Origin of the sequence: Methanosarcina sp. MSH10X1 (genome assembly GCF_004099695.1) — an archaeon.
Taxonomy (GTDB): Archaea; Halobacteriota; Methanosarcinia; order Methanosarcinales; family Methanosarcinaceae; genus Methanosarcina.
Genome location: NZ_SCHL01000009.1, coordinates 57,672 through 115,342, shown reverse-complemented (window position 1 = coordinate 115,342; position 57,671 = coordinate 57,672). Strand labels below are relative to the sequence as shown.

General features: G+C 43.9%; 55 protein-coding genes and 1 tRNA gene (1 of these 56 only partly in view). 33 read left to right on the top strand and 23 right to left on the bottom strand.

Annotated elements, in window-relative coordinates:
• On the bottom strand, positions 1–60 hold the 5' end (the start) of the coding sequence (locus EQO05_RS15975; RefSeq protein WP_240664524.1) for a hypothetical protein. 237 nt of this gene lie to the left of the window's left edge; 60 of the gene's 297 nt are visible here — the first part of the coding sequence; it begins with the start codon at positions 58–60; the stop codon falls past the left edge of the window.
• Complete coding sequence (locus EQO05_RS15970) at positions 17–247, bottom strand: hypothetical protein (RefSeq protein WP_240664523.1); 231 nt, start codon at positions 245–247, stop codon at positions 17–19. Before EQO05_RS15970 ends, EQO05_RS15975 begins: the two co-directional genes overlap by 44 nt.
• A gap of 724 nt (positions 248–971) precedes the next feature.
• Here EQO05_RS15970 and EQO05_RS09280 point away from each other — a divergent pair.
• Both EQO05_RS09280 and thiI read left to right on the top strand, forming a co-directional pair.
• A complete protein-coding gene (locus EQO05_RS09280; protein ID WP_128505855.1) occupies positions 972–4,382 on the top strand; it encodes a tetratricopeptide repeat protein in 3,411 nt (1,136 codons plus the stop codon).
• A 303-nt stretch (positions 4,383–4,685) separates the two neighbouring features.
• Complete coding sequence (gene thiI, locus EQO05_RS09275) at positions 4,686–6,002, top strand: tRNA uracil 4-sulfurtransferase ThiI (RefSeq protein ID WP_128505853.1); 1,317 nt, start codon at positions 4,686–4,688, stop codon at positions 6,000–6,002.
• 165 nt (positions 6,003–6,167) lie between these two features.
• Here thiI and EQO05_RS09270 read toward each other — a convergent pair whose 3' ends face one another.
• From EQO05_RS09270 to EQO05_RS09225, 9 genes are all read right to left on the bottom strand, one after another.
• Positions 6,168–6,557: a response regulator gene (locus EQO05_RS09270; protein WP_128505885.1), complete on the bottom strand. Its 390-nt coding sequence runs from the start codon at positions 6,555–6,557 to the stop codon at positions 6,168–6,170.
• Positions 6,558–7,669: 1,112 nt separating this feature from the next.
• Positions 7,670–8,101, bottom strand: coding sequence for a response regulator (locus EQO05_RS09265; protein WP_128505851.1), 432 nt, complete (start codon positions 8,099–8,101; stop codon positions 7,670–7,672).
• 38 nt (positions 8,102–8,139) lie between these two features.
• A complete protein-coding gene (locus EQO05_RS09260; protein ID WP_370273672.1) occupies positions 8,140–12,459 on the bottom strand; it encodes a PAS domain-containing protein in 4,320 nt (1,439 codons plus the stop codon).
• A 546-nt stretch (positions 12,460–13,005) separates the two neighbouring features.
• A tRNA-Ala gene (locus EQO05_RS09250) sits at positions 13,006–13,077 on the bottom strand.
• Positions 13,078–13,141: 64 nt separating this feature from the next.
• A complete protein-coding gene (locus EQO05_RS09245) occupies positions 13,142–13,411 on the bottom strand; it encodes an elongation factor 1-beta (protein ID WP_128505845.1) in 270 nt (89 codons plus the stop codon).
• An 88-nt stretch (positions 13,412–13,499) separates the two neighbouring features.
• On the bottom strand, positions 13,500–13,670 hold the full coding sequence (locus EQO05_RS09240; protein ID WP_128505843.1) for a zinc finger domain-containing protein: 171 nt from the start codon (positions 13,668–13,670) through the stop codon (positions 13,500–13,502).
• A 202-nt stretch (positions 13,671–13,872) separates the two neighbouring features.
• Complete coding sequence (locus tag EQO05_RS09235; RefSeq protein ID WP_370273664.1) at positions 13,873–14,613, bottom strand: amino acid kinase; 741 nt, start codon at positions 14,611–14,613, stop codon at positions 13,873–13,875.
• The gene (locus EQO05_RS09230) at positions 14,606–15,580 is read right to left on the bottom strand and encodes a hydantoinase/oxoprolinase family protein (protein WP_128505841.1); all 975 of its coding nucleotides are present in this window, start codon (positions 15,578–15,580) and stop codon (positions 14,606–14,608) included. The genes EQO05_RS09235 and EQO05_RS09230 overlap by 8 nt, the downstream gene beginning before the upstream one ends.
• A 76-nt stretch (positions 15,581–15,656) precedes the next feature.
• Complete coding sequence (locus EQO05_RS09225; RefSeq protein ID WP_128505839.1) at positions 15,657–16,616, bottom strand: ATP-grasp domain-containing protein; 960 nt, start codon at positions 16,614–16,616, stop codon at positions 15,657–15,659.
• 64 nt (positions 16,617–16,680) lie between these two features.
• On the opposite strand from EQO05_RS09225, the gene EQO05_RS09220 reads away from it, so the two are divergent.
• The 9 genes from EQO05_RS09220 (at position 16,681) to EQO05_RS09180 (ending at position 28,151) form a co-directional block, all read left to right on the top strand.
• Positions 16,681–16,944: a hypothetical protein gene (locus EQO05_RS09220; protein ID WP_128505837.1), complete on the top strand. Its 264-nt coding sequence runs from the start codon at positions 16,681–16,683 to the stop codon at positions 16,942–16,944.
• Between the two features lie 68 nt (positions 16,945–17,012).
• Positions 17,013–17,471 (top strand): heat-shock protein, encoded by a 459-nt coding sequence (locus EQO05_RS09215; RefSeq protein ID WP_128505835.1) that lies wholly within the window; start codon positions 17,013–17,015, stop codon positions 17,469–17,471.
• Between the two features lie 127 nt (positions 17,472–17,598).
• Positions 17,599–18,228: a nucleotide exchange factor GrpE gene (grpE, locus tag EQO05_RS09210; protein ID WP_128505833.1), complete on the top strand. Its 630-nt coding sequence runs from the start codon at positions 17,599–17,601 to the stop codon at positions 18,226–18,228.
• A 173-nt stretch (positions 18,229–18,401) separates the two neighbouring features.
• Positions 18,402–20,255, top strand: coding sequence for a molecular chaperone DnaK (gene dnaK, locus EQO05_RS09205; RefSeq protein WP_128505831.1), 1,854 nt, complete (start codon positions 18,402–18,404; stop codon positions 20,253–20,255).
• Between the two features lie 105 nt (positions 20,256–20,360).
• Positions 20,361–21,530, top strand: coding sequence for a molecular chaperone DnaJ (gene dnaJ / locus EQO05_RS09200; protein WP_128505829.1), 1,170 nt, complete (start codon positions 20,361–20,363; stop codon positions 21,528–21,530).
• A 656-nt stretch (positions 21,531–22,186) separates the two neighbouring features.
• Complete coding sequence (trkA, locus tag EQO05_RS09195) at positions 22,187–23,533, top strand: Trk system potassium transporter TrkA (protein WP_128505827.1); 1,347 nt, start codon at positions 22,187–22,189, stop codon at positions 23,531–23,533.
• 24 nt (positions 23,534–23,557) lie between these two features.
• The gene (locus EQO05_RS09190; RefSeq protein ID WP_128505826.1) at positions 23,558–24,988 is read left to right on the top strand and encodes a TrkH family potassium uptake protein; all 1,431 of its coding nucleotides are present in this window, start codon (positions 23,558–23,560) and stop codon (positions 24,986–24,988) included.
• A 329-nt stretch (positions 24,989–25,317) separates the two neighbouring features.
• The gene (trkA, locus tag EQO05_RS09185) at positions 25,318–26,664 is read left to right on the top strand and encodes a Trk system potassium transporter TrkA (RefSeq protein WP_128505824.1); all 1,347 of its coding nucleotides are present in this window, start codon (positions 25,318–25,320) and stop codon (positions 26,662–26,664) included.
• A 56-nt stretch (positions 26,665–26,720) separates the two neighbouring features.
• The gene (locus tag EQO05_RS09180) at positions 26,721–28,151 is read left to right on the top strand and encodes a TrkH family potassium uptake protein (protein WP_128505822.1); all 1,431 of its coding nucleotides are present in this window, start codon (positions 26,721–26,723) and stop codon (positions 28,149–28,151) included.
• Between the two features lie 521 nt (positions 28,152–28,672).
• Here EQO05_RS09180 and EQO05_RS09175 read toward each other — a convergent pair.
• The 9 genes from EQO05_RS09175 to EQO05_RS09140 form a co-directional block, all read right to left on the bottom strand.
• Positions 28,673–29,896, bottom strand: a complete 1,224-nt coding sequence (locus EQO05_RS09175) for a digeranylgeranylglycerophospholipid reductase (RefSeq protein ID WP_128505820.1) — start codon at positions 29,894–29,896, stop codon at positions 28,673–28,675.
• Entirely contained in the window at positions 29,893–30,069 is a 177-nt protein-coding gene (locus tag EQO05_RS09170) for a 4Fe-4S binding protein (RefSeq protein ID WP_128505819.1), read from the bottom strand. The genes EQO05_RS09175 and EQO05_RS09170 overlap by 4 nt, the downstream gene beginning before the upstream one ends.
• Before the next feature lie 570 nt (positions 30,070–30,639).
• On the bottom strand, positions 30,640–31,266 hold the full coding sequence (cofC, locus tag EQO05_RS09165; RefSeq protein WP_128505817.1) for a 2-phospho-L-lactate guanylyltransferase: 627 nt from the start codon (positions 31,264–31,266) through the stop codon (positions 30,640–30,642).
• A 76-nt stretch (positions 31,267–31,342) separates the two neighbouring features.
• Complete coding sequence (locus EQO05_RS15540) at positions 31,343–31,486, bottom strand: hypothetical protein (RefSeq protein ID WP_164888520.1); 144 nt, start codon at positions 31,484–31,486, stop codon at positions 31,343–31,345.
• Positions 31,487–31,848: 362 nt separating this feature from the next.
• Complete coding sequence (cofH, locus tag EQO05_RS09160) at positions 31,849–33,003, bottom strand: 5-amino-6-(D-ribitylamino)uracil--L-tyrosine 4-hydroxyphenyl transferase CofH (RefSeq protein ID WP_128505815.1); 1,155 nt, start codon at positions 33,001–33,003, stop codon at positions 31,849–31,851.
• 47 nt (positions 33,004–33,050) lie between these two features.
• On the bottom strand, positions 33,051–34,178 hold the full coding sequence (cofH, locus tag EQO05_RS09155; RefSeq protein ID WP_128505813.1) for a 5-amino-6-(D-ribitylamino)uracil--L-tyrosine 4-hydroxyphenyl transferase CofH: 1,128 nt from the start codon (positions 34,176–34,178) through the stop codon (positions 33,051–33,053).
• A gap of 25 nt (positions 34,179–34,203) precedes the next feature.
• Positions 34,204–35,205: a 7,8-didemethyl-8-hydroxy-5-deazariboflavin synthase CofG gene (gene cofG, locus EQO05_RS09150; protein ID WP_128505811.1), complete on the bottom strand. Its 1,002-nt coding sequence runs from the start codon at positions 35,203–35,205 to the stop codon at positions 34,204–34,206.
• Between the two features lie 23 nt (positions 35,206–35,228).
• Positions 35,229–36,506: an NAD(P)/FAD-dependent oxidoreductase gene (locus EQO05_RS09145; RefSeq protein WP_128505810.1), complete on the bottom strand. Its 1,278-nt coding sequence runs from the start codon at positions 36,504–36,506 to the stop codon at positions 35,229–35,231.
• Positions 36,503–36,664 carry a 4Fe-4S binding protein gene (locus tag EQO05_RS09140; protein WP_128505808.1) on the bottom strand — a complete coding sequence of 54 codons (162 nt, stop codon included), beginning with the start codon at positions 36,662–36,664 and terminating at the stop codon, positions 36,503–36,505. The genes EQO05_RS09145 and EQO05_RS09140 overlap by 4 nt, the downstream gene beginning before the upstream one ends.
• Before the next feature lie 1,001 nt (positions 36,665–37,665).
• On the opposite strand from EQO05_RS09140, the gene fpoA reads away from it, so the two are divergent.
• The 15 genes from fpoA to EQO05_RS09065 all read left to right on the top strand — a co-directional run bounded on the left by fpoA (position 37,666) and on the right by EQO05_RS09065 (position 48,595).
• On the top strand, positions 37,666–38,040 hold the full coding sequence (gene fpoA, locus EQO05_RS09135) for a F420H2 dehydrogenase subunit FpoA (RefSeq protein WP_128505806.1): 375 nt from the start codon (positions 37,666–37,668) through the stop codon (positions 38,038–38,040).
• On the top strand, positions 38,028–38,579 hold the full coding sequence (gene fpoB / locus EQO05_RS09130) for a F(420)H(2) dehydrogenase subunit B (RefSeq protein ID WP_128505804.1): 552 nt from the start codon (positions 38,028–38,030) through the stop codon (positions 38,577–38,579). The genes fpoA and fpoB overlap by 13 nt, the downstream gene beginning before the upstream one ends.
• 46 nt (positions 38,580–38,625) lie before the next feature.
• The gene (gene fpoC, locus EQO05_RS09125; RefSeq protein WP_128505802.1) at positions 38,626–39,102 is read left to right on the top strand and encodes a F420H2 dehydrogenase subunit FpoC; all 477 of its coding nucleotides are present in this window, start codon (positions 38,626–38,628) and stop codon (positions 39,100–39,102) included.
• A 9-nt stretch (positions 39,103–39,111) separates the two neighbouring features.
• Complete coding sequence (gene fpoD, locus EQO05_RS09120; protein WP_128505800.1) at positions 39,112–40,236, top strand: F420H2 dehydrogenase subunit FpoD; 1,125 nt, start codon at positions 39,112–39,114, stop codon at positions 40,234–40,236.
• Between the two features lie 7 nt (positions 40,237–40,243).
• A complete protein-coding gene (fpoH, locus tag EQO05_RS09115) occupies positions 40,244–41,284 on the top strand; it encodes a F420H2 dehydrogenase subunit FpoH (RefSeq protein ID WP_128505798.1) in 1,041 nt (346 codons plus the stop codon).
• 4 nt (positions 41,285–41,288) lie between these two features.
• Entirely contained in the window at positions 41,289–41,699 is a 411-nt protein-coding gene (fpoI, locus tag EQO05_RS09110; protein ID WP_128505796.1) for a F420H2 dehydrogenase subunit FpoI, read from the top strand.
• 62 nt (positions 41,700–41,761) lie between these two features.
• Positions 41,762–42,016: an NADH-quinone oxidoreductase subunit J gene (locus EQO05_RS16130; RefSeq protein ID WP_370273671.1), complete on the top strand. Its 255-nt coding sequence runs from the start codon at positions 41,762–41,764 to the stop codon at positions 42,014–42,016.
• Positions 42,006–42,257, top strand: coding sequence for a F420H2 dehydrogenase subunit FpoJ (fpoJ, locus tag EQO05_RS16125; RefSeq protein ID WP_128505792.1), 252 nt, complete (start codon positions 42,006–42,008; stop codon positions 42,255–42,257). Before EQO05_RS16130 ends, fpoJ begins: the two co-directional genes overlap by 11 nt.
• Positions 42,254–42,556 (top strand): F420H2 dehydrogenase subunit FpoK, encoded by a 303-nt coding sequence (fpoK, locus tag EQO05_RS09095; protein ID WP_128505790.1) that lies wholly within the window; start codon positions 42,254–42,256, stop codon positions 42,554–42,556. The genes fpoJ and fpoK overlap by 4 nt, the downstream gene beginning before the upstream one ends.
• A complete protein-coding gene (gene fpoL, locus EQO05_RS09090; RefSeq protein WP_128505789.1) occupies positions 42,550–44,568 on the top strand; it encodes a F420H2 dehydrogenase subunit FpoL in 2,019 nt (672 codons plus the stop codon). The genes fpoK and fpoL overlap by 7 nt, the downstream gene beginning before the upstream one ends.
• Positions 44,568–46,055 carry a F(420)H(2) dehydrogenase subunit M gene (gene fpoM, locus EQO05_RS09085; protein ID WP_128505787.1) on the top strand — a complete coding sequence of 496 codons (1,488 nt, stop codon included), beginning with the start codon at positions 44,568–44,570 and terminating at the stop codon, positions 46,053–46,055. The genes fpoL and fpoM overlap by 1 nt, the downstream gene beginning before the upstream one ends.
• Positions 46,056–46,058: 3 nt before the next feature.
• On the top strand, positions 46,059–47,504 hold the full coding sequence (fpoN, locus tag EQO05_RS09080; RefSeq protein ID WP_128505785.1) for a F(420)H(2) dehydrogenase subunit N: 1,446 nt from the start codon (positions 46,059–46,061) through the stop codon (positions 47,502–47,504).
• Positions 47,505–47,517: 13 nt separating this feature from the next.
• Positions 47,518–47,913: a F420H2 dehydrogenase subunit FpoO gene (locus tag EQO05_RS09075; protein ID WP_128505783.1), complete on the top strand. Its 396-nt coding sequence runs from the start codon at positions 47,518–47,520 to the stop codon at positions 47,911–47,913.
• Between the two features lie 231 nt (positions 47,914–48,144).
• Entirely contained in the window at positions 48,145–48,318 is a 174-nt protein-coding gene (locus EQO05_RS09070) for a type II toxin-antitoxin system prevent-host-death family antitoxin (protein ID WP_128505781.1), read from the top strand.
• A gap of 10 nt (positions 48,319–48,328) precedes the next feature.
• Positions 48,329–48,595 carry a type II toxin-antitoxin system RelE/ParE family toxin gene (locus EQO05_RS09065; protein ID WP_128505779.1) on the top strand — a complete coding sequence of 89 codons (267 nt, stop codon included), beginning with the start codon at positions 48,329–48,331 and terminating at the stop codon, positions 48,593–48,595.
• A gap of 57 nt (positions 48,596–48,652) precedes the next feature.
• On the opposite strand, the gene EQO05_RS09060 is transcribed toward EQO05_RS09065, so the two are convergent.
• Positions 48,653–48,898, bottom strand: coding sequence for a hypothetical protein (locus EQO05_RS09060; RefSeq protein ID WP_128505777.1), 246 nt, complete (start codon positions 48,896–48,898; stop codon positions 48,653–48,655).
• A gap of 588 nt (positions 48,899–49,486) precedes the next feature.
• On the opposite strand from EQO05_RS09060, the gene EQO05_RS09055 reads away from it, so the two are divergent.
• The 5 genes from EQO05_RS09055 (at position 49,487) to EQO05_RS09035 (ending at position 53,318) form a co-directional block, all read left to right on the top strand.
• Entirely contained in the window at positions 49,487–50,047 is a 561-nt protein-coding gene (locus EQO05_RS09055) for a hypothetical protein (protein WP_128505775.1), read from the top strand.
• Positions 50,048–50,544: 497 nt separating this feature from the next.
• Positions 50,545–50,910, top strand: coding sequence for a F420H2 dehydrogenase subunit FpoO (gene fpoO / locus EQO05_RS09050; RefSeq protein ID WP_128505773.1), 366 nt, complete (start codon positions 50,545–50,547; stop codon positions 50,908–50,910).
• Positions 50,911–51,372: 462 nt separating this feature from the next.
• The gene (locus EQO05_RS09045) at positions 51,373–52,662 is read left to right on the top strand and encodes a nitrous oxide reductase family maturation protein NosD (protein ID WP_164888519.1); all 1,290 of its coding nucleotides are present in this window, start codon (positions 51,373–51,375) and stop codon (positions 52,660–52,662) included.
• 39 nt (positions 52,663–52,701) lie between these two features.
• Positions 52,702–52,941 carry an antitoxin VapB family protein gene (locus EQO05_RS09040; protein ID WP_128505769.1) on the top strand — a complete coding sequence of 80 codons (240 nt, stop codon included), beginning with the start codon at positions 52,702–52,704 and terminating at the stop codon, positions 52,939–52,941.
• Positions 52,942–53,120: 179 nt separating this feature from the next.
• Positions 53,121–53,318, top strand: coding sequence for a type II toxin-antitoxin system VapC family toxin (locus EQO05_RS09035; protein ID WP_128505767.1), 198 nt, complete (start codon positions 53,121–53,123; stop codon positions 53,316–53,318).
• 125 nt (positions 53,319–53,443) lie between these two features.
• On the opposite strand, the gene EQO05_RS09030 is transcribed toward EQO05_RS09035, so the two are convergent.
• On the bottom strand, positions 53,444–53,872 hold the full coding sequence (locus tag EQO05_RS09030) for a nucleotidyltransferase domain-containing protein (RefSeq protein WP_240664521.1): 429 nt from the start codon (positions 53,870–53,872) through the stop codon (positions 53,444–53,446).
• Between the two features lie 72 nt (positions 53,873–53,944).
• The gene (locus tag EQO05_RS09025) at positions 53,945–54,634 is read right to left on the bottom strand and encodes a 4Fe-4S binding protein (protein WP_128505763.1); all 690 of its coding nucleotides are present in this window, start codon (positions 54,632–54,634) and stop codon (positions 53,945–53,947) included.
• 236 nt (positions 54,635–54,870) lie between these two features.
• On the opposite strand from EQO05_RS09025, the gene EQO05_RS09020 reads away from it, so the two are divergent.
• On the top strand, positions 54,871–55,638 hold the full coding sequence (locus tag EQO05_RS09020; RefSeq protein WP_128505761.1) for a class I SAM-dependent methyltransferase: 768 nt from the start codon (positions 54,871–54,873) through the stop codon (positions 55,636–55,638).
• A 222-nt stretch (positions 55,639–55,860) separates the two neighbouring features.
• Positions 55,861–57,576 carry a nitrous oxide reductase family maturation protein NosD gene (locus EQO05_RS09015; RefSeq protein WP_128505759.1) on the top strand — a complete coding sequence of 572 codons (1,716 nt, stop codon included), beginning with the start codon at positions 55,861–55,863 and terminating at the stop codon, positions 57,574–57,576.
• Positions 57,577–57,671: the final 95 nt, after the last annotated feature.

Sequence of the window (57,671 nt, the reverse complement as noted above, 5' to 3'; positions counted from 1 at the left end):
ATCAGGCGTATCGAATTCAAGAGCCGGATTCCTGAATTTTCTCTTTCTCGTAATCTTCACTCACAAGTTTCAGGATATCAAGCTTATCTGCATCCCGTATCAGTTTTGAGTAAAATAGAAATTCCGTAGAATTTTCTGCACATTCGGGAATTTCTTTTAGATTATGGCACTCCACAGCTTTGAGGATTAAAGTTTTCTCCCTGCGGGGGAAATGGAAAAGAATTCCGGTATCTTCAAGAATCTTCACCCTGGGCAGAGCATGATTTCCAGACTCAGAGTCCTTAAACGTCCTGTATTTTTTAAACTGCTCAAAGCGGCCCAGGACATGAAATAAAGCTATTGCTTCGGCGAGCCTGCAGCCTTCTTCGCCAATTTCTTCAGTTTAGCAAGTAAAAGGATATTTTCACAGACTCTTGCCGTATGTTCGATTTACAGGTTTATATTTTCTTCAACATAGGTTCCATAGAGGAGAATCGGCCTGCGTAATCCAGAAACCACTTTTTGAAGAGTTCCAGGTCTTCTTTCTGCATGCTTTTGCAATAGGAGTTCAGATGTATAGGATTTCCGCATGTCTACGAAGGTTTTGAGGCTGTACTTACACCAATAATTCTATTCTTATTATCATAGCTTTTTTATCTTACTGTATATTATTTCTATAACAATAATATACTGTTGCGCTAAATATAGTAAAAATCCGGAAATTCCTTTTAAACTACATAAATTTTATATGGGGGTACTTCTAAAACTAAGTAATAATGTTTAGTGATGAGCCTCAAACTGGATAAATTATATACGAAAGGAGCAAAAGGAATTTATCTAGTTACTTTTATTCTTTGTTTGTTCTCGCCTACTCAATTATTAAACGGTACAGTACTCAATTATTAAACGGTACAGCATAGTGAATATAATGATAGTGGATTATTCTGTGAGATATTTTAATAAGAACTCATTAGAATAAATCGGGGTATTTAATGAGCTCAGTTAAGAAAAATAATTTGACTGCTATTTCCTTTATTCTCCTTACTTTGATGTTATATTACTTCTCAGGTTTTTTACCTGTGGGAGGAGCTATTACGGACCAGGAACTGGCTGTGGAAGATAAAGAAAAGCCTGAAGCGAAAATCGCTCCTGATCTTGGTGACGTAATCTCACAGCGTCCAGCTTCCATAGAAGGCTTTATTGATAAGGGACACGCGTTATACTCTCTTAAAGAATATGAGCTCTCGATAGACTGTTATAACGATGCACTGAAGATCGACTCGAACTCCTCACTTGCCTGGTATGGAAAGGGATGCTCTCTGGCCGAACTGGGAGAGAATGAAGAAGCAATTAACTGTTATGAGAAGGCTATTTCGACCTTTCCGGTTTCTTCTGGCAACTGGTCTGATAAAGGTGACGAATTCCTTGAACTGAAGAAATATGTTGAGGCAATCAACTGCTATGATAAGAGCTTTGCTGCCGATACCTATGTCTCGACAGTCTGGTACCGAAGAGCCCTTGCTTCCGAGCAGATGGGGCTCGATGAGGAAACTCTGGCTTCTTATGATAAATCTATTGAACTGAATTCCAACTCTTCCAGATCCCTGCAGATGCAGGGAATGGCTTACATCGGACTCGAGCAATATCCAGAGGCAATGAAGCTCTTTGACAGGGCTCTCGATATTACTCCTGACAATTCTGAGCTCTGGTATCAGAAAGGAGTAATCTTTGATAAATCCGGGGATTACGAAGCTGCAGTCGATTGTTACGACAAAGCGATTTCTTTTAATCCTGACCTGGTAAACGCCTGGCATAATAAAGGAGTTAATCTGGAAAGGATGGGAGTATACGAGGAGGCTCTTGCCTGCTATGATTTCGTTCTTCTCTCGGAGCCTGAAAATCTTGATGCCCTGCAAAGAAAATGTTTATGTCTTGAAAAACTCGGGAGAAATGATGAAGCTTTGAAGTGCTACGATGAGCTTCTGGCTTATAATCCGGGCGATTCCGAGGCATGGTACAATAAAGGCGCTTTGCTTAATAAGGCAGGGCAATATGATGCCGCAATAGCCTGCTACGATAGGGCACTTAATCCGGATACTGGGATCCAGGTTCAGGAGGCTGGAGGTAAGCTGCTCGAACAGTTGAGCGTTTACGAAGCTTCCCTTCCCTCTTATTCCGAAAATCCTGAATTTAAGTCTCCTGTGGTCAAAATCTGGTACGAGAAAGCCCTTTCTCTTGATAAGCTTGGAAAATACGAAACTGCACTTGAGTGCTATGATGAGGTTCTTGAAACTGAGTCAGGATATGCTGTTGTCTGGTACATGAAGGGCATGGACCTTGACAGGCTTGGAAGGTATGAGGAAGCCATTGAGTGTTATGACAGAGCTCTGAAACTGGATCCCGGGCACGCTAAAGTCTGGTACAAGAAAGGTCTCGATTCTTCGAAAATCAAGGACTACGACGGTTCGGTAAAAAGCTACGATAAAGCTCTTAAAATCGACGGAAATTATACTCTTGCATGGTATGGTAAGGCTTTTGCTCTTGCAAAGCTTGGGGAATATGAAAGCTCTCTCGAGTGCTACAATAAAGTCCTTGAATCCGCTCCAGACAGCGCCGACGCCTGGTACAATAAAGGCCTTGTTCTCGACGAACTAGGAAAACATATTGAAGCTTCAGATTGCTATAACCAGACTCTCCGGATCGATCCCGAGTATTCTGCTGCTCGTTTTAAACTCAACGAAAACCTGGACCAGCGTTCAACAGAAACTTCCGTATCCGGTCCTGTTAAAAATATTAGTGTAGAAGCCAATCCCGCTCAAGCGCTTTCGGGAGGTTTCTGGCCTTATCTTCTGAATCACAATTATGCAAATTCAAAAGACGAATCCAGGCCCTCTGAGGACCTTAACTCATTCATCCCGGAGTTCGGTTACGATGCACCATGGTGTGGGAAGGCTTCGATCTACAGTAATCTAGGAATGTATGAGGATGCCCTTACCTGCTATGATATGGTACTGGCGATCAGTCCCATGAGTGCTGACGTTTGGTATCAAAAAGGCTCGATACTTGACAGGCTCGATAGAAGCGAGGAAGCGGTGGAATGCTACCAGAAAGCCCTGGATATTGACCCTCAGTCAAGCACAGCCTGGTACGGAATAGCTTCCAGTGTAAGTGATCTCGGAAGGCTCGAAGAAGCAATAAGTTACTACGATCAGGTGCTTGCTCTGAACTCAAGCAATTCTGATGCGCTTCTTGGGAAAGGTCTTGCCCTCTCGAACCTGGGCCGGTATGAGGAGGCTGTCTCCTGTTATACTACTCTCCTCAGCTCTGAGCCTGAGAACCTTGAAGCTCTCAGGAGCCGGGCCCATGCTCTGTCGAAATCCAATAAATCCGACGATGCGCTGGCTGACTACGATAGAATTATTGAGCTTGAGCCTGGCAACTCCCAGGTTCTGGCTGAGAAAGCCTCGTTATATGAAGAGCTTGGCAGGTATGAGGAAGCTGCTGCATGTTATGAGAGAATTCTTGAAATCTCCCCGGATAACATGGAAGTAATTTACATGCAGGGGAAAGCCCTGGAAGATAGTGAAGACTTTGAGGGAGCAATAGGCTGTTACGACAGGATTCTTGAGCTGGATCCAGGGAATGCTGATGCTTACAACAACAAAGGTTTTGCACTCTATAAACTGGAGAGACCTCAGGAGGCGATTGACTGCTACAACAAGGCTCTGGAGTACGATCCAGATAATGCTACAGCACTGTACTTACAGGGATGTGCCTATCTCACAGTAAGCAGCAACAAGGCTGCCCTGAATTGTTTCGACAGAGTGGTTCAGCTTAAACCTGACTGTATCACAGCCTGGTATAACAAGGGATACATCAACAATATGATGGGAAACATCGAAGAGGCAATTTTATGCTACGACAATGCTCTTGCAATCGATCCGGACTCATCCTCGACCCTTTACAACAAGCGGTTTGCCCTATACAGTATAAAGAAATTAGATGAGGGTGATGCGTGCAAGGCAAAACTCGAAGAGATCGATCCTGGTTTTGTGGATGCCCTGCAGAAAAAAGGAACTCGGTTCTTCCTTCCTGAAACCTATGACGGCTCTCTAAATTACTCTCTGCCCTCAAGATGGTACGGAGGAGATGAAAACGTAAGTAAGAATATGACCGGGCTTTCTCTGTCAGGAACTGTCCAGACACCTCCTGAAAATCCGGAAAATAATACCGGCAACTATACCCGGGAGACTTTCGACAGCCTGGAAAACAATACCAGTAGCTATACTCCTGAACTTGATGAAGGGCAGGGAGACCAGGCTCCAGGTTACTGGTATGTGCCCGAACCTGATGAGGGAAGAGCAAATACTGATGAAGAATGGCGTATTCCGGAAGCCGGCTAAAATTCGAATCCCGGAAAATTGAAATTCAGAAGCTCGGTGTGCAGTGAAGTGCATACCGGCACGGTTTCTTTTAAGAATATTCTCTGACAGAATTTTTTTGACAGGAAGTAAATAAGTGCACAGGCTGTCCTTTACGATCTTACATTTTTATGCATTTCCGGTTGCTGTAAAAGTTTGTGCTTTCTATGCTCTCATGCTTCTAGCATTTTTCATTCTACCGCTCTGGCCTGTTTACTTTTTCCATGGACAAAATTCTTTTTCCTGAAAGGTTTAAACTTCATGCCATCCTAACCTTACATATCCATGACAAAGAATTCCAATGAGATCGAAGCAAAGCCTGAGGCTGATGTTTATACCGCGAGAGAAAGAAAAATCATCAGGAATGCATCGAAAGGTTACACTGGAAATGAGGGAAACCCTGATTCCACCCCTTCTTTCGAGCCTGAAATTCAATCTGACGTGGTTATAGTCCGCTATGGCGAACTCGCCCTTAAAAGTACCGGAGTCAGGAACTGGTATGAAAAAATTCTTATGAAGAATATTGAGGCAATGCTGGATTCGAGGGAAATTACATATTCCCGGATAAGGCGGGAATGGGGCAGGATATTTATCGAGACTGCGGATGCCCATGCAGCCGAAGCTGCTGCTGACGTTTTTGGGGTTGTCTCAACTTCTCCTGCATTGACAGCAGAGCCTACTCTTGAGCATGCAGCCACTGTATGCGCTCTCCTGGCTAAAGACCTGGTTCTTGAAGGCGAGTCTTTTGCAATCAGAGCAAGAAGAAGCGGAAATCATTCTTTTTCTTCCGCGGACATAGGCAGGACCTGCGGGGACGCTGTCTGGAATGCCCTGGAAAAAGAAGGAAAACATCCCGGAGTTAACCTGACTTCTCCTGACAGGGAAATCTTTGTTGAAATGCGGCAAAATCTGGCTTATGTTTATCTGGAAACTTTTAAAGGAGCCGGTGGACTTCCCCTGGGCACTCAGGGCAGTATGGTAGTTTTGATGTCAGGCGGGCTTGATTCTCCTGTAGCAGCCTGGCTTATGATGAAGCGTGGAGTTATGATTATTCCTGTCTACTGTAATAACTCCCCTTATGCCGAGAATGCTGCAAGAGAGCGTGCTTTTGATTGCATTCGCCAGCTCCAGAAATGGGCGCCCGGTCATCAATTTAAGACTTATGAGATTCCCCACGGCCCGAACCTTCGGGCTTTTATCGACATCTGTAACCGGAAAAATACCTGTCTCCTATGCAAGCGCATGATGTATAGGGAAGCCTACGAGGTTATGAAAAAAGAAGGTGCAAGCGGAATTATTACAGGCTCTTCCCTTGGGCAGGTGGCTTCCCAGACCGCTGCTAACATGTATGCCGAAATCTATCAGCTCGCCATCCCAATTTATCATCCTCTGATTGCTCTTGATAAGACCGAGATCATAGATACTGCCCGCAGAATAGGAACTTATGATATCTCCAGCCGACCTGCTGGCAGCTGCACTGCTGTGCCGGAGCGTCCGGAAATAGGAGCAAATTACGACCTTATTGTACTTGAGGAACGAAAAATGGACATCGACACTATGGTTTCCAATGCTATGAGAGAAGCAAAAGTCCTTAAGCTTTGAAAAAGGCGCTGATTCTTTCTTCTAATTTATTTTTAATTAATTTTATGATAACATTTAATTTTTTAGCATGCCATTGCTCAGGACATTAATGGCATTATTTACTCTAATTGACAAGATTCCTGAACCGAGCTTCGAGCATACTCTCACGTGTGGTCACAAGCCTTTTCAATCTTTCTTTTTTGATTGACTTTTAAGAAGGGCTGCTTCTATAATCTTGCAGAGATCTTCCTCTTTAAATGGCTTGGAAATGTAACCCTCCGGTTCTGTTAATTTCGCTCGCTCGAGGGTCTCGAAATCCGTACAGGCAGTGAGGTAAATCACGGGTATTCCGAAGCGCGATTTAATGATCCTGGACGCTTCAATCCCGTCCATATCCCCTTTTAGCATAATATCCATTAAAACCAGGTCAGCGTCCGTAAGCTCAGCCTCTTTTATTGCCTCTTCCCCTGAAACAGCAGTACCTGGAACGGCATACCCCATATTTTTCAGCCTGTTCTTAATATTGAGAGCTACAATTGTCTGGTCTTCAACAACCAGAATTTTTGTTTTTTCCATTTTTTCACCCATTTTTATCTCTTCTTGAGTATTCCTTTAATTTTTCCATCAGCCCCGGTTTTATAATCTCTTCTAAAATTACGTCTGATTATCTTGATTTTCCCCTCAAAGAAGTAATTTCAGGCTGCAACCCGGATAAGTATAGCTAATATTATTTATAATCCCCTGTGTTCAGGTTTGTGCATTTTGACCACCAAAAGTTACACAGTTATTATAAGCTCTTTTTTTATTAATTTTACTGTTTCCCGAGTCCCGTCTCGCCCGAATTCCGCCTCAGGAGGACGGCCCGGCGCCTCGGGAGTCCGCAGCCCTTTTCACAAGCCTTTTTTAAATAAGCTTGACCGCAAGCCTTTTCAAAAAATCCTTGACCGCAAGCCTTTTCAAAAAAGGCTTGAGCGAAAACTTTTTCAAAAAAAGTTTTATCAAAAACCATGCTTTATCGAAAACGTCACTATCAGCGTGATAAACCGGCGCAACGCAAGCCTTTTCAAAAAAGGCTTGAGCGAAAACCTTTTGAGAAAAAGTTTTATCAAAAACCCTGATTTATCTAAACGGTGTAACCGGAGCGTGATCGACCGGCGCAACGCAAGCCTTTTCAAAAAAGGCTTGAGCGCAAACTTTTTCAAAAAAAGTTTGATCAAAAACGCATGCTTTATCTAAAACGGCTTAACCGGAGCGTGATAAACCGGCGCAACGGTTTCGGGTCAACGGTTTCGGGTCAACGGTCGCGGGTCAACACTTGCGCTAAAGCGAACTACTAACAGGCATGGGCATATTTTTCGTGTTGGCTGTGATATAAATGGTCTGGGGTATAAGAAGGCTCGCTGTAATGTTGAAATTCTAAACTTTTTCCGGTTCCTGATCCGGGAAATAATATTCTTGAAAAATGAGTGGCTGCACATTTCCAGTTCTGGTATGATGTGCCACTTTTATGAGAAAAACTGACATTTGTTTCTAATATAAAAGAGATATAGAGGATTCTCCCATAAGTGCTTGAAACTATTCTCTTGTTTTCAATTTCATCTTTCAGGAGTTTTTAATACCCTGTGTCCGCAAGGATTTCCTCTAAAGTTTTTCATTGAGACCTCATAGGGTCCGGTATGGGGTGAAAATTATTCAGTGGGTTTTCCACTTTCTTTTTCGGCTTCTTTTTCAGCTTCTTTTTTCTCGGCTCTGTGCTTGTGGAGAGCCATTTCTATATTGCTGTGCAGGTCTTCTTCTTTAAAAGGTTTTGAAATATATCCTGCAGGCTCTGTCGTTTTTGCCCTCTCCAGAGTCTCGTCGTCAGTATAAGCGGTGAGATAAAGCACTGGAATCCGGAGCCGACTTTTAATTTCACGGGCAGCTTCGATTCCGTCCATTTCCCCTTTCAGCATAATATCCATAAGGACAAGGTCTGCATTCGTCAACTCTGCTTTTCTTATTGCTTCCTCTCCTGTTGACGCAGTACCCGGTACAGTGTAACCAAGATTTTTCAATTTATTTCTAATATTAAGAGCCACGATATTCTGGTCTTCGACAACCAGAATTTTTGCTTTTTTCATTGTATCTCCCCTTTAATGTCGGATAAGCCTCCGGATAATCAGTCGTCTTCCTCAAACAATATTTTGAAGGTAGTCCCTGCACCTTTTTGAAGCTCGATTGTACCCTCCAGTTGTTCAACAAGAATGTTTACAAGTTGCAGACCCAGAGAGCCAGTATTCCTGAAATCAAGATTTTCCGGAAAACCCAACCCATTGTCCGAAACTACCAGCGAATATTGATTACTTTTGTCAACTGAGCTCTTAGCATCAATATTATTGGTGCTATTACTTATACTTTTATTCTTATCCTTCTCCTCAGCCCTGCAGAGTTTTATCCGGATTTCTCCTTTTCTATCCTGAGGAAAAGCATGTTTCAGAGAATTGGACACGAGCTCATTAATAATTATCCCAAGGGGAACTGCCGTGTCCATCCCGAGAAAAGTCTCCTCAATATCCAGCACCATCCTTATATCGTCTTTTCTGACAGTGTAAGAGCGAAGAAGATCTACAGTCAATTTTTGAAGGTATTCCGAGAAATCAAGGGTCTCGTTATTTCTTGACCTGTACAGTTCCTCATGGATTATAGCCATGGTGGCAACCCTGTTCTGGCTCTCACGGAAAGCCTCAAGGACTTCCTTTTCGCTGAACCTTTCAGCCTGGAGTTCTAGCAGGCTGGAAATTACCTGGAGATTATTTTTTATGCGGTGATGGATCTCTTTTTTACGGATTTCATCTACTTTCTTCAGCGACTCTTCGGCTTCTTTTTGCACGGTTATATCATATACCGCTCCCTGCAGGATTCTTTGCTTTCCTGTTAGATCCGAGACATTCTGAATAATCTCACGGACCCATTTTATTTTACCATTCCTGTGCCTTATACGGTATTCATGCTCTATAAGAAGCAGCGGATTATTCATCAGTCTCTCATTATTATTAACAAGCCTGTGTCGATCTTCAGGAAGAACAATCTGATGCCAGTTTACTTTCCCTGAGATAAAATCGTCTGCCCCATATCCTGTAATTTCCTCCACACTCCCGTCCACCAGGATAGGTATGAAATCCAGAGTCCCCTGGAAAGCTATACCCCTGAAATTCTTCATAAAGGATCTGTATCGCTCTTCACTCTCTTTCAGTTTCTTTGACGCCAGTTTTATCCCTGTAATATCTTTCATTACCCCTATATCCCTGTAAGAGTATCCCTTTTCGTCTTTCAGGAAAATTCCGCTGTCTTCCACATACAGATAAGTTCCGTCTTTCTTTCTGAATCTGTATTCAGTGGCGAATCTCTCTCCTCTTTCCCTGTACTTCTCAAGCTCTTCAATAATTCCTTTCCGGTCATCCATATGGATATGCGTTTCCCAGGTCTTCCTGTTAAAGTTCCGGAACTCCTCCAGATTGTACTGGGTGAGTTCTTTAATAGCTCCAGCCCATTGTATTTTACCCGTGAGCCTGTCGTAATCGTATACTATCTGGCCTGTCTGTTCGGCAGCAGTCCGGTATCTTTCCTCGCTTTTCTCAAGATTTTCCTGAACGAGTTTCAGCTTGGTTATATCTTTCATCACCCCAAGCAGTCTGTAAGCGCTCCCCTCCTCATCTCTCAGGAGGATTCCCCGGTCCTCTACATAAATATAACTTCCATCCTTTCTACGGAACCTGAATTCTTCCCTTAATCTTTCCCCTTTTTCAAAGAAGAGCCTGACATTCTCCATCACTTTTTCACGGTCGTCAGGGTGAATATGCTCCAGCCAGATCTCAGGATTGATCCTCCCAAATTCCTCCGAGCTGTAGCCGGTAAGCTCTGCAATAGCTCCCGCCCAGTCTACATCTTCGGTTTTCGTATTATAGTCGTACACTATCTGGCCTGTCTGTTCAGCAGCGATCCGGTACTTTTCCTCACTTCTCCGAACCTTTTCGGTTGCTTTCTTCCTCTCAGTAATATCTTTAATGACCCCGAGTACCCTGTATATGCCCCTGCTTTCGTCTTTCAGGTAAACGCCACTATCTTCTACGGAAAAATAACTTCCATCCTTTCTCCGGAATCGGTATTCTTCAAGGTATTTCTCACCTCTTTCCATGCAATTCGCATGGGCCTTTACAGCTTTTTCCCGATCTTCTGGATGGACATGGTCAGTCCAGAAGTCAGAAGTAAAGCCCTGTACCTCTTCAAAGCTATAGCCTGTGAGCTCCTCAATTGCACCTGCCCAGGAACTGTGATTATTTTTCACGTCGTAATCATAAATGAGCTGTCCTGTCTGCACTGCAACTGCCCTGTACCTCTCCTCATTTCTTTCAAGAATTTCCCTGGCAAGTTTTCTTTCGGTTATATCCTTTATTACTCCCACAGCCCGATATACCCTACCTTTTTCGTCTAACAGGTAAATGCTGCTGTCTTCGACATGGAAATAACTCCCATCCTTCTTTTTGAACCTGTATTCTCCAAGGCATCTTCCCCCGGATTTCATACCGTTCTCATGGGCTCCCCAGGCTTTTTCCCGATCTTCTTTATGGATATTCGCTATCCAGCCTTCAGCATTTACCTGTTTGAACTCGTCAGGGCTATAGCCCGTAAGCTGCGAAATGGCTCCTGCCCAGTCAATCCGCCCGGATTTGATATCATAGTCATATATAAGCTGTCCTGTCTGTTCGGCGACACTCCGATACTTCTCTTCGCTTTTCCTGACGGTTTTTTCAGCCTCTTTACGCTGGGTTATATCCAGCATTACACCGACAACGCCTGCTACTTTTCCTGAACTGTCCTGGTAGGTGGCTTTATGGAATATGAAATCCCGTTCCACACCATCGGCACAGATCACTCTAGTTTCGTAATAATTGCTTCCCCTTTTTTCAATAAGGCTCCTGTCATCCTTATGATAAATCTCTGCAAGTTCTTTCGGGATTCTTTTCTGAAACTCCCTGAAAGAACCCCCTATAACTTCGTCTTTGGAAAGCCCCATAATCTGTCTGGCAAAACTCTCATTGCAATTTACATATATCTCATTCAAATCTCTCTGGAACACAGGGCTCGGAATACTATCAAGCAGGGTTTCCAGAAACCGCACATTGTTCTGAAGCTTACTTTCGGCTTTCCTGAGTCCGGTTACATCAAGCAGTACGGTAACTATATTTCTTGTCTTTCCTTCCTCGTCGGGAAAAGTTGCCCTGCTCGCCAGAAAGTCCCTTTTTACACCGTCGGCACACGTGATTTCCTTCTCATAGGTATCGCTTCCCCCTTTCCGCAACAGTTCCAGGTCATCCTGAGGGATTTCAAGCGAGATTCCGCCTGGAGACTGTCTGTACGCTTCGGCAAAGGTCTTTCCTATAATCTCTTCCTTTTCCAGTCCCAGGACCTGCCTGGCTAATATATCATTGCAGCCCAGATACCTGCCCTCACTATCTTTATAAAATACAGGCGCAGGTATTGTATCCAGAAGAGTTTCAAGAAACTTCAGGCTATTCCTGAGGCTTTTTTCAATTTTTCTCCTTTCCGCCACTTCGCTTACAAGTTTCTCATTTGCCTCTGTGTATTCCAGGGTTCTTTTTTCAATGAGTTTTTCCAGCTCATGCTGATGAATCCGGAGTTTTTCCTCGGCACGCAGGCGTTCTATGATCTCAGACAGCAAAAAAGCAGCAGAATCCAGAAAATAAATATCATCTTCAGTAAACCCTTTCTTCTCCCGGCTGTAGACTTCCATTATCCCGAAAGGCTTATTCACGTCTCCTATAAGGACTGTTACTCCGCTGGCTATACCATGCCGCCTGAGAAATTCACTGCATTCAAAACGCGTTTCAGTTTGAATATCCCCCAGGATGATCGGTCTTTTCAAAAAAAGAGTATGTTCTGCCTGAGACTTTTCTCCTACAGTATTGTCCCCAGGCTTTTCCTTCCAGCCATATCCTGCCCTCACGATAAAGGTTCCATCGGGCTTGAGTTCCAGAATTCTGGAGAATTCCGTATTAAGACTCCTGGCAATAAGCAGGGCACTTTCTCCCAGAATAGCCTGGAGGTCTTTACATGTCAGGGAGATCTTGCCCAGGTGGCTCAGGGACATATACTGTTTTTCCTTTTTACGGAATCTTTCTTCGGCAAGAACCCTGAAACTGATGTCAACCCCCTGAAGATTCACATAGTTCTCTTCCGGAAAAGGATAGATTACTACAGCATACGTTGTTTTTCCTGCTTGAATTTCAAGATTTTTCGGGCTCTTCTGTGCGAGGACTCTTCTTATATTATGTCTTAGCTCCTGAGGAGCTTTTTCTCCTTTTTTTATGCCCCAAAATTCGAGAAGAGCATCAGCTGCTCTGTTAGCCCAGAGGACAGTACCTTCTTTTCCCAGTTTCAGGAAAATAGTGGGGTTCTTCGGAGAAAGTTCCGCTACCATTCTCTCTTTGTTTGATTCCCCTATCTCTTCTGCTTCATCAAGCAAATCATTACTTTTAATTTACAATCCCCCGTTTTCTTAATCTGGGTATTTGCCAGTTGACAGAAACAGATATCAGCATCGTTATCGAAGTCCAGGCTAAAAATATCTTTTGAGGATTTCTCCCCATTTCTCCACTTCTTATTTTCTTTAGTCCGAGGCTTCCTGGCTTATCTAGGTTAGAAAAATATGTTGGCCCATATGCATCCACTATTTAAAAAGTATATGATATCTATCTGGATTTTCGGAAGTTCGGCATGATTTGTTTAAAAATAGATCGCATAATACGGAGTATACGGGAAAAAATCTTTCTGGATATCCGCTAGAAACAGGAGTATTGGGCAAGCTATCTCCACTTATTCGGTTTCACAACGTTATGGATAAAATCATAGATTAATTTTAAGCCGTTAACCTTGTAGAAAAAAGCTTACATTTCCATTTTATGCGAATAAATTGTTTTTTGAGCAAGCAAGTTTTTAAAAAAGCCTGAATTTTTGAAGAATCTAATGGACTCGGCGGGATTCGAACCCGCGGCCTTTACGTTGCGAACGTAACGATCTTCCCCTGATCTACGAGCCCTTTTAAAGAGAGGAGAATGTGAAAAGGTGTTTTTCCGGACGCGTTGTCCGGGTTTTTTCTCCTCTTAAATACGGTAGGCTTCAAGAACCTGTACGTTCTCGACACCGGGAACTTTTGCAAAGGCTTCTTCTGCAGGCTCAGTTCCGCCTTCCTCGTCGTTAACGATTAAGGTCACAATCAAAGCTTTCAAGCCAAATGCAATAGGTTCTTCGACAATGTCGCCGTGAAGGTCTGCCCCGGCAGGAATTACGGATTTTACCTTTTCCTTCAATTCTGCAAGGTCGGTTTCAACGCTTTCTGGCATAATTTTAATTTTTGCTGCAACATCACCCATTATGATACCTCTTTATATTTTTATCTGATTTTTAATTGATTTTACCCCGTTCACACGAGCATTAGAAGCGATCGGGGATTTGCCTTGATCAGGGTGCTTTGAATCCACACTTGGGGCAGGTGTATACGTTGCCCTGTTGCCTGCAACTTGAACATCTTCCGATTTCTGATCCGCACTGCGGGCAGGGGAACTTGACATATCCCTTTTCCACGAGACGGATTCCACATGAAGTACAGTACTCAACTTTTTGTGCTGACATTTTTGTTCTCCTTAAAAGTTAATTCTAATAGTAAATCTGTAACGAGTTACCGATGAATCGGGTGCCTTCTTTAGCATCGAGCTTCTGCTTTCCTGGCACCTTTGTTAACATTAGCAGATTTAATGAACTGAATTTAATTAATGCTTTTGGATACGCTTTGCGATATGCTTTGCTTCTCCCCTAGTCATATACGATATACGATTTAAATATTCCCCTTTACCATAGTGCCGTGCACAGGCTTTCCGTACACAGCCCGAATAACCCTATCCGGACATTTTCCGTTTACGATCAGGCAATCCATTCTGTTTTCCCGAAGAAACTCCGGCAGGGCAGGATCAATGCAGCTTGCGCGGTCTCCGGTGCAACAGGCAGCAGAAATTTCCCTGACTAATTTTCCATCCCTGAAGATGCCGTCTACATCCGTAGCCTTTATCAATGCTGCTCCGGCTTGCTTTGCAACCCAGGCTGCGATTGTATCGGAAGTCACATCCCAGGTATGGGGCAGGGGATCTTCTTTTCTCAGGAACCTGTATGGAAAAAGAATAGAGACTCCCTGAGGCAGTTCTGCTATCGTTTCTATAACTATTGCACCGGTTTTGTCCCGAAGGTAGCAGGCGTACTGTTCCATTCCGAGTATAGCCATCCAGTGGGCTGCATCGGAGCCCAGAGAAAACTTTTCATCGGTTTCCCTGACTACATCAGCAAAAATGCCTCCTCCGGGCACTATGAGAATGGAAAAAGGCAGTCTTTCGGCTGCGTACTCTCCTCCTGAAGTTTCGGGGATTTCTGAGCCAAATTCCTTTGCCAGCCTTTTTACAAGGACTGGAGCCTCCTTGATAAGGCTTCCACCGATTTTGAGCACCACCCTCATAGTTTTCTTTTCCTTTCTGAAAGGGATTATTTCACCTCTATTAGGCTGTCCTGAAGTGAAGAATTCAGGCATCGAGGAGCCTGGCAGCTGCGTACGCCGGAAAAACTTTTGAAATTTCCTCGCCCCAATGTCCGGATACTGAGATAAATTCAAAGCCAAGCCTCTCTGCAGCTTCCTTTATCAGGAATTCTCCGAGGCCTGCGGCTGCGATTTTTTTAAGCCCGTTTCTTTTCGCAACCTCTGAAATCGCCTCGGCGAGGGCAGAAACCTGTTTTTCCTTTACCTGACCTGCGATTTCATAAATTTCCTCTTCCCGGATTTCGGAAAGGTCTGCACAGACCAGCCTTGCAAGCCTGCGTATAGCATCGGTTTTGCTCCTGCCTGCTCCGTCAGCGGTTTCGCATGTGTACGCGCTTTCATCGATTTTACCAAGCAGGAGATAAGCGTCCGCAGTTGTAGCAAAGAGTTCTGAAGCCGTCCTGCACAGGCCCCTTTCAAGCTTTACTTTCCCGAGAAGCGCGGCAAGGTTTGTCCTGAGCGTGCCTGCATATACAAGTTCGCTCCTGCACAGCCGGTCAAAATCAGTAAGTCCTGCTTTATGTTCGCCTGATAGGATCGGAATAATATCGCTTGTGGTACTCCCTACATCAACAAAAATGCAATCTCCGAACTCTTTTCCGGCCAGTCTGGCTGAAGCCGCCCAGTTGGCAGCAGCAAGTTCTCTTATATCACCAGCCTCGCGCTGAAACCTGCCCATACTGTTTATGTAAGACACCTTTGAAGGTTCAAAGGCAGAATCGACACATGACTTTATGAAGCGAATGCCCTGTTCCTTATCCTCAAAACAGTCTGCAAGTTCTCCGGTCATAACAACAGCAATTTTTTCGGGCTGCATCCTTTGCGCAATTTCCTTTAAAACCTCAGGAAGCCGTGTATTTTTCCAGAGAGGTAAATAATGCAGTTCTATAATCTTTCCGTCCGAAGAAGCAAGTTTGGTATTCGCTCCTCCAATATCAAGCCCGATAATCTTCGAATTCATTTTTGAGCCCTTTATTCTGTTCTTTTTTCAAGTTCTAGTATTTGCTCTTTTCCGGCTTTTAGCCTCTACCCATCTTTCACGCTCTTCCGAAAAGTTCTCCAAGCCCATCTTTTGAAAAGCGGTATTCTCCTTCCAGGTTTACCGAGTCAGGCAGTTCTCCAAACTTATTTTTCAAAAGCAGGTCTCCTATTTCCTCCCGCATAACACGGCTGATCCCGAAAAGTGAGGCAGTGGGTCTCGGGTTTACATCCACTACATACGGAAAGTCGGCGAATACAATATCCACGCCCACATATCCGAAGCAGTTCAGGCATTTTGCTGTGGAGATTGCGGTTTCATAAAGTTCTTCTCTGCCAGGAGTGTGGTAAGGAGTAAGGCTGCCATTGTATTTTATGCCGGAAACTCCTGTTTTCCCACTTTCGCCGGTTTCTATATCTTTTTCACCAAATTCTATGAACTGACGGTTTACAGTCAGGGGAAGTGGGGTTCTTCCTGCAATAAGGCTTACACTCAGGTGCTTTCCTTCTATATACTCGCTTGCAATAAGTCCTTCCCTGTTCTCGAATCCTGTGACCAGATATGTTTCCTCGGCTCCGCAACCGAATCTGGGTTTTGTAACATACCTCTTTCCCTTTTCGGCTTTTCCTGCAAGCTCAGGGGTCTTAATTCCGGCTTTCTTCAGAATTTTCGTACAGAGCAGCTTATCCGCACAGCAGGCTGCCGACCGGGGTGGACATCCCAGGTTTGCGGTATTTTCTTCAAGAACTTCATTCAGCTCGGAAAGCATTGAATCAGGGGCAATAACCAGCCCTGCATCACAGTCCTTTGCCGTCCTCTCAATCACCTGCCTGAAACTTTCGGCTGTAGACTCTATGCATGTGCCTGCACAGATTTTTGTGCCTGCTGACGGGTAGTAAACCTCATGCCCAAGCCGGACAAAACTTTCCGCAAGGGTCTTAAGCATAGCCGCCCCCTCAGGGATAAGGGATTTCTCAATATCCGTACCGACAGCAAATTCTGCAATCAGGATTTTCATTGGAAAGGAAAAACCCGGTCATTTATATATTACTTTTGCAAGCCAAAAATTCTAAGAAAAATGTTTGACCGCAAGCCTTTTCAAAAAAGGCTTGAGCGAAAACTTTTTCAAAAAAGTTTTATCAAAAACGCATGCTTTATCTAAACGATGTAACCGGAGCGTGATAAACCGGCGCAACGGTTTCAACGCAAGCCTTTTCAAAAACGGCTTGAGCGAAAACCTTTTGAGAAAAGGTTTTATCGAAAACCCTGATTTATCTAAACGATGCAACCGGGGCGGGCTCAAGCGACGCCACGCTTGCGGGTCAATGGTGTGGCTAATGCCTTGAATTAGGAGCTAAATTGAATATGTAAAAGTTTATATAAATTATACAGTTTATACTTTAAAAGTTATACATTGCAAAACATAAAGGTGCCTGGTAATATTAGCAGCAAAAACCCTAACTCTCAGTCGGTCTTTGAAAACCCTTTTGTGAAAACCCTTTCTATTGCAGTTCTTATGGGCATATTTCTGGTTGATATGGCGCTCGGGCTCTTTGAGATTTTTTCCACAAAAGAAAGTCCATTGCCCACCGCAGTTGTGCTTTTGATCTTTGCGGTAATGTTTATTGCAGGCATGGTTTTTTACGAAAGACATGGGCTTGACACTCTAAGTTCCCTTGTTGGAGGAGCTCTTGCAGGTTTCGGCTTTTCCTTCGTGTTCGTTTCACTCGTAGGCGGCGTGCAGTTCGCACTGGGAGGAGGAATTTCGGCCATAGGATGGGATCAGGTGATTTCTGCAGTTGCGGCTTCCATGATTGCAAGTGTCATAATGCTCAAAGCACTGTCCTACAAACTTCAAAACCACTTTTACTGATTTTTCTTTTTCTTTTCCTACATGAGTAATATATTCTTTCAATTGTCCAAAAAGTATTTATAGAATTACAAACAATCACAGATCAGGACGAGCGAAACCGTTATAATTACTTGATGGGGATCGACTAATGAGAATATTCAATAAAGAAGAAAATACGGATTCTAAAGAAGATACCCAGCCTGGGGCTGAAAATCCTGATGCCCGGAATTCTGGTTCTTCAGCGGGAGAGGCTAATGAAGCACGGGATAAACCCGAAGAAGCTTCTGACGGTTCCGAAACTGAAAAAAGCCCTGAAGTCCTGTGTCAGGAAGAGAACCAGATTCTCAAGGACCAGCTTTTCCGGCTTGCAGCAGACTTTGACAATTTCAGAAAACGGACCGCCCGCCAGATGGAAGAAAGCCGGAAAGCCGTGCTCGAACAGGTACTTCTCGACTTCCTTGAAGTAACGGACAATTTCGATCGCGCTCTTAAATCTGCAAAAACCGCAGAGGATATGAGCTCGATTGTCAGCGGAATAGAACAGCTTTCAAGACAATTTTTCTCAATCCTCGAAAAGTATGGGCTTGAGAAAGTTAAGAGTGAAAAAGCCAGTGAATTTGACCCTCACAGGCACGAGGCAGTTCAGCATGTCGAGACCTCTGAAGTTCCAGACAATACTATAGTAGAGGTCTATAAAGCCGGATACGCTCTTAATTCGAAAGTTGTCAGGCCTGCTATGGTCTCAGTGGCCAGAAACCCTGATGAGGCCGGGGAATAAAGAAGATTCAGGCATAACTTTACTCCTGAATCAGATAGGACTTAACTCTTAAATTTAACTAGGTAATCTAGTCAGATAACTTAATAAATAATTTAATTCAATGATTTGTCTAAATATTTTTATCTAAAATTTTAATTGAAAAATCTAACCAAGTAATCTAGTGAGGATAAAACATGGCAAAAATACTGGGTATTGACCTTGGTACTACGAACTCATGCATGGCAGTAATGGAAGGCGGGGAAGCTGTCGTGATCCCGAATGCCGAAGGCGCCAGAACGACCCCTTCAGTGGTCGGATTCTCCAAAAAAGGGGAGAAACTTGTAGGCCAGGTTGCAAAGAGGCAGGCTGTTTCGAATCCTGAAAATACTGTTTATTCCATTAAAAGGCATATGGGAGACGCCAATTACAGGGTCACCCTGCAGGGAAAGCAATACACACCGCAGGAAATTTCCGCAATGATTCTCCAGAAGCTCAAAACCGATGCGGAAGCTTATCTCGGAGAAGCGATTAAACAGGCTGTTATCACGGTTCCTGCATATTTTAATGACGCCCAGAGGCAGGCTACAAAGGACGCAGGGGCTATTGCAGGCCTTGACGTCCTGAGGATAATCAATGAGCCAACTGCCGCATCCCTGGCTTACGGGCTCGACAAAGGAGATATCGAGCAAACTATTCTTGTTTACGACCTTGGAGGCGGAACCTTTGACGTATCCATTCTCGAACTCGGAGGAGGAGTCTTTGAGGTAAAGTCCACAAGCGGCGATACCCACCTCGGAGGAGACGATTTTGACCAGCGCATTGTTAATTATCTGCTTGCCGAGTTCAGGAAAATCGAAGGAATCGATCTCTCTAAAGACAAGTCCGTACTCCAGCGTTTAACCGATGCTGCAGAAAAAGCCAAAATCGAGCTGTCAGGCGTTGCCAGTACTAATATCAACCTTCCCTTCCTTACAGTTGGTCCGGATGGGGATCCCAAGCACCTTGATATTGACCTGACCAGAGCCCAGTTCCAGAAGATGACCGAGGATCTTCTTGAAAAGACCCTCGTATCCATGCGCCAGGCTCTCAGCGATGCAAAACTTACTCCAAACGACCTTGACAAAGTGATTCTGGTCGGAGGCGCCACAAGGATGCCTGCGGTAGTCGAGCTTGTTGAGAATTTCACAGGCAAAAAACCCTACAAAAACATCAACCCTGATGAAGCCGTTGCAATCGGGGCAGCCATCCAGGCCGGTGTGCTCGGGGGCGAAGTCAAAGACGTCCTGCTGCTTGATGTCACTCCTCTGACCCTCGGAATTGAGACGCTCGGAGGCATAGCTACCCCGTTGATTCAGAGAAACACGACAATTCCTACCAAGAAAAGCCAGGTTTTCTCAACCGCAGCTGACAATCAGCCGTCTGTAGAGATTCATGTCCTTCAGGGGGAAAGGGGAATTGCTTCTGAAAACAAGACCCTTGGGCGCTTTACTCTGGACGGCATTCCCCCGGCTCCGAGAGGCATCCCGCAGATTGAGGTTACCTTTGATATCGACGCAAACGGTATACTGCACGTTGGTGCAAAAGACCTTGGAACAGGTAAGGAACAGTCCATATCCATCCAGAAGCCAGGCGGACTTACGGATGCCGAGATCGAGCGCATGGTCAAAGATGCGGAAATGCATGCCGAGGAAGACAGAAAGCGCAAAGAAGAAGTTGAAAACAGGAACAATGCCGAAGCCCTGATCAATGCTGCGGAAAAGACTTTGAAGGAATCCGCAGATGTGGCTACAGAGGACCAGAAGTCAAAGGTAAATGCCGCCATCGACGACCTTAAGAAAGCTCTTGAAGGTAAGGACAGCGAAGATATTAAGGCAAAAACCGAAGCTCTTCAGGAAGCCGTATACCCGATCTCCACTGCAATGTACCAGAGAGCCCAGCAGGCTCAGCAGGAAGCTGCAGGCGGGGCGGGGAGTGCTGACGCCAAAGGTCCTGACGAGACGGTCGTTGACGCTGATTATGAAGTAGTTGACGACGAAAAGCGTAAATAAGGAGAAACCAAGTAATAAAGACAGGCCTGGAGATTCTCAGGCCTTACCGGAAACCTGCTTGCAGGCTCCGGAGTTTTATCTTTTTTAAAACAACAGGGAATCCTGATGGCCACAACACGTGATTATTACGAAATTCTTGGATTATCCAGAGATGCCTCACCTGAGGATATAAAGAAAACGTATCGAAAACTTGCGCTAAAATACCATCCTGATAGGAATAAAGAAGCCGGGTCTGAGGAAAAGTTCAAGGAGATCTCCGAGGCTTATGCAGTACTTTCAGATCCTGAGAAACGGACTCAGTACGACCGCTTCGGGCATGCCGGAATAAACGGGCAGTACAGCGCAGAAGATATCTTCCGGGGTGCAGATTTCGGCGGTTTCGGGGATATATTCGAGATGTTTTTCGGCGGAGGAGGAGGCAGAAGAGGCCCTATGGGGCCGAGGAGAGGATCCGATCTCCAGTATGACCTTTATATCACCTTCGAAGAAGCAGCCTTTGGAGTCCGTAAAGATATCGACGTTCCGAGGACGGAAAGGTGTTCTAATTGTTCCGGAACCGGGGCCAAACCTGGCACAAGCCCGAAACGCTGCCCCACATGCGGCGGTACTGGGCAGATCCGCACTACGCGCTCCGGATTGGGTATGCAGTTTATAAGCACTACAGCCTGCACTACCTGTCACGGCAGGGGTCAGGTTATTGAGTCTCCATGCCCGGTCTGTAGCGGCACGGGAAGAGTCCGGAACACTAGAAAGATAACAGTAAACGTGCCTGCAGGAGCCGATTCAGGCATGAGCCTGAGGCTTAGCGGAGAGGGAGATTCGGGAGAACCCGGAGCACCGTCCGGAGATCTTTATGTCGTACTTCATGTGATGGAGCATAACTACTTTAAGAGGGTGGATTATGACGTGATTTCCGAGCTTCCTATTTCATTTGCCCAGGCCGCAATCGGGACGGATATTATGGTCGATACCCTTTACGGAAAGGTCAAGATGAATATCCCTGCAGGAACTCAGACCCACTCCGTATTCAGACTTAAAGATAAAGGTATCCAGCACCTGCACGGAAGCAGAAAAGGTGACCAGCTCGTCAGGGTTGTAATCAGGACTCCAATAAAACTCAGTCACGAACAAAAAGAACTTCTTCGCCAGTTCGAAGCTTTGAGCAGCAGCAAAAATACCGACGGAAATGAGAAAGGCAGACACGATAAATCTACAGAGAAATCCAGGAAAAACAAGGGATTTTTTGATAAGGTAAAGGATGCTTTTGAGGGCTAAGAGCAGCTTTTAGCCGCGCTTTTACCTTTTTAAATGGTCTCTTCTTTAATGCTGGATTTCTTCCTCTTCAATATTGACACCTTCTTTCCTAATTCCGAAGTACTTCATTTTTGTTCCGGGCTCTCTATTTTTATCTTTTTCCCGGGTTACATTTCCTTCTTATTTCCAATCTGGTCTTTTTCTCCAATTAAACGCTTTTTTATCTATTAACACCCGGATTTTAGCCTTCCCTGACGTGTCTGTGGGGTTTCCTATTCCTTTATCCCTTCTGCTTTTTTCCTTTCTCCGTTATTTTATTTCTATAGTTCTGGTTTACTTTTTTATTTATTTGCAAAAATCTGAAAAGATTTATATATATAACTGCTTAAGTTTAAAACTTTACCAGAGCTTTAATCTGAAGTAGCTTTGCAAAAAACTGGCCTTATAAGTTCTGTTTCAAAACATTAAATTCCAGAGATGGTCAATACGCTGATCAATTTCATTAAAAACAATCTATCTGACTGCATTTTATATTTTTGTCCTCTCCACTTTCTCTTAACTTTGTATATTTTTTCGTTGAATTTTTTCTATCTCGATTTATTCCATACCTGTTGCTTCTGGTCCGTCAGATTTTATAATATCAGGTCAGTTAAAAACAGTTTTTCTGAAGGTGTGATATGAAGGTTATAATTATTGGCGCAGGGGAAGTAGGTTATCATATTGCAAAGGCTCTTTCCCCAAAAAACGATGTAATAATTATTGAAAAAGCTGAAGAAGCATTAAGAAGAGCAGACGAACTTGATGTCCTTGCTATCGAAGGAAATGGGGCAAATGCCGAGCTTCTCTCAAAAATTCTTCAGGGCACTGATCTGCTAGTGGCTGTCACAGGGGTCGACGAAGTCAACATTGTAGCCTGCATGACTGCCAAGCTAATCACTCGGGGCAAGCCCGAATGGAAAGAAACTAAAACCATTGCCAGAGTCAGCAATCCGGACTACATAGATTCGCCTGTAACCTCAAGGGCTCAGGTTGGAGTCGATCTTATGATCTGTCCTGAGCTTGCACTTGCTTCCGAAGTTGCTGAAATCCTGTCAAGCCCATCAGCCATAGATGCCGAGATGTTTGCCGAGGGAAAAGTCCGAATGACTGAGTTCGCAATAAGTCCCGAAAGCAGGCTTGTAGGAAAGAGGATGAAGGACCTCCGGCTTGCTGACTGCTGCATTGTAAGTGCGGTTTTCCGTGAACATGAAATAATTATTCCGCATGGAAGCGACGTTATAAAGGCAAATGACCATGTAGTAGTTGTGGGTAAACCTGAGGCTATGGAAGGCATGGGCAGTGTTTTCGGGAGTGAAATACACCATAAAAATAGAGTTCTTATTATAGGCTGCGGGATTGTAGGCTTTTACCTGGCCAAACTGATAGATAAAGAAGAGAATGCCGACCTGAAAATTATTGAGCACAGGAAAAGCCGTTGCATAGAAGTTGCCGAGACTCTGGAAAATGCCCTGGTTTTAAATGGGGATGGTACTGATCTCAATTTGCTCAGGGAAGAGAATATCGAGAGGATGGATGTTGTTATTGCAGTCACAGACAGTGATGAGAAAAATCTTCTGTGTGCTCTGCTTGCAAAGCAGCTTGGTGCAAAGAAAGTAATTGCAAGGGCTGACCGTTCAGACTATCTTCCTTTGTTTGAAATGGTCGGCATAGATATGGCAGTCAGCCCCAGGGAAGCGACCGTAAATGAGGTACTTAAGCTTACAATGGGCAGGGGAATACAAACCCTGACAACTATTGAAGGCGAAAGAGCGGAAATCATCGAATATACGGCTTCCGAAAGCTCGAAAATTGTCGGGAAACCTTTAAACAAAGTAAAGTTCCCCAGAGGAGCTCTCATCAATATGGTGGTTCGGGGAAAGGATACTATAGTTCCCAGAGGAGATTTCGTTATTGAAAACCAGGACAGGGTGGTCATTTTTTCAATGGCTTCTGCAATCTCGGAAATAGAGAAATTTTTCAGATGAGTTTTAAAAGGCGGGTGGTTTCTTATAGATAACAAGGCAGTTTTCAATGCATTAGGGAAAATTCTGTTCCTTCTGGCGTTTACAATGCTTGTTCCCCTTTTAGTAGCTTTTTACTACCGGGAACCGCTGCTACCCTTTGTTGTTTCTTTTTTCATAACCCTTATTGCTGGCTTGCTCCTTATGCGGTTTAAAGGCCATGAGGATTGGCAACAAAAAGAGGCGCTTGCCATTGTGTCTTTGAGCTGGCTTGCAGCAGCTATTTTCGGGGCTATTCCCTTTCTTTTTGAAGGAATCTCTTTTATTGATGCCGTTTTTGAAACAATGTCAGGTTTTACTTCAACGGGTTCTTCAATTCTCGTGGATATTGAAGCTCATTCCAGAGGTCTTCTCTTCTGGCGATCTTTCACTGCCTGGCTTGGGGGCATGGGGATTATCGTACTTTTCATAGCAATTCTACCAAAGCTTGGAGTTGCCGGCCGCCAGCTATTCAGGGCCGAGGCTCCTGGTCCGACCGAAGATAAGCTGAAGCCAAGAATAAGGGAAACCACAAGGATTCTGTGGACACTCTATATTCTTATCTCTGCCCTTGAAGTTATGGCTCTGGTGCTGGCAGGAATGTCTCTTTACGATGCTCTCAATCACACCTTTGCCTGCATGGCTTGCGGGGGATTTTCTACCTACAATGCAGGCATAGAAGCTTTTGGCAGTCCTGTAATCGAATTTATCCTCACATTTTTTATGTTTGTTGCGGGGGCTAACTTTGCTCTCTACTACCGGGCTATCCGTGTCAATAAAAGTGCCATCTTTCGAGATGAGGAATTCAGGGCGTATTCTTATTTTATTCTGGGTTTTACAGGTTTACTTACACTTGTTCTATTCAAAGATATGGGATTTTCTCCATTCAATTCTTTCCGTTATGCCATATTCCAGATAACCTCTATTATGACAGCTACCGGCTTTGCTTCAATTGATTTTAACCTGTGGAAGGATTCAGCAAAAATTCTGGTTCTTGCAGTAATGTTTATCGGAGGGTGTGCCGGTTCTACAGGCGGCGGCATGAAGGTTGTGCGTTTTCTATTGATGTTAAAATATGCAAGGAGGGAGCTCTTTAAGTTTATTCACCCCAGACTCGTCAGACCTATCCGATTTAACAACAAAGCAGTACCTGATGACGTTTTGCAGTCAATCCTGTCTTTTGTTGTGCTTTATATCGGCGTTTTCGTCGTAGGTACGGTGCTTCTAGCACTATTGGGAGTTGATATGATAAGCTCGTTTACAGCTTCGATAACGACTCTCGGAAATATAGGCCCGGGTTTTAATATTGTAGGGCCTATGGCAAACTTTGAATCAATCCCGCCGCTCGGCAAAATCATTCTTATTAATAATATGTGGGTAGGCAGGCTTGAGGTTTACACCGTACTTGTACTCTTTACAAGCGATTTCTGGCACTCCTGAAAATCGGAATTCGTCTAAACCTTAAAAGGCAGACTATTCCTGGGAGAACACTGCTTTGGAAGTAAACAATTCCTTGAAAAGCGAATTGCTCTCAGGAAATTAAACCGTTCCTATATCCTTTGTCTTATTCTTTTCCATGAAATTAAGTTCTTGACGGCTTGCCCCTTGCTACGACTCCGGGTTCAATCCCCTATTTTCCCATTGAAGGTTTTTTATGGTAGTACTGCATAATACTTATCATAAACACGACTATTTACGTTTTCTTTTTCCAAGATTACTTAAGCAAACAGGTTTATTTATCTGAAATCAAGCTTTTTTGAGGAAATCTTATGAAAGCCGTAGTTATAGGGGCAGGCGAGGTTGGATATCATATCGCAAAGTTTCTTTCCCTCACACATGACGTAATTGTTGTTGAGAAAAATGAGGAGGTTGCACGAAGGGCAGATGAGCTCGATGTTCAGGTTCTGGCGGGAAATGGTGCAAATGCTGATATTCTCGCAAGTATCCTTCACGATGTAGATATCCTGGTTGCTGTCACAGGGGTCGACGAAGTCAATATTGTTGCCTGCATGACTGCAAAACTTATCATAAGGTCCCATCCCGGCTGGAGAGAAACAAAGACAATCGCCAGAGTCAGCAATCCTGATTATATAGATGTGCCTGTAACTTCAAGGGCTCAGGTCGGAGTCGATGTCATGATCTGCCCTGAACTTGCGCTTGCTTCGGAGGTTGCCGAGGTACTCTCAACCCCTTCAGCTATAGATACGGAAGTTTTTGCCGGGGGAAAAGTACAGATGATGGAATTCGCCATCCGTTCTGACAACAGGCTTGTAGGGCAGCAAATACGTGATCTCAAGCTTGATGACTGCTGCATTGTAAGTGCGATCTTTCGGAAACACGAAATAGTCATACCTCATGGGGATGATGTTATTCGTGCAAATGATCATGTAGTAGTTGTAGGCAAGCCCAGAGCCCTGGAAGAACTTGGACGAATCTTCGGGAATAGGGGGCCTCATAGGAACAGAATTCTCCTCATAGGCTGCGGAATTGTAGGCTTTTATCTGGCTAAACTGATTGACAAAGACGAAAATGCAGACCTTAAGATTATCGAGTACAGGAAAAGCCGCTGCATAGAAGTGGCTGAGATGCTGGAAAATGCCCTCATCTTAAACGGGGACGGCACCGATGTCAACCTTTTGAGAGAAGAGAATATTGAAGACATGGATGTCGTGCTTGCAGTTACGGATAATGATGAGAAAAATCTCCTGTGTTCGCTTCTGGCGAAGCAAATGGGAGCCAGGAAGGTGATCGCCAGAGCTGACCGTTCGGATTACGTGCCCCTCTTCGAAATGATTGGCATAGACATGGCAGTCAGTCCTAGGGAAGCAACCGTAAACGAGGTACTTAAGCTTACAATGGGCAGGGGTATTGAAAAACTTGCCACCCTGGAAGGCGAAAAGGCGGAGATCATTGAATATACGGCTTCAAGAAGTTCAAAAATCATAGGAAAATCCCTTGACAGGGTTAAATTTCCTAAAGGGGCGCTCGTTACCATGGTGGTTCACAACGATGACACGATTATACCCAGAGGAGATACCGTAATTCGTGAAGGAGATAGGGTAATAGTTTTTGCGCTGTCCTCTGCGGTTTCGGCGGTAGAGAAGTTTTTTAAGTAAAGAATAAATACAAAAAATTCGAAAGGGTCTAACAGGCTTTAAAACAGAGGATCCGCATGAATTTTAGAATTGTCCTGTATGTACTTGGAGGCTTACTAAGGCTCCTTGGTCTGCTCATGTTAGTGCCCCTAGGAGTCTCATACTATTACGGAGAGAGTTTAACTCCTTTTCTGGTTTCGGTTCTCATAACCACTCTTACAGGCTTTCTCCTGCTCTCCTATAAGACCGAAGAAGAGTGGATGCGCAAAGAAGGCTTTGCAATAGTCGCCCTGGGCTGGCTTGCAGCTGCATTTTTCGGAGCCATACCTTTCGTGCTGGATGGAATCTCTCCTCTGAACTCTCTCTTCGAATCCATGTCAGGATTTACCACCACGGGTTCGACAATCTTAACAGACATTGAAAGTCATCCTAAAGGCATCCTTTTCTGGCGCGGCATGATCCAGTGGCTTGGGGGCATGGGTATCATAGTGCTTTTCATTGCCATCCTGCCAAAACTCGGGGTTGCGGGCAGGCAGCTTTTCCGGGCTGAAGCGCCTGGACCTACCGAGGACAAGCTGAAGCCAAGGGTAAGGGAAACCGCAAGAATCCTCTGGATGATCTATTTTGTAATCTCCTTCCTGCAGGTTGTCGCCCTTATGCTTGCAGGAGTTTCTCTTTATGACTCACTTAATCATATGTTTACCACAATGGCTTGCGGAGGTTTCTCCAATTACACATTGAGCGTTGGGGCTTTTTATAGCCCTCTTGTTGAGTATATAATAACGTTTTTCACTTTCGTTGCCGGTGCAAACTTTGCCCTTTACTATCGAGCAATATTTGTAGACAAAAATCTTCTTTTTAAGGACGAAGAATTTCGGTTCTACACTGCTCTGATCCTCGCTGCAAGCGGGCTTCTTACCTTCCTGCTCTGGCGAGACCTCGGCACAGACGTTTTTGATTCTTTCAGGTTTTCAATCTTCCATATAGTTACGATTATGACCAGCACCGGGTTCGCGACAACCGATTTTAATCTCTGGTCCGATTCTGCGAAAATGATACTTATTATAGTCATGTTTATTGGTGCCTGTGCCGGTTCTACAGGCGGAGGCATCAAGGTTGTACGTATTCTTATCCTCCTTAAGCACAGTAGAATGGAACTCTTTAAGGCTCTTCATCCGAGAGCCATAAAAGGTGTTAAATTTAACAATAGAAACGTGCCTGAGGAGATCGTCAATTCCATTGTCTCATTTGTTGCCATATATCTGCTTATCTTTGTCTCAAGCGCCCTTATTCTCTCAGTTCTGGGCATGGATATAATAACCTCAGTTACTGCGTCCATAGCCACCCTCGGTAATATAGGACCAGGCCTGAATGTTGTAGGCCCGATGGGCAGTTTTGACCCCATCCCTCCGCTGGGAAAACTGGTCCTGATTGCGAATATGTGGATCGGCAGGCTTGAAGTTTATACTGTGATTTTACTCTTTACGCCCGAATTCTGGAACCGCTGACCCACGATTTTTCAAAAAATCCTTGCCCGCAAGCCTTTTCAAAAAATCCTTGCCCGCAAGCCTTTTCAAAAAAGGCTTGAGCGAAAACTTTTTCGATAAAACTTTTATCGCAAACTTTTTCAAAAAAAGTTTGATCACAAGCCTTTTACAAAAAGGCTTGAACGAAAACCATGCTTTATCTAGACCGGTGTAACCGGAGCGTGATCGACCGGCGCAACGCAAACTTTTTCAAAAAAAGTTTGATCACAAGCCTTTTACAAAAAGGCTTGAGCGAAAACCATGCTTTATCTAGACCGGTGTAACCGGAGCGTGATCGACCGGCGCAACGCAAACTTTTTCAAAAAAAGTTTGATCACAAGCCTTTTACAAAAAGGCTTGAGCGAAAATCATGCTTTATCTAAACCGATGTAACCGGAGCGTGAGAAACCGGCGCAACGGTTTCGGGACAACAGTTGTGAAAAGTCCTGTAAAACTAAAAAAGGAAATTTAATTAGATGAAAAAAATGCCCGGATTCCGGGCTTTATAACTTATTTCTTGCTACTTCTTTTGCAGCATCTTTGAAGAGTACTCGAAGATCCCAGAGAAGTTTTCTGTTGGCTTTAAAGAGAGCCTGTAACAAATCGAGGAGGCTCATCCTATCAAATTTTACATCTTTCAGGGAATGAGCAAGGGAGTTCAGGTCTTCGTCGCTTAGATTGATAAAGCAATTCTTTACGATAAGGCTCATGTCAATGTCATGCCCTATGGTTGCCCTCCACCGCTTCTCATAAACTTCTTCAAGTTTCTGAAGAGAAACATCCCCCGCGGATATGGCGGTATATGCAGCTTCTCCTGCCAGTTTCCCTGCTTCCATAGCGTTTAGAATTCCGCCCCCTGTAATCGGGTCGGATTGCCGGGCAGCATCTCCGATTAGCATCAACCCGTTAGCGGAAGTTTTCTCAATGCTGCCCGATACCGGAACTCCTCCATAGACCATCTCGACTACACTGGCATTGGGAAATTTCTTATCCAGAAAGCTGTTAAGGTAATCTACAGGTCTGGGTTTAAATTTTCCCGTCCTGTTCCCGAGAATTCCAATCCCTACATTGGCTTTGCCTTCGCCTTTCGGAAAGATCCATACATAGCCGCCCGGTGCAATCTCATTTCCTATATAAAACTCGCAATGGTCCTGGTCTATACCTTCTCCGGCTATCAGGTACTGGGTGCAGGTTTCTATATCTATGGGTTTTAAGGAAGTATCGATACCTGCCCATCTTCCTACCTTTGACTCGACCCCGTCAGCCCCTATAACTATGCTGGCACGCACATCATACATATTTCCAATATGCATTAGCCTGGCTCCCCTGACGAAGCCATCCTCGATTATCAGGTCAGTTGCTCGGGTTTTTACTCTCACTTCCGCCCCGGCGGCAGCGGCATGTTCTGCAAGGGCCCGGTCGAACACTTTTCTCTCAAGGACGTAACCTACTTCTCCACCAGAGATTTCCTCTGCCATTTCTATCCGAGTACCATCCGGAGCGTAAATAAAGGAAGCTTTAAGGTCAGCACAAATCCATCTCTTGTCAATTTCCACATGTTTTTTGAGATATTCTTTGTTGACGCCTTCAGCGCAGCGTACAGGATCACCTATCTCCTGCCGTTTCTCGATTAAAAGCACATCAAGTCCCTTCTCGGCTGCAGTTCTGGCAGCAATGGAACCTGCAGGACCTGCTCCTATCACTAAAACATCGTACCTGTCCTTCATTTCATTACCTCAATTGCTCCCACAGGGCAGATGCGATCGCATATCCCGCATGCGATACACGTACTTTCATCTACTTCGACCAGGGTCTCTACAAGTTCGAGTGCTCCCTTAGGGCAGACTCCTACACAGGCACCACAGTATCCACATTTATATCGGTTTATCTTGATGCTCACCAGCTCACCTGTAACTTTTAAAGGCAAATAAGGTAAATATGGGTGTTAGGCAGTTTGGCAAATTTTCGCAATTTAAGGCAGTAATAACAGTTCTCTATCATATATTTTTTTGTTGATTATATCTGCCAGGTCTGAAATATTTTCACTTCCAACCTTTAACTCCTGAAAATTAAGGTTTTCTCTAATTTGCGAAGCCGCATTTTTTCAGACAAGCTCGATTTGCTTACAGGTTAATTACTTGAACCGTAATGCTCTAAATATTAGTTTGTTTCTATATTATTCGAATTCAAACTAACTGATAAATTATATTTATACTTTTTGATTTGAAATCGGATTGGAAAATTCAGGTTTTACCTTTCTTTTCCGTCTCAATATAAGGTTTCTAAATATAAGGCTACTAAACATAAAGCTACTGGATGTACATCTATGCATACAAAACTGGTTCTGTCCCCCAGAGCCTTTCCCACCAGTCAGTTCTGCTAATCCAGTTCTTACTGTACACATAACAGTTTCTTTCAAATTCCATATAATCTTTCTGTTTCGATAGTTAAAAATCGTCACCCGATAATTTCAAACCGGAGCCAGCCTTACTCTTCCTCTGCTAATCTCAAGCCTGAACTTTTTGCTTATATACTCTTTCGCAGCTCCGCTTCCGTGTATAAACAGTTCGACCAGGTCTTCGGGCTCATCTATATCGGTGCCTGCAAGGAAGGAATCATATATCTCAACATCCTGCCCTGTGTTTTTTGCAATCGAGCAGTGCGTCAGAAAACTCGATCCGTAATACCTGACCCTGTAGCCTGAAGGGTTTTTGATAAACAATATATTTGTACCCCCGCCTTTTCCAGGGACAATACAAACATCTCTTTCTGTTGAAATTATCCCTTTAACATGACCTGGAGAAAGAAGGGGAAGGTCAGCCATAACAATCATAACCGGCTCCTCAGCCTGCTCAAGATATCGGTTAAGAGCCTCGTTCAGGTCGTTTTCATCCAGAAGCACACTGGCTTTCGTCATGCTCTCAAGCCCGTATCTCGAAGGACTGAGAATATCGATTGTTCCAATTCCGGCTTCCTTAAGGGTATCTATTACCTGATTTAACATTAATTCCACAAACTCTTCTCTCTCTTCCAGGCTCAGGACAGGGGATAATCTGGATTTAGCACTGGTTTTTTTATAGGGAATTACAGCTTTCATCTGGACTCCTGAAAATATAAATTAAAACACAAATAAGAGTAAATATTAATCTTATCATTGAAATTTATATAATTAATTAAAACCCCTGCTGCCCGAAAAATTCGTTCATCTCCTTCCGTTCAGGCTCGCAGGTGTTCTCAACAGCCCTGCTTATTTTAGTTATCACACCATTACAATTAAGCCCTCTTGAGCCGCGACCGTTGTTCCGCAAGCGTAGCATCGATTGAGCCCGCCCCGGTTACACCGGTTTCGATAAATCAGAGTTTTCGATAAAACCTTTTCTCAAAAGGTTTTCGCTCAAACCTTTTTTGAAAAGGCTTGCGTTGAAACCGTTGCGCCGGTTTATCACGCCGCTTTGCCGGTTTCGATAAATCAGAGTTTTCGATAAAACCTTTTCTCAAAAGGTTTTCGCTCAAGCCTTTTTTGAAAAGGCTTGCGGTCAAGGATTTTTTGAAAAAGCTTGCGGTCAAGGATTTTTTGAAAAGGTTTTCGCTCAAGCCTTTTTTGAAAAGGCTTGCGGTCAAGGATTTTTTGAAAAGGCTTGCGATAAGGGTCCCGTCCTCCCGAGACGGGACCTGGCGTTTACTCTCTGCTGCTGATTTTTGTTTTTCCGAAGGCTGGAAGATTGGCTCTGTTAGGGAAACCTGGCTCGACTTTCCGGTAGAGAGTATCCCTCTGCACCGGGATTCTTCCTGCCCCTTTTATCATCCATTCGAACTCGGCAGGAGATACATATTCCCCGTGGTTTCCTCCGGACGCTGTTGAGATCTGGTCTTCCATAAGCGTGCCTCCGAGGTCGTTCGCTCCGCACTGGAGGGCGAACTGTGCAAGTTTTTTCCCAAGCTTAACCCAGGTGGCCTGAATATTGTTTACGTAAGTGTGCAGAATTATACGGGAAATTGCAATGAGCTGCAGGTCTTCAAGTCCTGTGCTTGCGAATTTACCGGATGCCAGCATTTTTTCTCCTATCCTGTTATTATAGGGCAAAAAGGACATTGGAATGAGTTCCGAAAACCCACCGGTCTCTCTCTGGATTTCACGAATTGTAAAAATATGGTCCAGACGTTCCTCGACTGTCTCCACGTGTCCGTACATAATGGTCGCATTAGTAGAAATCCCGGCTTTGTGTGCAGCCTTTATGGTATCGATCCATTGCTGGGTGTTGATTTTTCCGGGGCAGATTATTTTTCTCACCCTATCGGAAAGGATTTCGGCTGAAGTTCCGGTAAGAGATTCAAGCCCGCTTTCCTTAAGCTTACGCAGAGCCTCTTTTACGGACATGCCTGAGATTCCTGCCGCATAATAAACCTCCATAGGGGAAAAGGCATGAATGCAGAGCTCAGGAAATTCGGCTTTTATTGACTCCACAATCTCGAGATAAAATTCTATATCTATTTCCGGGATATAGCCTCCCTGGACGCAGACCTCGACAACCCCGGCTTTCCTTGCATCCCCAACCTTTTTCAGGATTTCTTCCACGCTCAGTATATACCCTTTTTCCGTCCTGTAGGCGCAGAATCCGCAGTTTCCTGCGCATTTATTTGTAATGTAAATGTTCCTGTTCGTGACATAACTAACAGTATCGCCTACGGCATGGGCACGCAGGGTATCGGCAAGTTCGAATAACTCAAATGGGCTTCCTTCAAGCAGGATAAGCGCATCCTCTTTAGTACAGTTTCCCTGATGTGCCCTTTCAAGGACATCATTGGGAATTGCTGCCGGTTTCTTCATGTACATCCCGATCATTCCTGTTTAAGCTAATATCTCTACCCGATTTGATAGGTTTATTCTGAGACTCCGCACCCTGATCGCTTCGGATTTCCCGAAACCAGCTCATTCACTCTTCCGTACAGAGTGGTTCTTTCTTCCGGAACTCTTCCGGCTCCATAGATTATCCATTCCAGTTCTTCTACGGAGATTTCCTCACCGTTAGAAGCTCCTGCCGATCTGGAAATGCTTTCTTCCATAAGGGTGCCCCCAAGATCGTTAGCCCCGCAATGAAGGGCAAATTGTGCAAGTCTTTTTCCTAATTTCACCCAGCTTGCCTGAATATTGTTTACATGCCCGTTAAGAAGAATACGGGAAATTGCATAGGTTTTCAGATCCTCAATACCAGGCGTAGCATATCGGCCTTCTTTTATCAATTTTTCCCCAACCGGGTTGTTATAGGGCATAAAAGGCAGAGGCACAAATTCCGTAATTCCGCCTGTTCCTTTCTGGATTTCCCTGATGATCAACATATGGTCGATCCTTTCCTCCGGGGTCTCAACATGCCCATACATCATTGTCGCTGTTGTGGGAATGCCTGCAGCATGTGCCTGGCTGACCACCTCGATCCACTGCGAGGTCTTAAGTTTTGAGGGACAGATAATCTCCCGCACCCTGTCCGAAAGAATCTCGGCTGCAGTGCCTGGCATGGTGTCAAGCCCGCTCCGCCTAAGACTTAGCAGGGCTTCTTTTACCGGGACTTCGCTGATACGGGAAATATGGTAAACTTCCATTGGCGAAAAAGCATGGATATGGATTTCAGGAAACTCGGCTTTTACGGCTTCTACAATCCCGAGGTAAAAATCCAGGTCTGCGTCAGGCAGAAGCCCCCCCTGGATACAAACTTCGGTAGCATTAGCCTGCGCTGCCTCCCTTACCTTTGCCATTATTTCCTCAAGGGTGAGAACCTTGCCATTATTCGTCCTGAATGCGCAAAACCCGCAGGTTCCCACACACCTGCTGGTAAAGTTAATATTCCTGTTTACGACGTAAGTAACCGTATCTCCTGCCGTAAGGGAGCGGAGTTCATCCGCAAACCTGAAGAGTTCGAAAGGAGGTATATCCATGAGAAGAAGCCCGTCTTCCTTTGTGCTCTTTCCCTGATATGCGCGTTCTATAAGGTCTTCGGGAATTTTGCTGTTCATTTTTCTAATTCTCCGCATGCCCTGATCAGGGCTGTTTCCTGTAACCTTCCGTATCCGAAAGCTGTGCTACCAGCCCGCCTATCCTTTCCGAATACCATCCTCTTTTTACATAATGAGGGTAAATTGGCAGGCGTTCCCTTAGCAAAATCGATCCTAGTCTCTCCTGCAAATTCATCACATCCGGCCACTCGGCTTCAGGATTAATCCAGTCAATTGTCAGCGGGGATATGCCTCCAAGGTCACTAACCCCTTTTGCGATAAGGGCTTTAGGGTCTATAAGGTTTGGGGCAACCTGCACTGCCACACCAGGCGGAAGAATCTGTCTGGCAAGCTTTATAGTATCAATCATTTCCTCGACTGCAGGCTCAGGGAAGGCTTCCATGGGTGTTCCGGGCTTTGGGGCGAAGTTCTGGATAATAACCTCCTGAATATGCCCATATTTTCTATGAAGATCCGCAATAGCTTCAAGGGACTCGATTCTATCCCCCCGTCTCTCCCCGATCCCTACAAGAAGGCCTGTAGTATAGGGAATCCTGAGCTTCCCGGCTTCCCGGATGGTATCAAGCCTGAGTTCGGGAAGTTTTCCCGGGCAGTCCTTATGGGCGTCAAGGATTGCCGTGCTCTCCAGCATAAGCCCCATGCTTGCATTCAAAGGCTTTAAAGCCTTCAGCTCCGAGCGTGTCATGACTCCTGCATTCGTATGAGGGAGGATTCCGATTTCGATTGCAGTTTCACATAGAAAGAGCAGGTATTCCAGGGTGGAGGAATAACCGAGTTCTTTGAGCCACTTCCTGTACTCCGGCACCTCCTCCGGAAATTCGCCGAAGGTGAAAAGAGCTTCAGTGCATCCCGCCTTTACCCCATTTTCAAGTACAGGAAGGATTTCTTCGGGTTTCATAAGCTTGGCGCCCGGTTGAGCGGGCTCTCGCCGAAAGCCGCAGTACCCGCAGCGATTCCTGCAGATATTGGTTACAGGGATGAAAACGTTTTTCGAGTAAGTTACAAAATCGGGATTTTTCGGTGGAATGGTTTAACACCTGCTGGGTTTGTTTAGCCGAGAATTTTCTTCATGGTTGCAGTCACACCAAGGGCTACGCCTTCGACTTCAATGCCTCCTCTCCCCTTGGCTCCGTCCCCCACAACATAAAGTCCGGGAATCGGGGTTTCATTGCCAGGGTCCGTACCTGAAGCTGCCCTATTTACCGGCCAGCTGTCGTGGTATGACTGGATGAGCAGGACTTCGTATTTTTTACCGGGAAAGATTTCTTTAAGATCCTGAAGCCCTAATTCGATTTCAGCCTCGAGATTTTTCACATTCTCAGGGGCTACGTACTGGTGGGACATTGTAAGGTGCTTACCGGGCGGAGCGAGCCCCGGGTCAACCTGGGTAACCTCGTCGATCCCATTTACCCTTTTCGCATAAGGGGTCAGAAGGACGCCGGTATGCCCTACAAGCGGCTCGTCCGCAGCAAGGCAGATCTTTATACCGGCAGACGGCTTCAGGGTTTCAAGCTTCTGGAGGTATCCTGAGTTTTTCTCTCCTGAGAGGGCTTCCTCGCACAGGCAGGCCGTTGCAACATGACCCAGATTGCTCACTATCAAGTCTGCTTTATGAACCTCCTCGCCAATAAGCACGCCTGCGGCTTTACCGCCCTCCATAAAGATTTTTAAAACTTCGGTGCCGGTATGGATCTTTCCGCCATATGTGGCAATTACGCTTTCCAGAGCATCGATTACTCCCTTGCACCCGCCGATGGGAACGCCCGGACCGCCGAATCTATACATGTTTTCAATGATCTCGAAGATTTCTTCCACAGGGACTTCGTCACTTCTAAGGCTGAGCGCCCAGCCGCAGAAAGCATCGGCAAATTTTACAAGCCATTCATCCTTAACCTGGGTCCTTAGCCAGGTCTGGAGAGTAAATCCTGAAGGGCGGTTTTTTCGTGTACTGACTATAAGAAAGGCAATCTTCAGGCGGTCTTTATGGGAGAGAAGCGTAGAAAAGTCGGAAAAAGAAATATCCTTGAAGCCTTTCCCATAATCCGGGATGCCCTTTTTCAGAGGCACTCGCACGGTTGTCGTTTCTGACCGTACAATCTCAACGTTGGCTCCGATTTCATTGAGAAACTGAGCCAGAGGACCGGAAGGTCCGTGGGGCAGGATATGAAAAGCTCCGCTCGAAAGCTGGAATCCTTTATAATTCAGGTTTGTAAACCTTCCTCCTGTGATAGGAAGCCGTTCATAAACCTCAACCTCGTATCCTGCCTTTGAGAGTCTGGCCGCACTTAAAAGTCCTCCAAGCCCCGCACCAATTATAATCGCTTTCACGCCGGCACCTCTATGGCTTTAACAGGGCAGTAGAGCATACAGATTCCGCAGTCTACACAGGCATCAGTAACTCGTGCCTTTCCCTTTACCTCTATTGCCCCTTTCTTGCAAAAAGAAGCGCACTGGCCGCACCCTACACAGTTTTCGTTAATCTTCATGCGATTCCACCAGCTTTCCTATCATGAAAGACTTATTATAATGTATTGGTACAGTGTATTCTCAGGATTATATCCGGAAGCGTATTTTTTATCCATGGATATGGCGATTATATGTTGCAATCGGTGATAGGTGATTTATCTATTCCTTACTAAATGTTTTATAACATGTTCCTGCGAAGTTAATATTGTTTTCAGTAATTTGCCTCAAAAGTGGTAACGAAAGATTCCGTTTCAGAGTCTGCGGCAGGAAGGTCTTGACTATTTTTTAGTCTTTTACTATTTTTGTTTTCAAATGACCTGAGAAGCTTTGTCTATTGTATTTGTCACGATTATTTATACTATTTTGCAGTTTTTTTATTCAATCTGGAATAATTAAACTCTATATATAATTATTTGTATTCGGTAGAATCACTTATATATACAATAAATTATATTATTAAAGTTGTGTGCATCATAAGAGCAATTATATAATTATGGCTTGTATATAATCTCATAAACGGGCCAATGCGTTTGATGTTATTTTTTATACATATTCATAATTTAAAAGAAGATTTATTTATCTAATCTATTTATTTAATCCATTTATTTAATCTTAATATTTATATAATATTAATTATTTAGCAAATAATTATAAATATCCTTACATTCATTTGCAGGAGTAATTATAGAGTCCTGTAATCTTAACTATTAATCATATTAATTCCATTCAATGGATCTTATACTGCCTGAAGCAGGAGTTCTCCTGCACTTCTGGTAATTTACTACACAATCCTGGGCAAATGAATCTAAACTTTCAGAGCCCGGAAGCAAATGCCTGTATACGGGAATCCTTTTATTTCAATTAAGGACCTGTGGATTCAGGCATTTTCAAGGGACCTGTGTCGGGGCCGAATGCGATTTCATTAAAACCGGATGCTCGGACGCAGTTTTTTGTCCAGAAACCCACATCCATGTCATGTAACGCTGCAATTCAGGTTGTTGCACTTTAACAGGTGATATTAATGTCTGAAATAATTGATAGCTACATACCAGTTGCAATATTTCTTGTCGTGGCACTTGTTATGCCTCCGATGACAATGTTTATGGTAAAGCAACTGAGTCCCAGGAGCAGGGCAGCCGGCAAATACACGACATACGAATCGGGTTCGGTACCCACAGGGACCGCAAGGATCCAGTTCAATGTTGAGTATTATCTTTATGCAATTGCTTTTGTACTCTTTGACGTTGAAGTGCTTTTCCTTTATCCGTGGGTCACAGTCTATAAGGGACACGGGATCACTTCTATCGCAATAGTTGAGATGTTTATCTTTGTTTTCATACTGCTCTTCGGATACATTTATCTCTGGAAGAAGGAGGCTCTCACATGGGTGAAGTAAAGGAGAAAAAGACGAGTAAATCCGATGAAATCTCCGAAGAAATTCCCGGAGTTATCACGACTACAACCAGTGCGATTCATAATCTTATCAAGAAATCCAAGGCTCAGGATATTATCAACTGGGGAAGGAAAAACTCGCTGTGGTTTATGACTCAGCCTATGGGCTGCTGCGGTGTTGAAATGATCGCCACAGGCTGTGCCCACTATGACACTGACCGTTTCGGGATCATTCCAAGGAACTCCCCGAGGCAGGCTGATGTCATGATAATCAGTGGGTATGTGACAAAGAAATACCTGCCTGCTTTAAAGAGACTCTGGGAGCAGATGCCTGCGCCTAAATGGGTAATCTCTATGGGAGATTGCTCCATAAGTGGCGGACCCTTCTACGAATCCTACAGCACTGTGCAGAATATCGATGAAATCTTCCCGATTGATGTTTACATTCCGGGATGTCCTCCAAGGCCCGAAGCCCTGCTTCAGGGATTTGTGGAGCTTCAGGAAAAAATCAAAGCCAAAAAGGACCGGGGCACGGAGTATTAAAGTTACTGAGATTCTCCCGGCTCTTAGATTCATTTGAGGGAAAATTATGGACGTTACAGAAATTCTCAAGTCATTAACAGGTAAATTTCCTGAGGCAATTTCCGAAGCAACTGCCGATTCCGAAATCCGTGCCAGGGCATATGTGGACAAAGAGAAGGCAAAGGAAGTCTGTCAGTATCTCAAGGATGCTCTTCAATTCGACCACCTATGCTCAGTCTGCGGGGTGGACTACATAAAAAGGAATGAGCTTGAAGTAGTCTATCATATCGCATCATACGACCATCCAGTGGTTCTTATGCTTAAGGCCAGGCTTCCGAGGGATAGCCCGGAAGTCGAATCCATTGTATCGGTGTACTGGAACGCAAACTGGTATGAAAGGGAAACATACGAGCTTTTCGGGATTCTGTTTAAAAATCACCCTAACTTGAAGCCACTTGTACTTCCCGAAGATATGCTTGGAGAATGGCCCCTCAGGAAAGATTACGAGGGCTTCCCGAACAAGACAGCCAGGAATCTGGTGTGAGGGTGAAAAATGGAAGAAAAGCTTGGATCAAATGAGATGATCATACACCTGGGCCCCCAGCATCCCATGCAGCCCGGTCCCTTCAGGTTAAACCTGAGATTAAGAGGGGAAACTGTAGTGGATGCCGAGGTAGAACTGGGATACATTCACAAAGGTATTGAAAAAATCCTGGAGAACAAGACCTATCTCCAGGGAATTACGATCGTGGATCGAATCTGTTACCTTGTAGCCCTTGTAAATGAGGAATGTTTTGTAGGCTGTACCGAGAAACTGTTAGGTATCGAGCCGCCTGAGCGGGCTCAGTATATCAGGGTTATTCTTGAGGAGCTCACAAGGCTTCAGAGCCACCTGCTGGGTATGGGCGAGTTCGGGGAATTCATCGGCTTCATGTCCATGTTCATGTACACGATCAGGGAAAGGGAAGAGGTTCTAGGGCTGATTGATATGGTAACCGGAGCTAGAATCACTCACAGCTATCTCAGGTTCGGAGGAGTACGCGATGACCTTCCGGATGGCTTTAAAGAAAAGGCGATTCCTGTCCTGAACAACCTTAAAAAAGCCATCAACGACTTTGAGGAAATGTTCCGTACTGACAGGATCTACAGGGAAAGAACTGTTGGAGTTGGCACCCTGACTGCAGATGCTGCAAAGAGCCTTGGGGTTTCAGGGCCTGCCCTGCGTGCAACCGGCGTACCTTTCGATATCCGGAAAAACGAGCCTTACCTGGTTTACAAAGACCTGGACTTTAAAATCTGCACGGAAACCGCAGGAGACAGCTTTGCAAGAGTACAGGTCAGGCTTAACGAGATAAGGGAAAGTATCTACATAATAGAACAGTGTCTTGACCAGCTCCCAGGCGGCCCGATCTTCCCGGAGGATACCCTGTACGGCAGGAGAACTCCGGTAATGAGAGTTCCGGCCGGTGAGGTATTCCACAGGGTGGAAGACCCGAGAGGGGAAATGGGAATGTACATGATTTCCGATGGCTCGGACAAGCCTTACAGAGTCAAGATCAGAGGGCCTTATTACCCAACCCTGCAAGCTCTGCCCCCTCTTATAAAAGGTACGACGGTTGCGGATGTAGCAGCAATCTCGGGCAGCATGGACGGCTGTACCAGTGAGGCGGACAGGTGATTATAAAATGCCGATAGAAATTCCTGAATTTATACTTCCTTTACTTCCCTGGATCCGCGGGACAGTTGGCCTTTCTCTGATTGGAGTTATTTTCCTCGGAGCAATGGGAGCCGTATGGCTTGAACGAAAGCTTTCTGCCGATATCCAGTCCAGGATGGGACCCTGCCGCGTTGGAAAATACGGGCTCTTGCAGCTTGTAGCCGATGCAATCAAGCTTTTTACGAAAGAAGACTTAAAGCCGCTGAATGCTGACAGTTTACTTTTCAATAATGCTAATATCTTTATGATTGGTTCGGTTTTTCTTATGCTGGTTGCCATTCCTGTAGGCGCGGTCTTTATTAATGGGGTCGAGTACCCGCTTGCAGTCACCCAGATGGATATCAGTGTGCTTTACATTGAAGCAATGTCTGCAATCTCGATTTTCGGGATTTTCATGGTGGCTTACGGCTCGAATAATAAGTATTCCCTGCTCGGGGCTTTCCGAAATTTCGCCCGGATGGTAGGGTATGAAGTCCCTCTAGGATTAAGCGTAGTAAGTGTAGCTGTTATGACAGGCTCCCTGAGCATTGTGGAAATTTCAAGATCACAGGGCTTGCTCTGGAATATCTTCCTGCAGCCCCTTGGGTGCTTCGTATTCTTTGTATCACTTATGGCCGATATGGGAAGGCTTCCTTTTGACCAGAATGAATCCGAAGAAGAACTTATAGCAGGCTGGATTACGGAATACTGTGGAATGCGTTTCGGACTCGGTTTCTTTGCCGAATATATCCACATGATCCTTGGTTCTTTCCTTGTAGCCCTGCTCTTCCTCGGCGGCTGGAACGTACCTGGCTTTGTTGCAAACAATGCCGTGCTCGGCCTTATCGCCCCTACAGGTTTCCTGCTTATAAAAGTCGTCTTTGTACTTATGGTAATTATAGGCCTCAGATGGGCTGTTCCGAGATTCAGGATCGATCAGGTTGTCGACCTTAGCTGGAAAAAGCTGTTTCCCCTTGCCCTTTTAAATCTGGTCTGGGCAGTAGGGCTCGGACTCTACCTGGGAGCGTGAGATCATGGTTCTTAAAAATATTAAGTACGCGATTAAAAACATCCCCAAGCCTGCAGTAACCCGGATGTATCCGGAAAAATGCAGCGAGCTTTCCGACCGGTTCAGGGGGCTTCAGATACTGGATAAAAGTAAATGCATAGGCTGTGGCATTTGCGCCAATACCTGCCCTAACGCTGCAATCAAGATCGTAAAAGCTCCGATTGCGCCAGGCAGTGAAAAACAGCGCTGGTTCCCCCAGATTGATATAGGGCACTGCCTTTTCTGCGGGCTCTGCATCGACCAGTGCCCGAAAAGCGCGCTCTCAAGCGGTAAGGAATACACTAAAGGTCTCATTAAATGGAAACATAAGGACCTGCTTATGACCCCTGATAAACTCTCCCGGGAAGTCGATCTTGAAAAAGGTGACGAGAGATGATCGGACTTGAGACGATCGGACTTGAGACGATTGGATTTGAGACGATCGGAGCAGCTGTTAAAATGGCTATTTTCGGGCTTCTTGCTGTTGCCACAGTATTCTTTGCAATCTACGTAGTAATCGCAAAGGATATTGTCCGGGCTGGACTTGCTCTGGTCATGTGCATGTTCGGAGTTGCAGCTCTCTACATCCTCTTAAACGCACAGTTCCTTGGAGTCATCCAGGTGCTGATTTATATAGGAGCAATCGGAGTGCTGATTCTTTTTGCAGTTATGCTTACAAAACGTGAGATCGGGGGTGAACCCGGTGCGGACTGATCGGCTTTTAGCCTTTTTTGTAGCCCTGCTCTTCACAGCTGTCGTGGTAGTCGGAGCTTTTGGAACTTCCTGGGATACGGTTTCCGAACTTCCCGCAAACCCTGCTGACCAGAGTAATATAGAGGCTATAGGTATGCTGATCTTTACTCAATTCGTAGCGCCTTTCGAAGTCCTTTCAATTGTCCTGCTCGCATCTCTTATAGGAGCGATCTACATGGCAAAAGGGGAGGGCAACCAATGATCCCTTTAAGCTTTTACCTTGGGCTTTCAGCCCTGCTCTTTTCAATCGGACTCTACGGTGTAATGACACATAAAAACGGCATCAGGATAATTATGTGCATTGAGCTCATGCTCAACTCTGCAAACCTGAACCTTGTAGCTTTCTCAAGTTACACGAATACCCTGGACGGGCAGGTTTTCGCCATGTTCTCAATCGCACTTGCAGCTGCCGAAGCAGCAGTCGGGTTTGCGATCTTCATGGCAATCTATAGAATGCACGATAAGATCAATCTTGATGAGCTCAACATCCTGAGGTGGTAAAAACGGCACTGGAAGAATTTGCATTTTTAATCCCCCTGCTTCCGGCATTGGCTTTTGTAATCACCTTCTTCTTCGGCAAGAAAATGCCATCAGGTGGTGCAATCGTCCCTATTATGGCAATTGCTGCCTCCTTCGTAATCTCTTTAGCGATTACGCTCGGGCTGCTGGCAAATCCGGAAGAGGTTGTAAGCCAGTCATATTCCTGGTTTGCAGTGCTCAATATCGGAATTTTGATTGATCCTCTGGCTGCGGTAATGCTGTCAATGGTTTCCTTCGTGAGCTTGCTTATCCACATTTATGCAGTCAGTTATATGTCTCATGATCCCGGAAAACCCAGGTACTTTGCAGAAACCGCACTCTTTACCGCGGCAATGCTTTCCCTTGTGCTCTCGGATAATATCCTTCAGCTCTTCGTTTCCTGGGAACTTGTCGGGTTATGCTCCTTTCTCCTTATCGGCTTCTGGTATGAGAAGCCCTCGGCTGCAGCCGCTGCCAAGAAAGCTTTCCTGACAACCAGGATCGGAGATGTAATGTTCCTTACCGGGATAATCATACTGACCTCCGATCTAATGAGACTCGCAGGAGGCTTCCAGGACGGAACATACCTGCTCCGTTTTGATGAAATCTTCAGCTACATCCCCCAGCTGTCTGCGCTTCAGGCAAACATTTTCGGCTTTGAAGTAAGCCACCTTACTATTATCACCCTGCTCTTCTTCGGAGGAGCCGTAGGAAAGTCCGGGCAGTTTCCCCTGCATGTTTGGCTGCCTGATGCAATGGAAGGCCCGACAACCGTTTCAGCCCTTATCCATGCTGCAACAATGGTTACTGCCGGGGTCTACCTGGTTGCAAGAACCTTCCCTATGTTTATTGCAGCCCCTGATTCCCTTATGGTGGTTGCCTACCTCGGAGGTTTCACAGCACTCTTTGCGGGCACTATGGGCATTGTAATGAACGATCTCAAGCGTGTGCTTGCTTTCTCAACCATCAGCCAGCTCGGATACATGATGCTCGGCCTGGGTCTTGGTGCCACAATCGGGCTTGAAGCAGTCGGAATCTCCATTTTCCATCTTATCAATCACGCTTTCTTCAAAGCTCTTCTCTTCCTCTGCGCAGGCAGTATAATCCATGCAGTAGGCACCCAGGACATGAGGGAGCTAGGAGGCTTAGGAAAGGTAATGCCCATTACAGCGGCAACCATGGCAATTGCAGCCCTGGCTCTTGCAGGGTTCGGAATTCCGGGCACTTCAATGGGAACAAGCGGTTTCTTCTCAAAGGATGCAATTATTGAAGCTGCTTACCTCTTCGGAGAACACAGTAACAACTGGATCCCATACCTGTTCTCAATTGCAGCTGCTCTCCTCACGTCGGTTTATATCTTCAGGCTAATTTTCATGACCTTTACAGGGAAGCCCAGAAGCAACTATCACGGGCACGAATCCCCTGCCATTATGACTATCCCCCTTTCCATTCTGGCAGTCTTTGCCCTTGTGTTCGGAGGGCTGACACAGACAGGGTTCATGGCTTTCCTTGAAGAGACCTTTGCCAATAGTTTCGTGAATGTTGATATAGGAAGCCTTGCAGGCATCGGCGGAAACGAGCTTGTAGAGGCAGCAGGTCATGAGCCTCTTCTTGTTCTGTGGATGCCTTTGATAGTTGCAGTTGCAGGGCTTGCAGTCGCTTTTGTGATCTATTACCTGAGAATGATTAAACTCGGGGCTATTGCTTCCATGAAAAACCCGATTTACAGGCTGCTCTACAAACGCTATTACCAGCATGAAATCTACACCGAATTCTTCTCGCTCGGAATCGTATACGGAGTCGTTGCTCTCCTGACGCAGGTGCTTGATGTGATAGTTGACAGCATCGTGGAAGGAATTGGAATTCTTACAGTAGGGGTAAGTGAGGAGCTCCGGAGAGTCCAGACAGGAGTTGTCCAGACTTATGCAGCTGCCGTGATTGTGGGTGTGAGCCTGCTAATAATACTTGTTAAACTAATAATGGAGGTACTCTGATGCTGCCGGTCGCATCATTGTTGATTCTGGTGCCGCTGATTTTCGCAGCCGTGACCTTTTTCACAAAAACGAAAAAACAGGCTGCAGGACTGGGCTTGTTAGGGTCCCTTGCGACTCTCGGCCTTACCCTGTATGCTTACCTGAACTTTGACAGCAATACGGCTGCCATGCAGTTCTTTGAGTCTATGGAATGGATTCCCTCGCTAGGGGTTAACTATTCAGTAGGAATAGACGGTATTTCCATGCCTCTCATCCTCCTGAATTCAATTGTTATCCCGCTCCTGATCCTTTTCAGCTGGAAAGAAGACCGGGAAGCCCCAAACAGGTTCTACGGGCTCATCCTTACCATGCAGGCTGCAGTTATAGGAGTCTTTGTAGCTCTTGACTTCCTGGTCTTCTATATCTTCTGGGAGCTTACCCTCATTCCTCTCTTCTTCATGGTGAATATCTGGGGAGGAGAAAAGCGGGTTCATGCGTCGTATAAGTTCTTTATTTACACGCATGTAGCCTCCCTGATAATGCTGCTCGGGATCTTCGGGCTCTTCTACGCCTCCTGGCAGCAGACCGGGGCTCCCAGCTTCGATATAAGAGAGCTGGTTGCACAGTTCCAGTTCTTCGAATCCGGGCTATTGAGGGATGCGATCTTCCTTTCGATCATATTCGGGTTCCTGGCAAAGCTGCCGGTCTTCCCCTTCCACTCCTGGCTTCCGGATGCTTATACCGAGGCCCCGACCGCAGGTAGCGTACTTTTTATCCTGCTCAAAATCGGAGGATACGGGCTTTTCAGGATCTCACTTCCCATGCTCCCTAACACTGGCAGCCCTGATCTTATGATTACAATGCTGGGTCTGCTCGGGGCTTTCAGTATAGTTTACGGAGCGCTTGTGGCTCTGAGGCAGAAAGACCTCAAACGCATGATAGCTTACTCCAGTCTGAGCCATATGGGATTCGTCGTTCTGGGTTCGGCCGGCTTCATCGCCCTGTCGGTTTCAGGTGCTATGTTCCAGCAGTTTTCCCACGGGCTTATAATGAGCATCCTGTTTATGTCCGCAGGCGCAATCCAGACCACAGCAGGCACAAGGATAATCAATAACCTTGGAGGGCTTGCAAAGAAAATGCCGAAACTGACTGTGGTTATGATGGTCGGCTTTATGGCATCCCTTGGCCTGCCAGGTCTGAGCGGCTTTATTGCCGAGTTCCTGGTGTTTACCTTCAGCTACGTCAACCTGCCAGGGTTTGTTCTGTTTGCCCTGCTGGCAATAGTGATTACTGCAGGTTACCACCTCTGGGCAATGCAGAGAGCAATGTTCGGAGTGTACAATGAGAAACTCGGGGATGTCAGCGATATTAATTCCCTTCAGGTCTTTTCAATGGGGGCAATTGCCCTGCTCGTGCTCTATTTCGGCCTGAACCCGAGCCCGGTGCTTAATATGATGATTACGAATTCGGAAGCAATAGTAAGCCTTGCGGCTGCCCTGGGGGTGTAAGAAATGGTGAATTTCATGTTACTTGCACCCGAAATCACAGTCGTTGCAACTGGCCTGATCATACTGCTAATAGGAGTCTTCATGTCTCCCAGGACCAAGAATGTGCTGGGTTACCTTGCATCTCTGGGAGTGCTTGCAGCTCTGGTACTGACGATACAGAGTTTCGGGACCGTAGCTCTGATGTTTTACGATACAGTCAGTATCGATGGACTCTCCCAGTTCTTCAAACTGGTCTTCCTGGCAGTTGCACTGATCGTTTCGGTTGCTTCAATCAAGTATAATGAAAACAGCGACCATACCGAAGAGTTCTATACCCTTGTGCTCTTCGCAACCTTCGGGATGATGGTAGTTGCATCAGCAAACGACCTGATCCTGCTCTTCTGTGCCTTTGAGCTGGCAAGTCTTGCAACCTTTGCACTTGCAGGTTTTGAGAAGCAGAATGCAAAGTCGCTCGAAGGCGCCATGAAGTACTTTGTAATAGGCGCGGTTTCTTCAGCGCTTATGCTCTTTGGAATCTCCTTCGTCTATGGGGCAACAGGCACTACCAGTATTCCTGCGATTGCTGAAAACGCCGCTTTCCTGGCTCAGAGTCCTATAGGAATTGTTGCCGTCGTGCTGCTTATTGCAGGTTTCGGCTTCAAGATGGCGCTTGTGCCTTTCCACATGTGGGCTCCGGATACCTACCAGGGCTCCCCATCAGTCGTTTCCTCCCTGCTTGCAGCCGGGTCGAAAAAGATGGGTTTTGTGGCAGCTTTCAGGGTTTTCATCCTGGCTCTTCCAGCTCTTCAGGTTGACTGGCAATTTGCCTTTGCGATCCTGGCAGTCGTAACCATGACCTTTGGAAACGTGGTTGCAGTATCCCAGACCAGCGTAAAACGCATGCTTGCCTACTCTTCCCTTGCCCAGGCAGGATATATTGCAATGGCTTTTGTGGTAATGACCCCAATGGCGCTTACAGGCGGAATCTTCTATACCCTTGCCCACGCCTTTATGAAAGGAGGAGCATTTATTGCAACCGCAACCGTTGTCTGGATGATTACCACGCAAAGGACAGGGAACCTGGATGTTCCTGACCATCTTGACAGCTTCAGGGGTCTTGGAAAAACAATGCCACTGGCTGCTCTCTCAATGACGGTTTTCGTCTTTGCGCTTGCAGGTATCCCCCAGACTGCAGGTTTTATGGCAAAGCTGGTGCTCTTCTCTTCAGCCATTGAAGCAGGTATGGCATGGCTTGCAGTAATCGCAGTCCTGAACAGTGCCCTTTCGCTGTTCTATTATGCACGGCTTGTAAGATACATGTATTTCCTGCCCCCTGAAGGAAAAAAAATAGGAATGCCTTTCCCATATGCAGCATCTCTCCTGATTGCAGTAGCCGGCGTGCTGATTATGGGCTTCTGGCCTGAACCCTTCCTGCAGTGGGCAATGGATGCAGCACAGGTGTTGATCTAAGGAGGTATGAGAAATGACAGATTGCGATCTTTGCGGACGTGCACTCCCGACCGTTAACCCGGTCCGTGCTTTCCCTCCCCTTCTCAAATTCGCCTATCCTGAAGGTGTCTGGAAAGGGCTCTGTGAAACCTGCCTCGATTCCGCCCAGAAAACCTATATTAGCATTGACAAAGAAGAACTCTCCTGCAGGAGAAACAAATGTGCTCTATGCGGAAGAAAAGGCAGGGTTTACCCTGTGGAACTTCAGGTCCCTGATTTCTCAAAAGGAATTGTAAAAAGAGAAGCAAATGTCTGCACAATTTGCCTGGAAGAGGTCAATACGGCTTATATTAAGTTCAAGAGAGAACAGATCGAGCAGGCTCATGAAGAGGGCAGAATACACGGGCATGAGCACGTTCACGAGCATTGAGTTTAAGTAAAGCTGCGTTTGCGGCTTTATTTTATTTCTTTTTTTAGCAGGCTTTCTTCTGAAGGTGTCTGCGGCGTCTTCCAGTGTTGATTCTTAAAGTTGCTATGAAATACCTTAATTTGAGAAAGTGATTTTTCCTCTAGGATTAGTGGACGAAAAAAGGTTATACATGAAAGGAAGATAAATGCGTATAAAAAAGATTTTGGGATTTTTCCTGAAAAAGGTGATTATGTGACCATTACACATGGACAATACGTTGTTAATGAGCATGGGGAAAAAGTGGCAATAATTCTTCCTATTGAGGAATATGAAAAAATGAAAGAGGATCTCCATGATCTAGCTATCGTTGCAGAGAGACGTAACGAGAAGACTTTTAGTCTTGAAGAGATGAAACGAAGACTGTAAGTTCAGAGCGATGGCAGCTTATACAATCGATTTCAAGGCCAGTGTAGAGAAAGATTTAAAGAGAGTGCCAAAAGACAGGCTTCCTGATATACTCGAAAAGATTGAGGAGCTTGCAGATGTGCCTCTTCCATCCGATTCAAAAAAACTGTCCGGTGCTGAACATCTGTATCGTGTTCGGGTGGGAGATTACAGAATAATATATGAAGTAGTGCACAAAACGAAGAGTGTAACCATTTTTTACGTGAGAAATAGGCGTTCTGCTTATCGTGGATTGTGAATCATTTTCAGTCCTAGTTCTTTTTTCTTAATACATTCCAACACATATTCCGCTTATTTAATCAGGTGAGGCAAGTGTTCCCTTTGCGGAAGAAAAGGCGGAGTTACTCCTGTTGAACTGCAGATCCACAGTTTTTAAAAAGGGCTCGTAAAAAAGGATGCTCCGGTTTGCTCGGTGTGCCTGGAATCCATAAATGAGGCTTATATCAAGTTTAAAAGAGAACAACTTGAGGAAGCCCATGAAGAGGGTCGTATACACGGACACGAGCACGTGCATGAGCACTGAATTTAAGTAAAGCTGCATTTTTGCAGCTTTATTTCTTTTCTTATTTTTTTGAAATAACTATTTAAAATTCAATAGATAAACTTCCGTGAATTAAATTCTCCAATTGTTGGTTTGATATTTTCCTTTTTTCGTAATTTAGTAACTATACTCATCTGCTATGTCAAAATCAATGTCAACAAGCTAATTTTAGGTAGGTTGAATAATTATATTTTTTGTCTATTTTCTTAGTATATATTTCGATTTAAGAGTCGATTTCCATCAAGCAGTTGTTTAACTTGTCCATAAATAATTTATAACAAAAAATTTATACAGTTGTATGGAGAAAGTGGTTCTGTAAAGTCTTCGGGGGATGGACACATTCATAGGTCCAACGCTAACTGGAAAAAATTCTCATCCCCCGAAGATTTTACAGTACCAGATATATGTTGTAGAAGTAGGAAAATAGATAGATTTTTGTAAAATCTGAATATTTTCAGAATTTTTTTCACGGTGGAGTTGATCTGGTCTCGTAAATGCGCATGGATCAAGATTTTAATAAAAAATTTTCATTAAAAACACCGATATTGTAACATTTCAATATAATTTACAACTCAAAGGAGAAATTTAATGAAAATAAGAATTGCAATATCATTGATGTCTGTAATTTTTATGCTTGCAATCGCAGTTATATTAATCAACTTCAGATATGGTTACGATGCATATGTCCTTGCAGGATTAATGAGCATTATCTCTCTTTTCGGTTCCATGCTTTTTTTGTTGGAAGCAAGAAAAGTGCTACCCAGATGGTATCTAGCTATTCCGTTTTGCATTTCACTACTTTTAATAGCTATCTTATGTTTTTGGGAAGTTAGTGTTGGAGCATCTCTTATACAGATTGTAACACCAATCGTTATTGTTCTTCTAGCGTTACTGTCTCCATTCTCGGTACTGGTCTTTTTATCTTTACATAAACGTCCTTACTCAATGACAGCATATCTTGCAGTTTCATCTATAGCGAGTATTATTTCTATATTTTCTCTTTTTTTAGCAGTCTTGGAGATTTTAATAGAAGGAGCACTTTATGGTACTTCTACAATGTATTCGAGTCTCGCGATACTCTATGTGATTTATTGGCTAGTAGTGATGCCAATTATGGGGTTAGCATTTTTGCTCCGTGCGATAACGTAATGAATCTCATGAAATCAATTCATTTGTCATCGATTAGCATACTATCTGTAGTAAATATGTTATTTTTTATGTGATTTTATGTATACTTTTTGATTAAATCGAGATGCATAAAAATTTTAAGTAGCCACTTTATAGTTAACAGATTCCTTAACCGAATACAAATGGAAATCAATTATATCTCCATTTGAGTCAACTACTCAGTAAAAATATTTCCATTTACTTTTTACTTACATAAGGGTTCCACCTCAATTTCTACGTAGTGTATGCTAAGGCCAACCAGATATGATATCCTTTCTGGCATGTTAGTATGTATTAGCATTAAGAGAAGAAGAAAAACTTCTCGAATATAGCTCTTCTCATCAATTTATAAAATATTAAACAGTTGGGTTATAAACAGTTTGGTTAATGTCCTAACTAACAGAGTTTTTCACAAAATTTTTCTATTTACTAGATTATTTTTAATATTTTATCTAGTTTGGTTATTTAAATTATCATTTTTGAATCCAAAATCAGGTTGTATCCCTGTTAGAGTCTTTCGTCTCTTCCATAAATTCATTTACTCAAACGGTGCCTGGAAAGAGCTTTGTGAGACCTGCCTCGATTCCGCCCAGAAAACCTATCTAAGCATTGACAAAGACGAACTCTCCTGCAGGAGAAACAAATGCGTTCTGTGCGGTAGAAAAGGCAGGGTTTACCCCGTGGAAATCCAGATTCCCGATTTCTCAAAAGGAATCGTAAAAAAAGATGTAAATGTCTGCACAAACTGCTTGGAATCCATCAATGAGACTTATATCAGGTTCAAAAGAGAGCAGATCGAGCGTTCGGCTTGTGAATACGGGCACGAGCATGTTCATGAGCATTAAATTTAAGTAAAACTGCATTTTGCGGCTTTATTTCTTTTCTATTTTTTAATTGATTGTTATTATTAAAATTCAATGAGCAAACTGTTAATTTAATCTTGTAATGGTATACATTTATTTATTTTTGTTTTTTGTCATTTAATGATCGCCCTTGTGTACTATCTTAATATCAATGTCAATTAACTGATTTACATAAGTTGCGGAATTATCTTCTTTAACGATTTTTTAGTATTTATTCCAACTAAAAGTGAAAATTACTAATGTATTTAGCCAACTAGTTCACTAATGTTTTATAGCAAAAAAACAAATGATAATTAAAGCACTACAGAAGGGGTATAGCTGCACTTTAAAATCTACTTTATAATTGCATTTTCTTTTCTGGTAATATATGCAAATACCGTTGCGGCGGATACAATTACTGTTGATAACAGTGGAAATGAAAATTATACCTCTATACAGCAAGCTGTGGATAATTCGAGTGATGGAGATACAATACTTGTTGATAAAGGAACATATATTGAAAACGTAGATGTAAATAAGAAGCTAGCAATAGTCTCAAAGTCGGGAAATCCGGAAGATACAATAATTCAAGCTCTTCATCCATATGATCATGTTTTCCATGTAACCGCGAATAACGTGACCATTAAAGGTTTTGGTTTGAAAAATTCTAGCTCAGGAAGTGGAATTTATCTGGACAGTGTGCAATATAACACTATTGCAAACAACCATTTACAGGCTAATGCGGTAGGAATTCATCTCTGGAATGCTGCTAAAAACAATATACTGATCAATAACACAGCATCAGACAATAGCTGGTCAGGAATCCGATTGTCTCCAGATGACAGTGAGCTTGCAAGCAACAATACGCTTATTAATAACACAATTGTCAACAATACATATAATTTTGAAATTTATGTTGCATATAGAAATGCTAGTATGCAGAACAATATCGATACTACCAATACTGTAAATGGAAAACCTATCTATTATCTTGTAAATGCTTCGAATATTACTCTAAATTCTACCTTAAATGCTGGAGCCATTTATTGCATCAACTGCCAGAATATGACAATAAAAGATCAGATTCTCCAAAACAACTCCCAGAGCATTGCTTTATTTAATACAAGCAATTCAAGGTTTGACAGCAACATCCTATCAAATAACGCCGTTGGAATCATTCTGGTTAACTCGGATAATAACAGTGGGTTGAATAATATTGCAATTAATAATATGTTCGGCATTGCAATAGTTGCATCCACTGATAATCACTTAAGTAACAACGTGGCAAATTCTAATGGTATTGGATTTGATGTTCATGAATCAACAAACACTGAATTGAATAACAACACTGCAAATTTTAATGAAGATAATGGTATAGCTTTAAGTTCTTCTATACAAAATAAAGTAACTGGAAATATTGTAAATCACAATGGTGGTGGAATTAAATTATTTAATTGCAGTAACAGTTTGCTAAACAATAATATTGCAAATTCAAACATGTATGCAGGAATTGATCTGGGGAGTTCAAAAGATAACATTCTAACTGACAACATTGCAAATTCGAACAGGGAACATGGCTTTGAACTTGCTGGCTCAAATAGTAACACTTTGAGAGGTAATATTGGAAATTCAGATATGGATCATTTACCGGATAATCCTCAGAATCGTACTTTTAAAAATGAGATTGAGGATGAGGATATAGAAAATAAATCTTTTATTAGTTCTGTGATTTCTGCAGTTGCATCCTGGGTATAAAATACATATATAAATGCACATACATTCACAAATAATATCATGCCAACTCGAACGATCAGCATAAGTGAAGAGGCCTACGAGAAACTCAAAAGCCTCAAAACCTCAGAAAAAGATAGCTTCTCGGATGTGATCCTCAAGTACTATCCCAGAAAAAGAAAACTATCGGAAGTTCTCGCAGAGATAGGTCCCAATCCCGAACTTGCGGACGCAATCGAAAAAGCTTCCAGGGATATGAGAAAGGCAAAGATAAGGGAAGTTGATCTTGATGCCGGTGCTTGATACTTTTTTATCGTTGATCTATTAAGAGGAAATAAGGAGGCACTCCAGAAGCTGGCTGAAATGAAAGTTCAGGATGTTCCCTTATGCACTACCGAGATTAATGTACTTGAACTGTATCGGGGAGTATATATATCCAGAAAGACGGATCAAAACCTGAAAGAAATCAAAAAGCTTCTGGAATGTTTCAGGTTCTGGAACTCGAAGAATCAGTCTATGAAGTCTTTGCTTCCCTCTCTGCAAATTTGCTCTCAAGGGGAAAGGCTATTGGAGCCTTTGATGAACTCATAGCTGCTATCACATTACTTCATGGCGAGAGAATAGTTACCAGAGATAGTCACTTCAAAGAAGTGCCAGAGCTTGAAATTATAAGTTACTGATAAGCAATTAAAAAAAGCAGTTAAAAACTTTCTTTTAAACCTTAATGCGACCCTAAACAAGTCCAATTTTTTAAGATAGAAAGATAATAAGTTCACAGCAGCATCAACTCTACGCTTATTGTGGTTTATTCAAAACCCCCCTTCTCCTGAATCCTTTCTAAGAAAACTCTGTTAAGGAGGTTTTCATGGTACCTTCTGTCCAGATATCTTGACATTATCTCCTGCTCTATATTAATTTTAAAGCCTGCATCTCTGATAAATACCGGGATATTGGGTTTTATAATTTCAAAATTAATAACAGATGATGCATCGTTCATAACAACAAGATCAATTCTGTCCGTTTTAAGAAAACTTGCAAGCTCCGCTGTTATTTCCAGACTTTTCTGTATCCTTTCCCTTTTAGTAACACTGCTTGAAAGGAAAACTCCGAGATCAATATCGCTTAAAGGTCCCCTGTGATCTTTGGCTGTTGAGCCAAAAAGGTATGCAAGTTCCACATGTTCTTGAGTTTTAAAAAACTCTGCAAGTCTGGAAATTAGAGTTTCTTTCTCCAACTTATAAAGCTCAGAGATCATTTCATTGCTATTTATGTTTTATTCTTTCAAATATATTCTCTCAGATATCAGTTACATCGGGCAGACTTTAACACAAAGCCCGCAGCGTAAGCCTCCAAGTACATTAAACATATACTGTGCACACTTCTCCCTGTCAATCTCACCATTTTGGGAAATAGCGCCAGCCGGGCACACTTCAATACATTTCATGCAGCTGCTGCATTTTTCGTTAATAAATGGCAGCAAATCACCTTTTTCTTCTCTTTCCAGCGGGGCATCTGTCAGTATTGCGGTCATTCGAACCCTGGGACCGAAATCTTTTGTAATAAGGAGATGATTCATGCCGAAATTTCCCAGACCTGCATGGTATGCGGCATATTTGATGGAAAGGTTTGCTTTGAGGGTTTTGCGGTCAGCATACCAGTACCCGAATTCGCTTCCTTCGGTGGGCACGATAGTTGCCCGGTATCCTTCCTTTTCAATGATTTTAGCAATTTGGAATGCAGCTATCCGTAGGGTTGCTGTCGCTGCCATAAGGGTATTGGTATATTCTGCCCTCCCGGCTGGAAGGGTATCAAAAGCACCTTTTGGCACGCCGACTCCCAGGATTATAATTGACTGCACGCTTGCCATCACATCTTGAGGTTTGTTTCCGGTATATTCAGGGTTTTCAAAGCAACCTGCATTGGCAATACCGACAAAATCCGCATTCATTCCAGAAGCAGTATCTTCTATCTTTTTTCTAAGAGCGATCTCCCTCATGTTATCTCCTTTTAAGATCAGGTTTCTATTAAATTTAAACTCAATTTTTTCTCTTTTATTTTCTCTTAGCGATTATAATTTTGTTATTCTGTTTCTTTTCCTTTGAGAGATTTCTCTATTTACAGGTTCTGGTTTCGTGTAAATATAAAGAGACATATAATAAATGAAGAGACAGTTAAGATGTATCACTAGTTTAATGGAAAAGAAGGTATGATTAGAAGATAAGGAGTATGACAATGGAAGAAATAACAATCCAAGAATTTGATTTTGCCCTCATCAATGAATTTTTCACAGAGCTTGAACGGCAGGGACCTGGCAGCCTCGAAGAAACCATCAGGGCATTAAGTTTTATCAGAAATCTTTCAAACAAAACAAAAATTGCCGATTTAGGCTGCGGCACAGGCTTTCAAACAATGGTTCTGGCACAAAATACAGAAGCAACCGTCACCGCCCTCGATCTTTACGCCGGCTCGATTGATAAACTTAACGCAACAGCCGAAAAACTTGGTTTGCAGAACAGGGTAAAAGGTATTGTCGGTTCAATGGATAATTTGCCATTTCAGAATGACGAATTTGATCTTATATGGTCTGAGGGGGCTATTGCCAATATAGGTTTTGAAAAAGGCTTGAATCACTGGAAAGGCTTCCTTAAAAAAGATGGTTATATTGCCGTAACATATGAGTCATGGTTTACCGATGAACGTCCCGCTGAAATCGAGAAGTGGTGGTTGGACGCAGTTCCTGAAATTGGCACAATAGGGTATAATATTTCCATCATGCAAAAAACAGGTTATATTCCTGTTGCCGCATTTACGCTGCCTGAAAATTGTTGGATAGACAATTATTTTATTCCGCAAAAAGCAAGGCAAGAGGAATTCTTGAAAAAACATGCGGGAAATAAAACAGTTGAGGATATGATTGCATTTATGAGGCGTGAGGCAGACTTGTATTCAAAATACAAACAGTATTATGGATATGTATTTTATATTGGGAAAAAGATGTAAAATAATAATGGGTTACGCCGTTATTTTTATGTTGTACATTATATAAGAATGCAAAAGATAATTAATAGACATCATTAAATTAATGAGACAGCTAATATATAAATTATTAGTTTAATCTGTATATTGACAGATCATAATTATAATAACTACAGTTTCAAAATTTCTTCTATCCTGATCCGGAGGGGTTAGTTTCAGGTTTCTGGGGGGTCAATTCTGAGAATTATGCTTATCGGAGATTGCAGTAACAGGCGGAGGTTCAGTGCCGCATTGGTTGTCGTTTTGTTTCTGTTTTCAGCAGGCATCGGAAGTGCAGAAGTTATCTATGTAGAACCCGGGAATTCAATTCAGGCTGCAGTAAATAATTCTACGTCTGAAGATATTGTAATCGTCAAAGCCGGGGAATACCAGGAGAATATTATTGTCAATGTGTCAGGCTTAACCATAAGTTCGGAATTTGAAAGCCCTGATCATGTGCTTTTGAGGGCAAAAGATGGAAATTCCAGTATATTCCAGGTTAAGGCTGATAACGTAACTATCAGCGGCTTCAATATAACCGGGCCTGGGAAACTTCCCGGCGTTCCTGAGCCTTCGAATTCTGTAAATTCTTCTGTCGCGGTTAATAATTCCAGTGGTCCCGGTGATACAGGAGAAAACCAGTCGTCGGGGCAGGCTTCGAATTCGGGGTCGAATACGTCTGTTTATGAGTGGGATGAGATAGGTTGCCCTCCAGCAGGGATCTGCCTTGAGCAGGTTAACAACTGCACAATCGAGAATAACACGTTTTTCGAAAACCGATACGGGATTTACCTGCAGAACTCCAGGAACGTTACACTCCTGAAGAACACTTTTTTCCGTAACGGTATCTGGCTTGATGAAGGATGCGGGAGGAATCTGCTGATAAATAATACCATTGAGGAGAGTAACCTTGTGCTTGGAGCTCACTGCTGGGATAATATAATGTTCCAGAACAGGGTCTCGAACGGCGATGGGATAAGTATTGCCTGCTGCGGCGGAAACAATCTTGTCTCAAGGAATGAAATCATAAACTGCAGTACAGGCATCGATATTTACGACGTTCAGGCAAGAACTGTGCTGCGTGACAATCTAATTACAGGTTGCGGGAACGGAATTTATCTAACTTTTGTCTTCGATTCCAGGGTCTATAATAACACAATTTCAAACAGCAGCACGGGCATTTTTCTGAGGGAAGATTGCCACGACAACGAGCTGTCTAACAATACAATAATAGCAAATAACGAATCCGGCATCTATCTGCTGGACTACAGTGCAGATAACCGCATTTACAATAATTGCTTCAATAATAGCATAAATGTGAGGACCGAAAACGCTGAGGGAAATATCTGGAATACTACCCGTTCACCCGCGACAAATATTGTAGGGGGTCCTAGCCTTGGAGGGAACTTCTGGGCAAATCCGGAAGGGACAGGTTTTTCCCAGGTCTCAAACGATTCGGATTCGGATGGGATCTGCGACCTGCCATTCAATATAAACGGAAGTGATTTTGATTATTTCCCGCTTGCCAGACCTCCTTCCGTGATCGGGGTGGATCTTACGGTCATAATCGGAATGCCTGAAACAAATAATACATCTGATGTTTCCATTGAGGTTGACAGAAGTGCCCTTGACTTCGGAACCCTGCTCTCCGGGCAGCCAGCAGGACAGTCAGGCAAACCTCAGGTTTTGCAGGTAAGGAATACAGGAAAAGGCAATGTCAATCTTTCCGCTGAAGTTAGAGACTCTTCAGGCACGGTTTTCTCAGAAGGCATCTATATCTCTTCCCTTTTCTGGTCGAATTTCTCTGAAGTAATTCCAGCTAATTCAAGTAAAGATTTTGAAATTGTACTCAAGGTTCCGGCTAACTACTCCGGAAATGGCACTGAAAAAGGATCTCTCGTTTTCCTGGCTAAACAGGTTTGAAAAATTAAATTCAATTTTTTTATATTTTATTTTTTCATACTCATTAATTTTTTTTCTTTGCTCTATATTCTTTTTGCATCTTTCTATAGTTTTAT

Excerpts from the sequence above, each read along its gene's own strand:
- EQO05_RS09280 (WP_128505855.1), top strand. The coding sequence starts at position 972 with ATGAGCTCAGTTAAGAAAAATAATTTGACTGCTATTTCCTTTATTCTC.
- thiI (WP_128505853.1), top strand. The coding sequence starts at position 4,686 with ATGACAAAGAATTCCAATGAGATCGAAGCAAAGCCTGAGGCTGATGTT.
- EQO05_RS09270 (WP_128505885.1), bottom strand. The coding sequence starts at position 6,557 with ATGGAAAAAACAAAAATTCTGGTTGTTGAAGACCAGACAATTGTAGCT.
- EQO05_RS09265 (WP_128505851.1), bottom strand. The coding sequence starts at position 8,101 with ATGAAAAAAGCAAAAATTCTGGTTGTCGAAGACCAGAATATCGTGGCT.
- EQO05_RS09260 (WP_370273672.1), bottom strand. The coding sequence starts at position 12,459 with ATGGTAGCGGAACTTTCTCCGAAGAACCCCACTATTTTCCTGAAACTG.
- EQO05_RS09245 (WP_128505845.1), bottom strand. The coding sequence starts at position 13,411 with ATGGGTGATGTTGCAGCAAAAATTAAAATTATGCCAGAAAGCGTTGAA.
- EQO05_RS09240 (WP_128505843.1), bottom strand. The coding sequence starts at position 13,670 with ATGTCAGCACAAAAAGTTGAGTACTGTACTTCATGTGGAATCCGTCTC.
- EQO05_RS09235 (WP_370273664.1), bottom strand. The coding sequence starts at position 14,613 with ATGCCTGAATTCTTCACTTCAGGACAGCCTAATAGAGGTGAAATAATC.
- EQO05_RS09230 (WP_128505841.1), bottom strand. The coding sequence starts at position 15,580 with ATGAATTCGAAGATTATCGGGCTTGATATTGGAGGAGCGAATACCAAA.
- EQO05_RS09225 (WP_128505839.1), bottom strand. The coding sequence starts at position 16,616 with ATGAAAATCCTGATTGCAGAATTTGCTGTCGGTACGGATATTGAGAAA.
- grpE (WP_128505833.1), top strand. The coding sequence starts at position 17,599 with ATGAGAATATTCAATAAAGAAGAAAATACGGATTCTAAAGAAGATACC.
- dnaK (WP_128505831.1), top strand. The coding sequence starts at position 18,402 with ATGGCAAAAATACTGGGTATTGACCTTGGTACTACGAACTCATGCATG.
- dnaJ (WP_128505829.1), top strand. The coding sequence starts at position 20,361 with ATGGCCACAACACGTGATTATTACGAAATTCTTGGATTATCCAGAGAT.
- trkA (WP_128505827.1), top strand. The coding sequence starts at position 22,187 with ATGAAGGTTATAATTATTGGCGCAGGGGAAGTAGGTTATCATATTGCA.
- trkA (WP_128505824.1), top strand. The coding sequence starts at position 25,318 with ATGAAAGCCGTAGTTATAGGGGCAGGCGAGGTTGGATATCATATCGCA.
- EQO05_RS09180 (WP_128505822.1), top strand. The coding sequence starts at position 26,721 with ATGAATTTTAGAATTGTCCTGTATGTACTTGGAGGCTTACTAAGGCTC.
- EQO05_RS09175 (WP_128505820.1), bottom strand. The coding sequence starts at position 29,896 with ATGAAGGACAGGTACGATGTTTTAGTGATAGGAGCAGGTCCTGCAGGT.
- cofC (WP_128505817.1), bottom strand. The coding sequence starts at position 31,266 with ATGAAAGCTGTAATTCCCTATAAAAAAACCAGTGCTAAATCCAGATTA.
- EQO05_RS15540 (WP_164888520.1), bottom strand. The coding sequence starts at position 31,486 with ATGCTACGCTTGCGGAACAACGGTCGCGGCTCAAGAGGGCTTAATTGT.
- cofH (WP_128505815.1), bottom strand. The coding sequence starts at position 33,003 with ATGTACATGAAGAAACCGGCAGCAATTCCCAATGATGTCCTTGAAAGG.
- cofH (WP_128505813.1), bottom strand. The coding sequence starts at position 34,178 with ATGAACAGCAAAATTCCCGAAGACCTTATAGAACGCGCATATCAGGGA.
- EQO05_RS09140 (WP_128505808.1), bottom strand. The coding sequence starts at position 36,664 with ATGAAGATTAACGAAAACTGTGTAGGGTGCGGCCAGTGCGCTTCTTTT.
- fpoA (WP_128505806.1), top strand. The coding sequence starts at position 37,666 with ATGTCTGAAATAATTGATAGCTACATACCAGTTGCAATATTTCTTGTC.
- fpoB (WP_128505804.1), top strand. The coding sequence starts at position 38,028 with ATGGGTGAAGTAAAGGAGAAAAAGACGAGTAAATCCGATGAAATCTCC.
- fpoC (WP_128505802.1), top strand. The coding sequence starts at position 38,626 with ATGGACGTTACAGAAATTCTCAAGTCATTAACAGGTAAATTTCCTGAG.
- fpoD (WP_128505800.1), top strand. The coding sequence starts at position 39,112 with ATGGAAGAAAAGCTTGGATCAAATGAGATGATCATACACCTGGGCCCC.
- fpoH (WP_128505798.1), top strand. The coding sequence starts at position 40,244 with ATGCCGATAGAAATTCCTGAATTTATACTTCCTTTACTTCCCTGGATC.
- fpoI (WP_128505796.1), top strand. The coding sequence starts at position 41,289 with ATGGTTCTTAAAAATATTAAGTACGCGATTAAAAACATCCCCAAGCCT.
- EQO05_RS16130 (WP_370273671.1), top strand. The coding sequence starts at position 41,762 with ATGGCTATTTTCGGGCTTCTTGCTGTTGCCACAGTATTCTTTGCAATC.
- fpoK (WP_128505790.1), top strand. The coding sequence starts at position 42,254 with ATGATCCCTTTAAGCTTTTACCTTGGGCTTTCAGCCCTGCTCTTTTCA.
- fpoM (WP_128505787.1), top strand. The coding sequence starts at position 44,568 with ATGCTGCCGGTCGCATCATTGTTGATTCTGGTGCCGCTGATTTTCGCA.
- fpoN (WP_128505785.1), top strand. The coding sequence starts at position 46,059 with ATGGTGAATTTCATGTTACTTGCACCCGAAATCACAGTCGTTGCAACT.
- EQO05_RS09075 (WP_128505783.1), top strand. The coding sequence starts at position 47,518 with ATGACAGATTGCGATCTTTGCGGACGTGCACTCCCGACCGTTAACCCG.
- EQO05_RS09065 (WP_128505779.1), top strand. The coding sequence starts at position 48,329 with ATGGCAGCTTATACAATCGATTTCAAGGCCAGTGTAGAGAAAGATTTA.
- EQO05_RS09060 (WP_128505777.1), bottom strand. The coding sequence starts at position 48,898 with ATGCAGCTTTACTTAAATTCAGTGCTCATGCACGTGCTCGTGTCCGTG.
- EQO05_RS09055 (WP_128505775.1), top strand. The coding sequence starts at position 49,487 with ATGAAAATAAGAATTGCAATATCATTGATGTCTGTAATTTTTATGCTT.
- EQO05_RS09040 (WP_128505769.1), top strand. The coding sequence starts at position 52,702 with ATGCCAACTCGAACGATCAGCATAAGTGAAGAGGCCTACGAGAAACTC.
- EQO05_RS09035 (WP_128505767.1), top strand. The coding sequence starts at position 53,121 with ATGTTTCAGGTTCTGGAACTCGAAGAATCAGTCTATGAAGTCTTTGCT.
- EQO05_RS09025 (WP_128505763.1), bottom strand. The coding sequence starts at position 54,634 with ATGAGGGAGATCGCTCTTAGAAAAAAGATAGAAGATACTGCTTCTGGA.
- EQO05_RS09020 (WP_128505761.1), top strand. The coding sequence starts at position 54,871 with ATGGAAGAAATAACAATCCAAGAATTTGATTTTGCCCTCATCAATGAA.
- EQO05_RS09015 (WP_128505759.1), top strand. The coding sequence starts at position 55,861 with ATGCTTATCGGAGATTGCAGTAACAGGCGGAGGTTCAGTGCCGCATTG.